The organism is Paenarthrobacter sp. NPDC056912 (assembly GCF_042786555.1).
In the GTDB taxonomy this organism is placed as follows: domain Bacteria; phylum Actinomycetota; class Actinomycetes; order Actinomycetales; family Micrococcaceae; genus Arthrobacter.
Window position 1 is genome coordinate 1 of sequence record NZ_JBHUCD010000026.1, and the last position, 57,261, is coordinate 57,261.

Below are 57,261 nucleotides of genomic sequence, written 5' to 3' on the forward strand. Positions count from 1 at the left end.
GCTGGGCCCGGGGCGCCCGGGTATTTTGGACCTGGCCCGCCGCTGTTTCTATACCTAGGATTTGTCTCCTAGGTCGCGTTTTCGATTGGGGTCTGGCGAGTCCACGGTTTTATGGGGTCTTCGCGGTGTCCGAGTTGGTCGCATTTGGTGCGTGCGGCATAGGCCTGCAGGCGTGCTTTGCACTGCGCCCAGGAGTAGTGCCAGGACAGGGGCTGGCCGCCCGAATTGGCGGGGAACATGAACGTCAGATATGCGGTGTAGGCGGCGTCGAGTTCGAGCAGGAGGGCGCCGTGGCTGGCCCAGCAGTCCGGGATTGTTGTTCCGTCCAAGGCTGTCATGGTGCGGATCCATTCGACCCAGGGGGTGATGGTGTCCAGTCGTTGCCTGATTTCGGTTTCGGGGTGGGGTGTGTAGTAGTCGAAGGGGGCGGGCCATTGGATTTCGTCGTCGGCTGTCTCAGTATCCATGGTGGGCGTTCTCCTGTTGGTAGGTGGCCAGTTCTTGTTCATCGGGAAACGCTGATTCGGGCAGTGTGTGAGTTTGCGTGTTGAGGGGCCGGTCGGGAGTTTGTGGTGCGGCCGGGTTGTTGCTGTCGGGCAGCATGCCGTGCCCGCCGTGGTCTTGGTCGGCGGCGAGGGTGCGGGTGAATTCCTCTTCGCGGATCCAGTGCGGCTGTTGCTGTTCGTCCCAGAAGGCAGTTTCCTGATCGGCTGTGATGTGGTGGGCGCTTTGGGGACCAGAGCGGGGCTGGGTATTTGCGGGCGTGACTCGTTCCGGTGTCGGGTTTTCTGCGGCGAAGGTCGCCAGGTGCTGTTCCCGGGCGGTGAGGGCTGCGTTGATGGCTGGGTCCGTGCTGGTCGTCCGGGGGATGGTGGTTCCGGGTATGAGTTTGGCTGGGTCGGTGGTTTGTCGTTTTGTCCAGGCGTCGACTCGGTAGTGCAGGACCTTGGCAGGGTCGGCAGCGCTGTCGATTTCGCGGTAGGTGATGAGTCGTGGCAGAACGGCGTTCAGGTTTCCGGTCGTGGTTGTTGCTTGTCGGAAGGACTGGGCCAGTGAGGGCCAGGCTTCGCTGTTGAGGACGGTGTGCTTTTGTTCGTCGGTCAAGGGGGAGTCGTTGATGAGCTTTTCCCATTGGGGCTGGTCGGCGCTGTGGGAGAGGGTGGTGTATTCGTCCCTGATTTGGTCGAAGCCCAGCCATTTGGTGTGCTCGTCGCGTGCTTGTTCGGTGGCTGAGCGTTCGGCTCCTGCGGCGGTGAGGATGTGGTTGAAGACTTCTTCTGGTGTGGTGATGGCGGCTTCGATGCTGTAGGGGGTTTCGTCGCCGGTGACGAGGTAGAGGTGGTTTTCTTCTCGTGCTCTGGAGCTGATGACGTAGAGGAGTTCCCGGGTGGAGCTGCGGATGGCTACACCGTGGGCTGTGTCGACGGTGAGTCCTTGTGCTCCATGTCCGGTGGTTGCGTAGCCGAGTTCCATGTCTTTGGCTGCGTAGTCCTTGTCCACCCGGACGCGTGCACCTGTCATGGATTCTGGTGCTTCCGGGTCGATGCGCCTGAGTGTGAGGGCACCGGAGTTATGGACTTTCTCCACGACCCACTGGTCGCGGTTGGAAACTGCTTCACCGGCGGCGTCGGTGTTGGTGTTGTCGTTCAGGCGGGAGACGACGATGTCACCGCGGCTGGCATGGGTGCCATCGCGCAGGGCAACGCTCTTTCCGGCGCTGACGTCGCCGTTCTCAACTTTGTGGGCTCGGGCCCGTTCGTTGAGTTCCCGGACGGTGTCATTGTCCGGGGCAATGAGAAGCGAGTTCTTCCCTGCGGCTGTGTCTGCGAGCCAGGCAACGTACGCGGCGTCGAGCATTTCTTCCAGGTTTCCGCCGTGAAGGCGGCCTTGCGCGGAGTAGGTGTTGGTGACGGTGTGGTCCCCGGTGCGGATCTTCAGGGTCGCGGCCGCTTCCCATGGGTTTTGGAAGCGCCGGACTTCGGTCAGTTCTGGTGTGTCCGGGCGTGCGCGGACGAGCATGCCGAAAGCACCGCCTGTTTCCACGGCCTGGAGTTGGTGGTGATCGCCGACGAGGAGCAGTTTCGCGCGGGCTTTCTGGACTTGTGAACGGAGCTGGTCAAGGGTGTGGGTTCCGGCGAGCGATGATTCATCGACAATCACGAGCTGACCGGCGGTCACGGACCACTTGAGGTCTTCGGCGAATAGTTTCGCGTATCGGCGTTTCAAGGTGTCACGGGCTTCTGCTGAGCCGCATCGTTCCAGGGCGAGCTTGGCCGCAGCGATTCGGCGTTCACGCTTCAGGCCTCCCTCACCTACTGTTTCGTACAGCCATTTGGCGGTGTTCGCGGTGGGCGCGTTGATCTCGTCGGAGAGGATTTTGGCGGCCCTCTGTGAGGGTGCGAGCCCGATGACTGATCCGGGGCCGTGCTGTGATTCCCAGACCGCGCGCATGGCGGACATAGTGGTTGATTTGCCTGCCCCTGCCGGTCCGACGAGCAGGTCAAGGGTGCGGCCGCTCGTGGTGACTGCCACGACGGCGGTCGCTTGGTTGGATGAGAGGTGGTGACCGCTCTTGGTCGTGGTTGCACGGGCGATGGCGTGGGCGCGGTCAGCTTTGACCGTTGGTGCGGTGGTCAGTGTTGAAGCGGTCAGTAGTCGCGCTTCTGCGTCGAGGGTCCGTTGGGTGGTGTATTTGGCGCCGCGGTGTGGTCTGAATGAATGTCCTGGAGCCTCGGTGATCGGTGCAGGGGTGAGCAGGACTGACCGGCCGAGAGCCGTTTCGGTGATGGTCGAGATGGTCCGGTCACGCTCTGGTTGGCTGGCGAAGCGGTAGTGTCTGGTTGCGCGTTCGGCTTCCGCGCGCAGGTTCCAGTGAGTGAAGGACGCTTTGGAGTTCGAGACTGTGGCGAGCACCTGGGCGGTCAGCCGGTCAACGTGATCGGTGTGGAACCGCTCAGGCGGGGCCGCCATTGTGGTCAAACGCGCAATGATTGTCGTGGTTGGTTTCCCGGTCAGTTTCTCGGCGCGCTCAGCCCAGTGGTGACGAAGGTTTCCCAGGGGGATGATCTCTTTGTCTGGGCGGGTCTCTTTGGTTGCCTGGTCGGACCGGCAGCACCCAACAGCCGGCCACGGAGTGGACGCCCGCTTTTCCTGGTGCGAGCCTGCGAGTACCAGGGCTCTTTGAGTCGCATTGCTGGACGGCTTGCCGGCCAGGCCTTTGTCGTGAAAGGTGCACTGGCCTGAGGATGCTGCCGCGTGCACAAGAAAAGGGCCGGCGCAATTGTGCGCCGGCCCTTCCGTCCTTGTATGTGCTTATGCGGCCCCGGGGTGGGCCAACTTTCCTAGGGGTTAGGCGTGCTTACCCGGTCCTGATTGGTGGGCGCTGAGCCATTCTTCAATAATCTTCCGGGCCAGGGCGCTGGTACTCATGCCCATGCTGCCCGCTTGGGCGGTGAGTGCCTGGCTGACCGGGGCAGGGACCCGGAAGTTAAGTTTTGGTGAGTGGGATCCGGGTACGGCGTCAGGGTCCAGGCTGGGGCGGCCACCGATGACCTTGTTCAGTTCTGCGACGTTGAGGCCGGCCGCTTCAAACATCGCCCGGGCGTGCGCGGCGGCGTCCTTCCCGCGCAGAGCGGTAGTGGACGCGGGGTTGAGCTCCATCTCGTTCTCAGCCCATTGGGCCATGCGGTCGTAGCGGGCCTGGTCAGTGCCCTGGGGTTGGTCCTTGGTCATGCTCTATTTTCCCTCCATTCGGTCCAAGTGCTTCTGGCGCGCCTCCATGACGTGGAAGATCCAGATCGTGCGGGGCGGCACGGCTTCTGTCATGACTTCCAGCAATGGGCCTCCGAGTTGACGGGGCGGGCCAATGAACAAGGTGGGCTTGGCGTGGCCCTCGACCCGGGAATCGTCGAAGTCGGGTTCGACGTAGTACGCGTTCAACATCGCATGCAGCGCATCCTCATGCGCAACACCATGCTTGTCTGCTGATTCAGCGAACTCTACTCCCATACCTAAAGTGTACCACAAAACCTATTGTGTTACATAAGTAGGGTGTCGTCAATAAGTCAGAACAATGTTGGGGCATCCGGGTCCGTGCCGGTTCTACGGCAAGCCGCTCAAGCCAAGGACGCTTGTCACCAACGGTGTGGGCCAGGCACAATCCCACCGACACAGCCGATGGAGGTTCCAGCGTCACGACCATGCCCACGATGGCCCTGCTGAAGACGTCGACGCCCACGGTCAGATACGGGCGGCCAATCGACTGACGTTCCCGTTCGTCAACGATGACCACATCAATGATCGTGTGGTCGATCTGTACCTGCTCCAGAACCGAACTGATCAGCGGCACTTCACCGCCCGCGGCCTGCAGGGGCCTCACAGCATCCGCTCCTTCCCTGCGTCGTCCCACTTCAACGGGGTTGAGCATGGAAATACGCCGAGTCACCGTGTTCCGTATCGGGGGCTTGAAGCCTTTCAGCACGCAGGCCCGGGCAATCTCCCGGTGGAGCGCCGCAATGCTCAGTTTTTGTCGCGTCAGGAACCGCCGGCGGATCAGGTCGCGCATGATTTCTTCGACCGGTTCGGGCAGCCGGTTTCGGCCCTTACCTCCGGTGGAACGACGGACCGCAAGGTCCGTTACGAGACCTGAACCTTGGCGATACCGGGCGAGCAACACGTAGACCCGGCGTCGGGAAATAGCAAGCTCCTTGGCCGCTTGGTCAACAGCAGCAGCGCTGGGGCTGCGGCGCTCCGCCAAGGCACCGATAACCAAGGCACGATTCCGGGCTTGTTCCCAAGCGGCGTCAGACATCGTCAGTTGCCCATCGGCAGCAACACGACTCGGGTCCGCATCCATGCCTGCCTCCTTTTAGGAACAGGAGTACCGAACAAAAGCACCATAATGCACGGGACTATCGAGTAACCAGTGGTCAAGAGCCCTGTGCACAAGTCCCCGAATCACAGGGAAGTTTGTGCCGTCAGCTTCTGAAAGTGACATTTCGTGTCAGTTTCAGGAGCCGTCTGCACCGAATATCAGAAGTCCTCTGCACTAAAAGCGCCCGCACGCGTGCCGATATGGCGGTGAGGGCGGTGTGCGGGCGCTTCATTGGGTAGTCTCCACCGACTGGAGGGGTTTCAAATTCGTTGACAGGAATCACAAACTGAGTATCGTTACATTCCTCTACTTAGGGGTTGGAGATGCCATGGGCGCTCAAGATTGTGGATGCGGTCCCGGACCAACGGAAGAGTTACCGGGAGGGACCAAAAGCCCGATAAGGCCTCCCAGCGGCCAGTTAAAAAGACCAGCGCGAATAGATGTGCATTGGAACCTCTACGCAGGCGAAGATGCGCGGGCGATAATCTCCATCACCGCCGTAGGCGGCTCTGTCCGCGACGCTCGTTATGCGGTCGACACCGGCGACCACCTCCTGACCTACCAATTCGATAGATCAAAATCGCTGCGATCTTGGACAGTTGATGAGCACGAATCTGGCTTGGTCGAAGGAGGCTTCGGGCTCCTTCGACGTCGCGGATCAATCGAGAAAGTGTCTGCATACGCCGCCAAGGCTGGCATCCCTCCGACTCTAAAAAAGCTAGCGACTACGTATCCGTTTCCACCGTTTCTCGCCGTAATTAGCTCCTTGGGACTCGCCTTCGAGCCTACGCTGATCGACGACGTTGACGATGTTGTACGAGACTTGCTGCGGAACGAGAAGATCGCACGCACAATCAATCTGGGGTCGGGCTCGACTGGATGTTCTGAAAGTGGCTACTGCAGCCCAGAATTCTCTAGCTGCACAGAATGCAGTGGGGACTCCGGCATCTTCGGGGACTTCGAAAATTGGCCCCCAGGAGGCAGTGGAGGCAGTGGAGGCGGTGGAGACGATGGAGACGACGAGCGCATACGGCAGTGCAATGAACAGTTTCTCCGCGAACTCCGAGAGTGTAATTACCGGAAGATGCGGTGCGACCTGGCTAGGCCTGACTTAACAACCAACACTTCGTTCTCGGATTCCAAATTCGCTTCTTTCCTGAGCGCCGCGGACTACGACATCTGCGACGAAGAATTCGACGCATGCCTTGCCTCCATCGGAATGCGTCACAAGTTATGCCTAGCTGGCTTGGGCTTGCCGCTCTAGCGGGTCCCGGCTGAAGGCGCAACCGGTCCTTCAACGCAAAAAGGCGCTGCAGTTGGGTGCAGGCAAGTTCCGAAAAAGTGACTGTTTGTGCAGGGGACTATCGAGCAGAATGCAGTTTCGTGCAGGGGACTTTTGACATCTTCGCGTCCATACTCATCTGCACTACCCCGGAATTCCGTGGGCGATTGTGCAGTCAGCTTCTGAAAACGACAGCGTGTGTTGTCGTTTTCAGAAGCTGACTGCACTGAATGTCAGAAGTCGTCTGCACTGAGAAGTTCTGCCCGATAGAGGATCCCTAAACGGGGCGCTCATGACGACCGACGCCAGGTTAACGATCGGCAGCTTGTTGGCCTAATCGCTCATTTCGCAGCCTGACGTCGCGTCCGTCTACGTGGATAATTCGTCGTATGAATTCGCTTCGCGCCGAGATCAGCCTCTTGCCAACCCGTGAAGGAGGCCGTAGTGGTGCTATCGATCTGGGCGGTCGTTATAGGCCCCATCTGAGAGTGAATGGTGGGGAGTATCTGGGGGTCGCACTCCGAAGCGACATGGGAGCGACCCTTGAGCCTGGGGGAAGTGACATTGTGACCATCGACCTGCTCTACGACATTGACTACGCGGCATTGTCCCCCGGAGCGCGCTTCAAGATTCTCGAAGGCAACAGACGGATCGGAGCTGGGGTGGTACTTTAGCTTCTGCCAACGCACACACTCAGGATTCACACTAAATGGTCAGCACTGGGGTCCGGTAGACCATCCCTGACCGGACGCAAATCCCGAATGGGAGATTGAGCCGTCCGGGTCAGCTTCGATCAAATATTCAACAACGGCTCGTCAAACCAGACATCTTCGTAGCCAGGTGCCAAGAGGAATCGCCACCCCACGGGCAAAGCGAGGTAGGGAACGACTTCAGGACACCAGGTCGTCAGATGCTCGACGTGCAACGGATCGAAGAAGTCATCCGCCGTTCCGAGATCTTCACCCCGCCAGATGAACCAGCCACTCGTCCCAGCAGCGGCTGGATGCCTCAGCCCGTTGAGGGGATGAACATCTGGCGACCGCACGTTCTTGGAGACTCCCACCTTCACGCCCTGCAACGGCGGTGTAGGGACAGCCCCGAACCTGGCGGTCAGCTGCATCTGGGCGAAAAGGATCGAATCGTGCATATCTAGCATCTTCGCCTATGAAAGCGCGCATAGCCCTGTCCGGTGAAGGACCCCTTAACGGACATAGGGCTGGCCTACTCGGACAGCTCTCCTGCGGCGATTCGTTCCGCCGTGCGGCGGTACGCCTCGGTGATGTAGTCCTCGACGTCGCTGGCGGCAACCCGCCAGACATTCCGCCCTCCGACCTGAATCCCCCGGAGCTCGCCGGTCTTCAACAGCGCTCTGATCTGGCTAACTGACACGTTGAGTTCTTCGGCGACCTGTTCAACAGTCTGAAATCTGTACGCTTTGGCTTCATCGGACACGCGTCCATCGTAAGGGCCGCACGGCCGGTACGGCGGGCAGCTGCAGCCGGCCTTGCCAATAAGCAGCATTACCCGAGTGGCCGCGTGAGACGTAGAAATCTACCCATCGCTGTCGGCGACTACCCTCCAGCTCTCAGCACCCGCTCATATTCTGGCCACTTAGGAGAATTTTGGACCTGCCTCTTCCAAGCCCGATTTCTTGCCACGCGTTCTTTGAGTTCATCTTGTGGGAACCCGCACTCGAGCAGGAGCCGCAGGAAGATCACGCTCTTGGATGCCTCCAGCACATCCATGAGTAGCCCGTAATCCTCGGACTGCCCTTCGGGCAATGCCAAGCCATGCGCGAGTCTATTTCGGACCTTCACGGAAACCTCCGCCCACTCCTTGACGTGGTCCTGGAAAAACCACTCAAAGAATGATGCCGTTTCACCGCCGACAAGATCCTCCAGCCTCTGCTGAAGGGTAAATTCCGACAGTTTGACGGCATTGAAGATCGCCCGCCTTTCAGCACTGTTAAGTCCCAGGGCTTCCCGGCAGTCGGAGAGCTTAGTTTTGAGGGAATCCGCAAAGGGCGTCGGCCGACCTACGGTCAGTTCGCGCTGGATCTGTTCCACGGCGCTTACTGCCGCGAACGTCTCCATTTCCAGGTAGCCCCGCTGCTTTCGGGGTGCCGCGATCGCCATTGGATTCAAGAGTGTTTCAGATAATTGAAGCCACCGAGTCATCACGTCCTGAAAGAATGCATCGTTGTCGCGTATGAGAGTCGATAGATTGTTCATGTGTTGTTCAGGCGAAGTCCAGGGGTCAACCTTCACGTCGGAGATTCGGGTGTCCAAAACCTCGTAGTTTTCGTCGAGGATATTCCAGAGTTTCTTTGATGAGACGTCGGACTGCTGGCCGGACATGCAGGCAATGAAGGCAGTCACCGGGAGTTCGAAGTTCCGGTCCAGCTCCTCCAGGGTCAGGCCCTTCTCCGCACTAACCTTGACTGCGATTTGATCCCTGTATGAACTTCGACCTAAACCGGATTCACCGGAACGCATGCGGACGATACTGACTTCGCAGCCTCTCACGTTTGGCAGGACGGCCCCAACTTCAAATGCCTCGTCAGGATCACCCTCCTGGATGTGCCGCCAACGTCCCCACAGTCCGGCCAAACCCGAGCAATGAAAAGTGGCAGCTTTGAAGCGAGTGGAAGGTAGAAGGTGGGCTCCGGAGACCATTTCAAACGACATCCATGTCTCAGCCAAACTCTCCGACGGGTTCCCTTGGGTTTGGCTCGACATGATGGAGCGGAACAAGGTGTATTTGGCTCGTCCACAGGTCCCATGCAGCGTGACATCTGCCATTTGTCCAGGTTCGTCAATTGACCGACCTATCGAATCGATCGTAATAAGTTCGTAGTTTCCCTCTTCGGCCACCCGGAGCACTCCGGGGACTGGGTTCTCGGGAGTATCTGCACTCCACCAATAACCTGCCGCTTCATGCGTCGTTGTTTCCGCCATAAGCAGAGGGTACGCGCCACACGAGGACGCTGCGCCCTAGTAAATGGCAGGATCGAGCCCTCAAAAGTCCGTTTCGCGGCTGTTGGACGCGGCGGCAAGAAATTCCCAGGAGTTTAATCAGTAGCTTCGGCCGCGCGCTGACGGGCGGCGGCTTGCTGATGCCTGTACAGGGTCGCCCGGTTCCACCCGACCAGGCAACCACCACCTGAGACGTGCCCCGCTGGTCGTCGGGGCACGTAGTATTCGGGAAAAATCAGGCGAATAAGGGGCGGAACCCAAGTACGGCCGCCCACATGGGGGACCGGGCGGCCGTACGGTCCGCTGGTCTCAATCAGTGGACCAGTACGCCCCGCGTAGGAGTCAACGGTAGGGCGCACTTTGGAGGGGCCGGGCATCCAGTCGGCCCCTGATGGTGACCGGGGCAGTATTGGCAATGGTACTGCCCCAAACGCCCGCACTGTATGAACGCGTCCCTGGTTCGTGCGGGCTGTCAGGGCTTAATAGCTTTTCCGGTCCGGGTGATGACGGCTGAAGGCGTTCACCTGGAGCGAAGCCCCTGCCGGCTTGCGGGTGTCCTCCATTGCGTGCCCGGCCACAGGGAGGGGTGCTGGGCGGGTACCCGGCTCGTCCGAGGCGCACTCAAGTTGCCTGTGACCACAGCGCCGGCACACATCCGGTGCGTCCCGGGACAGCCGGATCGCATGGAAGGGGTTCCACGGCGGTGAGGGCCTCGGGCATTCTTCGGTGGCGGCGCTTTTTGAGCCGGAGAAGCCCGTCCACGGCCACTGTTTCCAGCCGCGACAATAACTCTTGCGACAGAGTTGTTGCGTTGTTCGACCAACACCGGCCTTTGGCAAGGATCCCACCAATCGGGCGGCGTGGGTTGCTGCGCTGCGCCAGCCCATCAGTAGTGCAGCAGAAGACATCGCCGCGAATTTCATCATCTTAGCGAACTCGCGCCCTAATCACGGATGAAGCCCTCCAACGGAGGGACGTAAGCGGTTTGCCCCGGTTCGACGGGCTTCCGCATCAACATAGGAGAATAGCTCATGAGTTCCATTACTAAGCGACGCGCGAAATGGGTCGTCGCCCCGGTCCTGGCCTTGGGTCTGCTGACCGGCGGCGCATTGGCAGCTAACGCGGCAGCAAATTACACCGGAGAAAAGGGGCCCAACACCATCGCACCTGGTGCGACCGGCGTCACGGGCCTGGGACTTTCGAACCAGGCCGCCGCGGAAGTTAATGACACACTGACTTTCACATTCCAGGCGCCCTCCAATGGCACCTTCGCGGACAACCAGCTCGGGCAGGAATGGTTTTTTAATGGCTCCTCGCAGGGTCTGACGTGGTCTTCCGCGGGTTGCGTCCTCAGCAACGGCAACAAGACCCTCGTGTGTTCAAACGTGCCGGTGAAGGTGAAGGGCAACTCCGGCGGGAACCCTGGTTACAACGACATTTACGTGCACATCAAGGCAGACGCAACCGCCCCGTACGGGACTACCTTCAACAACGGTACGGTCAATTGGACGAGCGCCAATGGCACAATTCCGTCGACCGGTCCCAAAGCTATCGGGTTCAGGACCCCTGCCCAGGCGGCGACACCGATGGTTGATCCTGTGGTTGGTCTAGGCGCCGCGGCTTTGGTTCTGGGCACGGGTACTGCCGTGGCCGTCAACCGCCGCCGACGCGCTGGCGCCGTAGCCTAGCGGGCCCGTTGCTTAGCCTTGATCCACTCAACATCGGTGGATCAAGGCTAAGCAACGGTGGCAAGACCTTGGACTGCGACGAGTCGATTGTGAAAGCCGCCGCGGGCAACAACAAACATAGCGCTGTGAAATACATAACAGATGTGGGCTTCATTGGATTCTTCCTCTGACTCTTCGACCGCTTCGTGTAGCGCGTTGAGCCACGGAACGAGCCAATCAGTACCAGCGTGCCATGCATAAAGCAGCCCCTGGGCGGCTCCGACTACCGTCACACTTTTGTACTGTCCGTTGTACTGTCGAGCAGCTTCAGTTACTAGGGCGTGTACCGGTGAGGCGAGGACGGCACCAGCAGTAGTGTCCCACTTCCTTGGAACTAGGACACGACCGGCCTACAATCACCGAGATGCACAAGCGCCCGGCAGGGATCCTTTACCGGACGCGGCGCCGATTGGTTGTCGGCGACCTTGGCACTAATGTGGCTCGTGATCCTGCCCTAGCGCGTCAGACACCGGCAACGGCGCGTCGTATCTGGAGAGGGAGGCAGCCCGTTCGAGCCGGGCCAGGACCCGCAAACCGATCCTCTATCGGGGCCCAAATTCGCAGCGCGGCCGACTACTGACCTTCAGTGCAGACCGCTCCTGAAAATGACAATCCCTTCCAGCGTCTTCGTAACCTTTCCGTCCCGAATGTTGTCCCAAAACGGTCTCTGTGAGCGTCAGCAGCAAAGAGAACTTTCGGGACAAGCACCTATTGGGCTTCAGGAATCCATAGCTAGATAGCGATAGACGGTGGCGCGACTGGCCCCAATGATCTTTCCAATGTCCGTCGGCTTGAGCCCGCGTAGCTTCAGTTCGTGGGCCCTCTTGACCTTCTCGTGGTCAGTGGTGACCTCTCGGCGTCCCGCTCTTCTGCCGTTAGCAGCTGCAGCAGCCATGCCAGCCTTGGTCCGCTCGGAGAGTTGGTCTCGTTCAAGCTGAGCGAACGCGGAAATGATGGTGACCATGGCCTGGGCCATCGCTCCCCCGACTTCACTCCGAGATTCTTATCAAAGGATCCTTTGATGAGATGACTCGAGCAGTGTGATGCCGAGTCCGTCAGCTAGTGCCGATTGACCGGCATCCCCCCGTTGAGCAGCTTTGGAGGCAGAGGGGGTAACGGAGTCGAACGCGAAGGCGCCCGCCGAAGCACATGGTCGCGGAGAGGCCAAGGCGGCTGTGACCAGTAGCACGTGACTCGGGTCATGCTCGGGGTTTCCAGCGTGTGGGTACTGAAGGGTTCGCGTGGCATCCTTTGTGGTGGATCACATCGGCATGTGTTTTGGGCGTCAAGCTTTCATTCGTTTCATGAGTCCAATCACATGACCTCATGAATCTTAACCAAGGTTGGGTTAGACTATGACTGTCTTCATGAGCAGAAGATGAAGGAAAAAATTAAAGAGATATGTTCTCCAACTTCCGGATGCGGAAGAGGAGCCCCACTCCGGGACGAGTGGGACCCCTCAGTTCGGACTGGCTACACGGGCCAGTGTTGGATGAATCGCTCAAGTGCATATATGAAAGCCGCTAGCCCGAATAGAACCCGGCCAGGTTCTACTCGGATGGCGGCTTTCACTTTAACTTCAACGCGAGGTTGTCGTTTCTTAGCCACTTGGTCTTCACCTCCTTTCCTACCCCGCCCACAAGGTGCGGACACCCTGTGCCAGGGTGTTGTAGTTCGGGAAGTAGCCGAACACAGACCAGTCTACAGTTCACACCCCGGGAATCTCAGAGGAACGCAGAGTTGCGCCAGCGGGCTAAAGGCAGCTCCCGCCACGTCTGAATCCCGTCAGAATTTCAGGACCAAACGGCAATGAGATCGACGTGGTCAGCGCTAGAAGCGCTCCGTCCCGGTGCTACTTTGCATACTCGCCGGAATGACCAGGTATGAACGGGAGGGCGGCCACACGTCCCAGTTTTCCTTCCATATGCCACGTTGGATGCCCGCATTGCGTTAGGCCCTCGTGGCGGGGATCAGCCAGTCCTTGCCATGGTGTTTACCTTCGCAAGTACAGGTGCAGTCGTCCCCGGTCGCCTTTCGGCAGCGCCGATCGCACTTTTCGGTTGGACTATAGTGCATTTCGATCTCTACGCTTCCATCACGAATGGCGATGAATTCCGCGACTTCGGTAGCCCGGTTGGCCTTCAGCTGCTTCAATCCAACTCGGCCTGATAGCGGCCCCCGCGGCATCCTTGAACATGCTTTTGTTTGAGGGCTCCTCACCCCGCGGCGCCCTGAGCCCATGAACCTGGATACGACCGCTCAGGGGACGAATGATTCTTGCTGTCATGTCCCCCGCCCTGCAGGGTTCGCGGCCCGTGGACCTCCGCCGCCGTGACGGTGCAGCTGCGCTGTCAGCAGCCCTCGAACAGACCTTCACTAGGGATGCGGCCTAAAATATGGGGGTGAAAGTGACCCTGACTGTACAGGCCGGCAACGGCGAACTCAGCCATGTCGACGCCGAAGGCGATACATACGAGACCGCCAAAGCCGCCGTCGAAGGACTGATCCCGGAAGGCTCCAAAGCCATCGCCATCCGCACTGACTAACGCCTTCAATTGCGTGCCGCACATGGCCCTGTCCTCCCAACCATGAACTCGGTGAAGCTTGGACTGAGTCGGTTCGAGAGCAGCGTTCGCCGGGTGGGTACAGTTCTGGCATGGCGACCATTTCTCGTACGGTCCAGTGGACCCTGCTAACCAATCTCAATGAGGCTCTTGCGATCCTTCCTCCGGCCGTTGAACAGGCACAGTTCACCGTGACGTCTCTGACCCCCAACGACATTGCCGTAGACGTCCCAAGGTCGCTCCGTAACAACCAGTGGGCCGCGAAAATTCAGGGGGTCATCACTCCCGACGCAGACAAGACTCACATTGAATGGCGAGTTGACGGGCTTGGAAACAAGCACTACAAACACCTCATCAAGATCTCGGAGGGACTCCCTGAAGGGCTGCTGGATGATCATGGCATCCAAGAAGCGGCGAGCCGTGTCGCCCTACGCATCTTCGGCCGAAAGGAAATCGCCCACCTCGCCAACGTTTTGGACCGCGGCGAAACTGTGAACGCCATCGGGGTTGGACGGTTTGAGAACAAAGCAGGGATCGCAGCGGCAACGGACCGTCGATTGCTCTTTTTGGAAAAGAGCATCGGGTCGGAAGATCTCACGTCTTTCTCCCTAGGAGCAATCCAGGCAATTGATCTGAAGAAGGCGCTGGGCGGTGAAAGCCTGACCATTAACCACTCCGGAACCAAAGCGTCAATTTCAACCCTTGGCCATGGACAAGGCGACTCCCTGATTCGTGCGATCCGGGCTACCCAAAACGCCGCTAAGCCGGATCAACCATCATCAGCACCCGCAGTTGATGTCATCGGACAACTTGAACGTCTTGCCGAACTTCACGCCAAGGGCATCCTTACGGATGCCGAGTTCCAAGCCCAAAAGGAGCGTCTGCTTTCCTCCTAGGAGTTCTGCTGTTTGGGGTGTCGGTTAGAGACGCTGTGACTCATTCGGCCGGCTCGACGAGTTCGGGGCCGTTGTTGCGGACGATGTTCACTCGGGTGCTGACGATCCGGGGTGTCAGCGTTGGTTCCGGCAGCGAGTCCTGGAAGACAAGCGGCACGCATGATCGGACGCTTCCAAGCCAAGGCTAGTGCGCTTGCCATTCGAAGAGCCCGTGGCGGGTCAGATGACCCAGGCCAGCGCCGCGTGGTGGCGGAGACGCGGGTGGCTGCGGGCTTGATGACACTCCCAGATGCACCTTGTCATGACTAGGAAACTTCATTGCCCCACGCGGCGTCACAGGCTTTAACCGAGCCCGCCGGACAGCATGTCAGTCCTCTCGGTTGCGAGGCAGAAAGTCCATGCGAAGGAGGGCGAATACCCGGACCGCGTCAAGGAACTGAACACGCGAATGCCCGGATGGGCCCGCACACCCTGATCCCGGGAACGGCTCAGCGACAGGCAGGGTTACTTATCGGCCCAGCGTTCGTGCGCAGCCTGGCGGCTGATCCCAGCTGCACGACCAATATCCGCCCAGGAAACGCCTGCAGTTTTGGCGGCCGCGACAGTCTTATCCAGACGGTGCGCGGCCTGGCGATTCTGCCCGCAAACAGGTAGCGACGAAGGCAGGGACCCTGAACGTTCGCGGTGGCCCTATCAGGGGCAGTCGGGATCGTCTTGGTAGGCGATCATCAGGGTCGCGGATGCAATCCAAACGAGGCCTATTGCCATGACAGATGCGGTCCCTCCGGCGAAGCCTGAAAAGGTTGCAGCGAGGGCTACGCCGGCCGCGGAGGCGGTGCCCCCTAGGCCTGCGCTGACCGTGAAGATCTGGGATCTCAGTTGTGCGGGACTGTGATGGTTCCGCAGGAAGAGCATCGCGGCGGTGGCAGGTGCGGTGAATGTCCCGGCAAGGCCGATGGCAATGATGGTCCACCACGCTCCGATGTCCAACGCGGCGGCGAGCGTTAGAAGGCCTGTTGAAAGGAAACTGCCCATCATGACGAACTCAGACCGGCGCCGGTTGGATTTTACGGTCTCGACGATGGATCCCAGGAGGCTTCCCAGCGCAAAGGAGGTCACCAAGCCAGCCCCCTCGCCCGGTGACCCGGACTTTTCCAGTGAGAGTGCCACGGCAGCTACTGCCAATGCCCCTTGCCCTAATTGGCTCAACGCATAGGAGACGGTAACTACGGTCAGTGGTCTGTGACCGGAGATTCTTTGCAGCCCCGCTTTGATTGCTTCGAGGGGAGAATTCCTGGCCTGGGTGTGCGGGCCTAGGCCGATGGTTTGGACACACACGGATCCCAGCACCGCTGCTCCTGTGAGGACGACTAGGGAAACATGAGCGGGCAGGAATGACGCAAGGATGGCCACAACGGCCGGTCCTGCGACAGCGGCGGCATTGTATGAGAGGGCGTCATACGCGAACGCCTTGCGAACGTCCGGAACCACGCTGATGACGAAACTCGACAGCCCTCCCATATAGAAGGGAGTTGCTGCCCCGGCCGCAATCAGGATGAGAAGTACAACTGGCAGCTGTATCACCCCGATAAAGGAAGCGGTCGTCAAAGCTGTTGCGGTTATCAGTCCGGCTCCAGCAATGACGGATCCTGGCCTGCGGGAACGATCCAGGATTACTCCTGCCAGCGGTGCGGCCAGGACGCTGGGTCCCAGTGTGGCTGCGACAAGAAGCCCACCTATGGTGACATCGTTGAATTGCTGGATAGCAAGAATAGGTAGCGCCACGGCAGCACCGAAATTCGCCATTCTCGCTGGGACCGATGCGGCGAGGTATGCGAACGCGCCCATGTGTATTTATGCCCTTCCAAGCCTTCGACGAGTGTTTCGAGGCTTCCAATTGGTACCGGAACCTCCCGTGTTGCGAGCGACGGGAGGCTCCGGGGAATAAAGGTCCCTTTCTGGGCGGACGGCAGATGATGAGACCTTCAGTCTGTTTCGGGTCCCCAGCAGAACTCGCAGTCCTCGTCACAGGCGAAAGTAAGCGAAGGTGACCGACGGCCCGGTTCTCGGGGTGGTGCTCCATCTTGAAAAGGGGCCCGGTCTCGTTGCTGCCGCTGTCCGCGGGAATCGTCCGGCGTCACTGCAGGCGCTTCCTTCCAGTTACAGAATGCTGCCGTTGGCCCAATCGCAATTGGCCCGGCGTGCTCGCCATGGGTCCCTCCTTCACTGGAGAACAGGCGTGTTGATCGAAGACGGCCGGACTCATCAGAGGCCCCTACTGATGCCAATCTCTGCGTGCTGTGTGTTTGCTATATCTGGCTGATCTCTCGGATGAGGCCATGCGGCACGTCCGAGCTGACGACTGCGCTATATAGGTCGTAGCCGTGGCGGGTTACGAGAATTCCGCATTTCTGTGCCTTGGCCGTCTGCATGAGGCTGCTGGTTGCTTCGGTCAGGCTTTCGTCGCGACGCGCAGCGTCGAAGACTCTTATCCGGACCGAGGAAACCTTGTGTTCGATGTGCTCAGTTGCTTCCGGTTTGTTATTTCTCATCGTTATGCCAATCGATGATTCGGTTACTTGTAGGGCTGTCGGTGGAACCGAGGGGTGTCCGTTGGCCTGGCTGTCCAGGCAGTCATGACGGTGCCTCGGGATTGAAGTTCCGGAGATGTTCTCTTCCACGGGCAGGTAGAGTGCTCAGAAAATTCCGCCGTCGGTTATGGCCAGGGGGGCACGTCGGGCAGGCTATTGCACGAGTCTGCGCTGTGCAGCCTGGCGGCGTGCCGCCGCCATGCTTGGCGGCGGCACGCTTTGGGGTCCGGGCGGGACCCTGCCGTCAGACGGTATTCGAAATGTCTACCGTATTCTCGCTGGCGGCGATGCGATCCCGGATAGTACGGTCAATGCTCGGCTGACCGCCTTGACCGTTCGTCGTCATGACGGTGCAGGGGGTTCTCGCCGATCATTCCCGGTCCAGCAGTTAGAGCTGGATCTGGATGTGGTTCTGGGGTGCCGACCCAGCTCCACGGTAGGCAGTTACTTCAACCTCGACCTTGTACTGCGGGCCTCCCAAGGGGCTGCAAGTAACGGTCCTTGCGGGGTCAATGCCCTTGAACGCCCGTCCGATCTCTGCCATAACAGCTTCTGCTTCGTCAGGATTCGGGATCGTGATGCGGGAAAAGACAACGTCTTCCATGGATGAGTCCGCCGCTTTGAGGGCCTTCTCGATCGTGCGCAGGGCCTGCTGGGTCTGTTCCACTGCGGTGTCCGCGAAGACCTGGGTAGCGTAGTCGACACCGGCAGTGTTGGAGACCATGACCCAATCACCCACAGCGACGATCCGGGAGTAGCTCTCCTTTTCTTCGTAGGGGCTACCGGACTTGATTTTGGTGATGTTGACCATTAATTTTCAGCTTTCTGTTGGTTGGTGTACGTGTTTTGGGTTGGTGAAAGGAATCGTTCGGGCGAGACGAACTGGTGACGCAGCGATGGAGGTTCGCCGAGTGCGGATCCGGCGAGGAAGTCACCGATGGCGGAGGCATGCTTGAACGCGTGACCGCTGCAGCCGCCGGCGAGGATCACTTTGCTCCCTGGCTCCCTTGGTCCCAGTACGAACTGCAGGTCCGGGCTAAAGGTGATCATGCATGTGTACGAATCCGCCGGTTCGGGGTCGATGCCGTGGAAGTACTGCCTTACGACATCGCGTGCGCCCGCTACGTCTCCGTCGGAGAGTTCACGGTCGATGGTGTCCGGGTCGGTCGGCCTGATGTTGAACTCGTTATCGGGCGCTCCGACCTTGATGGGGAGTCCATCGATACCACCGTGTCCCCAGATGGTCCTTTGTTCATCGATGTGGCGGATGAACACGGGCAGCTGGTCGACGTCGAGGGCGCCTGCGGTGGGACGGAACCAGGTCATGATGGTGCGCATAGGTGTAAGGTGCGGCAGATCCAGCAACTTGGAGATCCAGGGCCCAGCTGCCACGACGACCGAGCGGGCGCGGATGACCCGGCCCTCGGTGTGGACTTCAACACCGTCGGTGGTTTCACTGATGGCGGTGACCTTCGTACGGTCCAGCACCTGTGCGCCCTGTGCTTTCGCCGCGTTGATGGCCGCCGTGATACTGGCTTCTGGTCGCAAGACACCAGCGTTCGGGTCCCACAATCCCACGTAGGAGGGGTCCGTGTTCGCGAATACCGGGAAACGCTGGGCCAGATCCTCGGAGCTTAATTCTTCAACAGTGGCGCCAGCGTTGGCCGCAGCTTGACGGGTTCCGACGATGAGCTCGCTGTTCCGGGGCCCGACCATCACGCCTCCCGTCAGTGTGAGCAGCTCAGTCCCGGAGACGTCCTCGAGCTCGCGCCACAGCTCATGTGCGTGCAAAGCCATTGATCCCAGATCTGGATGTTCAAAGCACGCGAGCCGGAACAGGCGGGTACTTCCGTGGGACGAACCGAGATCGTGAGCGATTTCAAATTGCTCCACGCCAATCACGTTTACACCCCTAGAGGCGAGTCGCCACAGGGTCATAGATCCCAGGGCGCCGAGCCCTACGACCACGACGTCTGCATCGTACGTTGTCACTTTTCCTCCGTTGAGGTGGTAGGGAAGGGGATCACTGACCGCCTCTGTCGGCGGTTCAGCAATGTGTAGAGAGCCACTGTGAGGCCGATCATGACCAGCCCAAACCCGAGAACGCCTACTGCGGCCGCAGCCACGTCCGGGCTGGTGCTGAATCGAATACCGCTCCACAGCTTTCTAGGCAATGTGGTGACGTCCAGGCCACTGAGGAATATCGATACAACCGATTCATCAAAGGACATGAGAACGCCCATGAGAACTGCCACGGCAAGGGCCGGGAGCATCAGAGGAACGACGATGGTGCCGATGGCCCGGGCTTTGGACGCGCCGAGGCTCAGTGCTGCGTCTTCTAGCCGCACTTCAGTGCTGGTGTATCCAGCTGCAATAACGAGGTAACAGATGGGCAGCGCCAGAACGGTTTGCGCAAGGACAAGACCGAGTTCGGTGTCCACCAGACCGAGCCGGACGAAGGTTACGTAGGCTCCGAGTGCGAAGACCACGGTGGGGATCGTCATCGGCAAGAGCATCCCTTGGTCGGCAGCTCTAGCCATCAGCTTGGTCTTCGCGGTGGCCAGAACGGTCAACGTTGCGATAACCACCGCTATCACCGCAGCAGTCACGGCGATGCGCAGGCTCGTCAAGGCAGCGTTCACCCAGTCAGGCGCGAGGACGGCCTCAAACCACTGGGTGGAGAACCCTGGGGTCGGGAACACCAACACCGTTCCGGATGTGAAGGCGATGGGAACGAGGATGGCCATCGGGGCCAGACTGAAGATAACGATAGCGACGTAGTAAATGCCATATGCCGATTTCCAGACACCGCCCTCAATGTTTGCGTTGGAGCGTCCTCGCCTTGCCACGGGTGACAGGGCGCCTTGTTGGGGTTGATCAGTCACCTGAGGTGTGCGCTTGTAGCGTCGCCTGAGCAGCCACATGGCTAGCCAGATGACGCCCACAGCAGCTGAAGCCAGGAAAGCCAGCACAACGCTCAGTGCCGCGGCAAATGAGCGGTTGGATCCTCTTTCGATGGTTCCTTGGATCAATTGCGCGAGCATCGTCTGTGAGGTACCACCGAGAATGGCAGGAGCGATGAAGCTTGCCATCGCAAAAAGAGTGACGACGATGAGTCCTGAGGTAACACCGGGCAACGTCTGCGGCAGGACCACGCGCAGCATGGTGCGAAGCTTGGAGGAACCGAGCGCTTCGCTGACCCCCATCACTTCCGGGGGAATCCGCCGCATGACGGCCACGAGGGAGAACGTCATCAAGGGAAGCGAGACGTGAACCAATGCGATCACCACGGCGAAGTCTGTGAAGAGGAACGACGTGGGTTTGTCCGTGACTCCAAGTGCGCGGAGGAGGTTGCTGATCAGCCCGTTGCTGCCGAGCATGGCCATCCAGCTGAACGTGCGGACCAGGCTGCTTGTCAGAAACGGCACGATGACCGCAATTACAAGCAGCATCCTCTGCCAGCCTGTTCGGGTGGCAATCATCCAGGCTGCCGGATATCCGACAACCAGCGTAATCACAGCAACTGTGAGCGCAATGCGAACTGTAGTCCAGGTGACACTGATGTAAACAGGTGAAGCGAAGAACTGCTCGAATCCTGTGCCCGTGAAGGCTTCGGGGAGGATCCGCAGGATGGGCCATATATACAGGCCTGCGAGAAGAAGAAAAGCGGGCGCAAGGAGCGCGACGGTCCAAACCACCGCGCTCCTTCCCGCTGCTATTGAAGCAGCCATGAATCCCATCGCTTCTTAACATCGGTGGAGTTGTCGACCCACCATGCTGTATCGAGCGTTACGCCCTTCTTTGCGTTTTCGGGGAAACTCGGCAGTTTCGCGTTCACATCAGCAGAGAGGTTTGCATAGGCGTTGGTGTTTGTAGGGCCGTACGGGATCGCCTTCGCAAGCGCTGCCTGGGAGTCAGGCTGGACTGCGTATGCGATGAAGTCCTGGGCAGCAGCAGCGTTCTTCGCTCCCTTGGCAATAGCCCAGTACTCGGTGTCGCGTACGGCTCCGTCCCACGCGTAGCCCCAGTTGGCGCCGGCCTTGATAGCGTCCTCGGCGCGGCCTGCTGACTGGAATGACACGGCGACGTCGCCCTGTTGCATCAGCGACTGAGAGTCGCTTGGTCCCTTGAACCCGACGACTTGGTCTTTGATGCGATCGAGTACCTTGAATGCCCGGTCGACATCGAGCGGGTACATATCCTCGGGGGCTACTCCATCGCCCATGAGTGCGAACTCGAGTGTCCGCTCGGGCACGTCAGGGAGTGACCGGGGAAGCTTGATGCTCGGGTCGAAGAAGTCCTTCGGGGTCATGGACGCGATCTTGCTCTTGTCCCACACCAGGTTGGTGCTGAACTGGATGTAGCCGACGCCGTGGTCATTGACTACGTCGGGAGCAATGCCCTCGGTTTTGATTTTGCCGAAGTCCAGGGGTTCGAGCAAGCCGCTCTTCACTGCGTTCGCAAACGGCGCGCCTTCCAACGAAACCACGTCCCAGGTAACGTCCCCGGCTTCTTCCTGTGCTTTGAGCGGGTCGAAGCCAGTGCCTTCCGTGGCCTTAACCGTTACGCCCGATTTCTCGCTGAACGGGTTGAACAGGGCAGTCTGTTGGGCCTGCTGGAACGATCCTCCATAGGAGGAGACCACAACGTTCCCGCCGCCAGAGCTGCTGTCTCCGTTGCCGGAGCTACACCCTGCCATTGCGAAGGACAGTGACAACACACCGGCGACCACTGCAATGTGGCGTTTAGGTGCTCGAAGTTTCGAGATCACGGTCCGCACCTTCCTTTCGTTCGTTTTGCGTCAGCACACTCTTTTGCGCTGAACGTCTAGCTGGTTTCAATCTCGGGAGAGACACGTGGCTGCCTGTGCGGGCCAGGAAATGGCCACACGGGTGCCTGGTTTTGTCAGCGGTGGCTGACCTTCGACCACACCGCGAATTTTCTGTCCGTCATCCAGGAGACACGTTGCGATGTAGCGCCCCTCGTTGAAAATGACGTCCACACATTCGCCTTCGAGCTCGGTCGAGTCGCCGTGGATCTTGTCCTTGGCCGGTGCGATGGTGACGAGGTTCTGCTGGACCGCGACAAGAATGGGCCCATCAGCGCCGTCCCAGCCTTTTGAGGGGACAGCCGCTGAGCAGATACTCGTGTGACCCCTCTGCCATTCGGCCTCCACAACCGTGGAGTCGCCTACAAACTCCGCGATGAACCGGTTCGCCGGACGGTAGTACAGCTCCGGTGGTGCACCGACCTGGATGAGTCGCCCGTCTTTCATGACGGCCACACGGTCGGCCAGGGCCATGGCCTCTCCCTGGTCGTGGGTCACGTACACGACTGTCACGCCGAGTTCGGCATGCAATCGCTTCAACTCGTGCTTCATTTCCTCGCGCATTGAACGGTCCAGCGCTCCGAGGGGCTCGTCCATCAGGAGGACCCGGGGCCCGAAAACGACGGCGCGGGCGAGAGCGACACGTTGCTTCTGCCCTCCGGAAAGTTCGGATGGGTAGGAGTTGGCCTTCTCCGACAGGCGAACCAGGCGGAGGGCTTCGTTGACGCGCGCTGTCTGTTCGTTTTTCGGGACGCGACGGGCCTTCAACGGGTACGCGACGTTTTCCCAGACAGTCATGTGCGGGAAAAGTGCGTAGTCCTGGAACACGATGCCGATGTCCCTGCGATTGGGCGCGATACTGGTCACAGAGTCTTGCCCGATGAGGATTTCACCGGTCGTCGGTGAGAGGAACCCTGCGATCAGCATCAGCAGTGTCGTCTTGCCGGAGCCGCTGGGACCCAACAATGCGAAGAACTCCCCATCCTGAATGTGCAGGTCAAGCTTTTCGAGTGCGTGTCCACCCCGCACATACTGATGTGAAACGCCTTCGAAGGCGACGGTTGCAGGCCGACTGATAGTCATGGGCCGTGTCCGATCAATAGTTGTCATAGGTCATGACCGACCGTGGTATCGGTGAGCACCTCAAACCCGCCGTCGGTGACCAGAACAGTATCGCCAAAGCGTGCAGAAGTGATGCCTTCTGCGTAGATACCAGGTTCAACTGCGAAGATCATCCCCGGCTGGAGCACGGTGTTGTCTCCGTGCTTCAGTTCCGGGAACTCCAGTTCCGAACTGCCGAGGCCTCGACCCGTGCGGTGCCGAAGGGCGTCTACGAGGCCGTGCCTTTCGACCACTGCAAAAGCTGCTGCGTGGACGTCGCCGGCGGTCTTGCCGGGTGCAATCGCGTCCAGGGCAGCCGCTTGGGCTTCCTCAGCGACATTGATGATACGGCGGACGTCCGCAGGGATTTCCTTATCGCCCGCGAGAAGCGGACGGTCGAATCCGACGCTGTGGCCGAAGAGCGGCATACCGCACAAGCACAGCTGAACGATGTCGCCGTTCTCAATGACGCGCGTGGAAGCGAGTCCGTGGGCGTGCGATGAGCGATCACGGCCCGCTTGGATCAGCGGAGTGGCGAAACCGACCGGGGTGTACTCCCACTCGTCCTTCAGCCAGTAGGCTGCGCGGTCCATCCCCGAGGTGCGGTGGATTCGAGATACTTCCCATTCCGTCATGCCCGGAGTCAGCTCTGCCTTGATGGCGTTGTAAGAGTGGAGAGCGATGTCCGCGGCACGGCGAACGACACTGATGACTCCTTCGTCCTTGATCAAGCGTGCAGCGACCAGCAGGTCGGAGACGTCCTTGACCCGTTCCACTCCGAAGCCCCCGCGCAGCGTGTCGATGGATGCTGCGCTCGACTGGTAGAAATCGGCTCCGATTACGGCGGTCTTGTCCGGGGAGAGTCGTTCTAGGACCCGGTTCAGTGCCTCCAGATGGGTGCGGGACGGGAACGCGGGATCATTCCATTCGATCCATTCCTCAGTGACGGGAATCCAGGACTGGAAACGGATCTCCGCGGTTTCAAGGCGGGGTGAAACGAACTCGGGCTCCCCGTTGGCGGGGAGTACCAGCCAGAGCGGCCGGATCCCTGCCAGCCCGTCGACGCCGCCCAGGTAACGGCGGGTGTCCTGCCCGGAAGCGACAAGAATGTCGATGCCGTTGGCGCGGAGTGAGGCCTGAATCTCGCTCGCACGGCGGCGGTATTGCGCCTCGCTGGGGAATGACTTAGCTACCACTTCAATACTCCTTTTGTTACACCCTGATTAACGTGTGCTACATACAATGCAACCATATGTCGCAAGTCACGTCAATCAAAAGTTGTACTGGGTGTAACCTTTGGTACATGGATGAGACGCTGGGCGATGGCCATCTGGAATTGGATGCGGAAGACCTCAAGATTGGCGCCCGGTTGCGTGCCGCCCGCAAAGGCAGCGCTTTGACACTGGAACAGCTCGCCCAGGCGACCAACCTGAGCAGGGCGTTCCTCAGTCGCGTTGAGAACGATACGGCGCTTCCCCGGCTGCCGACGCTGATTGCCATATGCAGGGCCCTGGCGCTTCCTGTCGGTTCTCTCTTCACGGCAGCTGAAGAGAGCCTCGTCCGTTCTGGCGAAGGGCTGCCCATCGTTCCGGTCGCCGGCGGAGAGGTCGTCGAGTGGCTCGTCACGCCAAGCTCGGAGCCCAACGTTCAGCTCCTCCGGGCGAGCTACCCGCCCGGCGGCGGTTCCGGAGAGGACCTGCATGAGCTCGATGCCGAAGTCGAGGTCGTCCACGTTCAGCGGGGTCGTCTCATCATCAGCTTCGCCACCGGTGACGTGGAGTTGAGGGAGGGTGACACGCTCACCTTCCGAGCGAAAGAACCGCATGGCTGGCGAAACCCGGACGCACACGCGACGGCAGATGTCCTGTGGGTCATCGCACCCGCGCCGTGGGGGCTTCGCCGTAGGGCGGCCGCAGCAGAGACCGCACAAACCGATCTGGTTTCAATCGCGGGAGCCTGACTACCTCCACGGGAATTCATTTTGGCTCGGCAAGACCAATCGGAGACTCAAGCGCAGTGAGCGCTTCGCACATCTTCAGTCCCAGCAGTGGGGGGGGTCAACCCATATTGAAGCCTTCCGGCAGATTCGCCAGGCTAGCAACGCCGCGGCCAATGTTGACCACAGGGCGCAGCGGCCCCCTGATCCTCAGTTCGCGCATAAATTCTCGCCCGAACGAACGATAGAGGGCACGAATTTGGAACCCAATTGAATGCGTTCCAGGCCAGCACTGCAGAGTAGCGTCACCCGCGCAGCGCGGCGCTATGGGCGGTCAGGCCGACGTTTCGCTTTGGGCTCCTAGCCTCGGCTCCAGCGGAATCACTCGGGAAAAGCTCACTCGCAGATGCCGCAGGAGTCCAAGCTTCTGCAGGACTACTCCTACCCCCAGTTGCACCCCGCTTGATTGGGTGTGGCTGATATCCATGCTCGGCGCCCGACAGTCGGCCGGCGCTCCGCTGGGCGACGACCATTCTGTTTTTCATGGCATTTCTCCTGTTTTCGCAGTCCACGCCGAGAATCCGACCCTGACGTCAATCGAATGGCGCCCGCGAGAATGACCAACGTTCCGCATCCGAAACCTTCACGTGTTACACACTGATTAACGCGTGATACATACAATGTAACCTTAGATCGCGTGTCGGGTCAATCAAAAGTTGTACTGGGTGTAACCTTTGGGACATGGATGAGATAGTGGGCGACGGCCATCCGGGTTCGAATCAGATGGACGACGTCAAGATCGGCGCCCGGTTGCGTGCCGCCCGCAAGGGCAGCGGCCTGACCCTGGAGCAGCTGGCACAGACGACTAACCTGAGCAGGGCGTTCCTCAGCCGCGTTGAGAACGATACGGCGCTTCCCCGGCTACCGACGCTGATAGCTATTTGCGAAGCCCTCGCCCTTCCTGTCGGTTCTCTCTTCACGGCAGCAGAAGAGAGTCTCGTCCGCGCCGATGACGCCCTCCCCCTCGTTCCGGTCGCCGGTGATGAAGTCGTCGAGAGGCTGCTCACGCCGAGCAGTGAGGCCAATGTTCAACTGATCCGGGCCCGTTACCCGCCAGGCGGTGGTTCCGGCGAAGACCTGCATGAACTCGATGCCGAAGTCGAGATCGCCCATATCCAGCGGGGACGTCTCATCATCAGCTTCGCCACTGGCGATGTGGAGTTGAAGGAAGGTGACACGCTCACCTTCCGCGCCCGGGAACCGCATGGTTGGCGGAATCCCGACCCGCAAACGACGGCAGATGTTCTGTGGGTCATCGCTCCCGCACCGTGGGGACTTCGACGTCGAGCGGCCGCATCAGAGGCCACACATTACGAAATGACCTCTACCCACGGGGTCTGATGTCCCGAGGGTCAAATCAACTAGAGGGCAACACGACCGCCTTAATGCAGTCGGAGGAACCCAAAGCCTCAAGCGCGTGGCCATACTCCCCCAGTCCAAAACGGTGGGTAATCAGCCGGCTGAGGCCTTCCGGCAGGTGCTCTAGATACGAAACGGCGCGGCCAATGTTGAGCGCCTGAGCATAGGACCCCATAATCGTCAGTTCGCGCTTGAATACTTCATAGGGACTGACGACAAGACGGTCAGCCTCTCCCGCCACTCCATAGACCAGGATCGTGCCTCCTATCGAAGCAAGGTCGATAGCCGACTCCAGCATCGAAACCGCGCCGGTGGCGTCAATGACCACGTCGAAACCCTTTGGTGCGATTCCCCCGAGTGCTGTGTTGATGGCCCCGGGGGTCCGGTCGACCGCGACGATGCGATCTGCCCCCAATTCTTTCGCTATTCCCAGCTTGAAAGGGCTTGAGCCGGCGACTGTAACCTCGGAAGCGCCGTTCCGGCGCGCCATGACGGACAGCAGTTGCCCAGCTGTCCCGGTACCGAGAACCAGCACCCGAGCTCCTGCAGGTATGGACAGCCTGTCCATTGCGTGGATGACGCACGCAAGCGGTTCGGCCAGAACCGCTGCATCCAGGTCAAGAGCGCCAATGGAGTAGCACTTGATGGCGGGCACGACGAGTCGTTCAGCTGCCCCGCCAGGCAGTGACACGCCCAAGGCACGTATATCGCTGCAATGGAGGAATCGACCGGCTTTGCATGCAGTGCAGATGCCGCAGTACACGCCATCTTCCACGGCGACGCGGTCCCCCACCGAGAATCCAGATTCTTCCGTTATCTCAATGACTTCCCCAACAATCTCGTGGCCAGGTGTTCGGGGATACCGTGCGCCAAAGTGCCCGTTATGCAGATGAAGATCAGTCCCACAAACCCCGACACGCAACACCGCCAGCCGGACCTCGCCCGGTTCGAGACTGCGGTCAGGGAGGTTATCGAGGGAATACGTCAGGGGCTCGGTGTAAAGGACAGCGCGCATGGGGACCTTTCAATGGGTGATCGCGGGGACGAGCGATGGTCTCGAAGGAGTGGTCGGCGAGACGTCATCCGCCGCAACAGAGCCTCCACTCCGGACTCCAGCCTTTCCAACAGCTCACTTGTATGCAACTCTTGTTAACCTGAGTGTGACACTAATGAGTTTGGTTCCTGCAGTCAATCAATGCACGCACTCAGTTCCCGCGTAAGTGCCAGCTCTCATCACGGATCGGTTGAAGCCAGGCGAAGTCGAGGAAGACGCGTCGTAGTAAACCAACTAAGGAAGAAGGAACAGTGCCAATTCTTGATGGCAAGGTAGTAATAATCACCGGTGCCAGTTCGGGTATCGGTCGTAGCACCGCGCGGCTGCTGGCCGAAAACGGCTCACAACTCGCCTTGGTCGGCCGCTCGGCCGAACGTCTCGAGAGGGTTCGGGCGGAACTGGGCGAAGACGTTCTCGTTGTCCCGGTGGATGTCTCCGAAACGGACGCGGGGGAAAAGATCGTCGCTGCCACCCTCGAGCGATTCGGGCGGATAGACACGGTCATCGCGAATGCGGGCGTTTTCCTTGAGGGAGACGTTGCCACCACCGACGTCGAGGAAATTCGACGGACCATCGATATCAACGTGTTCGCACCATTGGGACTCGTCCGGGCAGCGCTGCCCCACATGATCGAACGGGGCAGTGGAGACGTCATCATTACCAGTTCGATCTCCGGACACCACGCGATTCACTCCGAGCCTGTCTACTCAGCCTCGAAGCATGCCGCCCGGGCCTTCACGCACGCCCTGCGTCAGCAGATCAAGGGCAGCGGCGTACGTGTCGCTGAGGTAGCACCGGGAATGGTCCTGACCGAGCTTTGGGGATTTGAGGAGGGCGACCCGCGGGCGAAAGAACGACTCGATGCTTCCCGCGGGATCCTCCCCGAGGACGTAGCTGAATCGGTGGTATTCATGCTCACTCGTCCGAAGCACGTCACGATCCGGGACCTTGTCATCCTTCCATCTGCGCAGGACATCTGAGGGGGCTACACGCCAATCCCATAGTTGGTCCAAGAACCCTGTTTCCGGGCATTAACCCATGGCAGATCGAAGGGACGTGAAGCCCGGTTCCAACAAAGGGAACCGGGCTTCAAGGGACTGGGATCGCGCGCTGGAAATGGGTGGCGGGCTCGACGAGCTATCCCTATCCGGCCTGCCTTGAAGCTCCAGTCCCCAAAAACCTACGCCTGTCCAGAGACCCTGCCCGTTCGCGCAATCATCAAAGAAGGCTCAGCTCGATGAATACCACCCTCCCCATTCTTGCCGTTGATGCAGGACAGTCATCAATCCGCGCCAGGCTTCATCAGATGGCTGGGCCTGCATTTCAGATGGACTTTCCACCTCTCCTGACTGATCAACCGCTGATGCCGCAACTGGAGAGCGTCATCAGAGAGGTGCTCCTTCAGCGACCTGCCGCGAATGTCCGTGTGGCCGCCGGTTTGTCGGGGCTAACGCCTCTCAATGCCGATGCTGCCGGCGTCCTGGACGCCTCGCGCGACCGTGGAGTCACGGCCGTCTATCTAGTGCACGACTCCGTTTCGGGTTACCTGGGATGCCTCGGAGATCGGCGAGGTTCGGCGGTGGCGGCCGGAACCGGGGTCGTAACGCTGGCGACGGGAACAAGCAGTTACTCCCGCGTGGATGGCTGGGGCAACATCATGGGTGACGCAGGCAGTGGGTACTGGATCGGACGAGCCGGTCTTGAAGCTGCGATGCGGGCCCATGATCGCAGGGGTGTGCACACCGCGATTCTTGATCTTCTTCATGAAGATTTCCCAAATCTGGAGACCGCGTACATCGATATTCAATCGCATCCCGAACGCATAGCGTTTGTTGCCTCGTATGCCCGGAAAATCATTGACTTATCGCCGCACGATAAAGTCTCCGCCCACATCGTCGACCGCGCCACTGACGAACTCGCTTTGTCCGTCGGGGCCAGTCTTCGTAACACATGGTGGGACCCAGGCAGCTGCCCCTCAATCAGTTGGGCTGGAAGCATCCTGTCAAACCCCTTGATGTCAGGTCCCTTACACCTAAAACTCAAACAAGCGTGGCCCAATGCCGAAATCCTCCCCCCTCAAGGTGGACCACTGGACGGAGTGGCACGAATTCCCGACCTACCTGTAGATCACCCATTGCATCCCTTGCTTCACATCTCCACCGCGACTGCTCTGGAGCTCAAACCAGCCAAGGCTTAGCAGCTGGTCAGTCCGGCAGGAACAAAACACTTCCCCACCTTTATGCAAGGACCAAACGTTGCAAACACTAAACGGAGCCCGTCAGTCGTACGACTGGGGATCCAAGACCTCCATGTTCAGATTCCTCGGGAAAGAGCCCGATGGAGAATCCTTCGCAGAATTATGGTTTGGCGCCCATCCTTTGGCTCCTTCCACCATCGACACCGCGACCGGCGCCATAGGACTCGATAAAGCCATTTCCTTGGACCAAACAGCGCACCTCGGCGACAAGGTTGTGGACCACTTTGGCCGTCTTCCCTATCTGGTCAAACTGCTGGCACCATTGCGTCCGCTTTCCATACAAGTCCACCCGGATCCGGCCTTCGCCGCAGAGGGTTTCCAGCGTGAAAACTCCCTCGGCATTCCGACGTCACACCCTCAGCGCAGCTTTAAGGACAAACACCATAAGCCCGAAATGGTCTTTGCCATCACGTCTTTCGAAGGACTGGCCGGCTTCCGCCCTCTGAGGGAAGTTGCTTTGATCCTGGAGGCCTTGGGCAAACCCTCTAGTTTGGCCTATGAGGCGGCCTGTGCCGATCCAAAAGGATCCCTGCGAACGTGCCTTGAGCACATACTTGACCTGAACGCGGAGGAGATTGATCAGATAATCCACACGTGCAGGGAACTGGCCATCAGCTATCCTCACCCAATCATCAAAGCAGCATGTCAAACCGTTGATGAACTCAGCGCTCTCTACCCCGGTGACGTGGGAGCTGTGGTTTCCCTGTTGCTAAACCGTGTGAAACTGCTGCCAGGGCAGCTCCTCTATATCGCAGATGGTGAACCGCACGCCTACCTAGGAGGTTTCGGGTTAGAGGTCATGGCCAACTCCGACAATGTCCTGCGGCTCGGACTCACCAGTAAACACGTCGATGTCCCGTCCACGCTTAGAGCGCTTGACTTCACATCGTCGGGTTACAAAGTCGAAACCGCGCCCCCAGAAGCGGTGACGCACACGTTCAGACCACCGGTAGAGGAATTCGCTCTTTCAATCAGTTACCCACACCGGGCATTCAGCGATGAGGTTGAGTTGCCAGGAACTGGACCCCGTATCCTCGTCTGCCTTCAAGGTTCCCTCAATGTTTGGACGCAGGATCACACGGAAAAGCGACCGCTAGTGCAAGGCGGGGCCTCTTTCGTTGGAGCCCATGAAGGCCCTGTCTTTGTTTCGGGCCGAGGCGCGATAGCGGAGGTCTTTGTCCCCTAACACCCCAGCAATGCCGGCCTCAGACCAAGCTTTGCACAGCCGGTGCCCCCGAATGATCAGAGTGCCATTAAGTCTCCTATCTACCGCACCCTTGGAGGCTTTGGCTTTGGACCGGGGCACTAGCGAGGCGCAGAACACTCACTGCCGTTCTTTTCATGGCTCACATGCTGCGCCTTCATCACGCGTTAATTCCCGAACAGATGCTCCTTCTTGGAAGTCCAGTTCCCGGGCAGATTTGAAAGATCAAATTTTGTGAACATTCAAGGTCTCTTAGACGACCTCGTCATCGAGAACATTGCGGCTCCATCGGAAGGTGCCGTCGCAGATTACATCCCAGGTCTGGAAACAGTAGACCCAGAGCAGTTCGGCATCGCTGTTGCCATGAACTCGGGCGAGACCTTCAGCGCCGGCGATTCGTCGACCAGTTTCTCGATCCAGAGCATCTCAAAGGTCTTCACGCTGGCGTTGGCCATGGCGCTTGATGGTGATGAACTGTGGACGCGGGTCTCGCGGGAGCCATCGGGCACTCCGTTCAATTCGCTTGTCCAGCTCGAGCAGGAACACGGCATCCCCCGGAACCCGTTCATTAACTCAGGCGCATTGGTCGTGACCGATCGCCTTTTGAGCATCACCGGAGACAGTCAAGAGTGCCTTCAAACGTTCCTGCGGCGGCAGAGCTCCAACCCTCTGATTCAGGTCGATGAGGTGATCGCCGCGTCGGAACGTGCCACCGGCCACCGGAATGCATCACTGGCGTACTTTCTGACCAGCTACAACAACATGGTCAACCCTGTTCCTCAGGTACTCAATGCCTATTTCCGGCAGTGCGCCATCGCCATGAGCTGCGAGGATCTGGCGAGGGCTGGCAGCTTTCTCTCACGTGGCGGGCGTGGGGTGGACGGAGCTGTGCTGACCGGGGACCAGGTTCGGCGGCTGAACGCCGTGATGTTGACCTGCGGGACCTACGACGCCGCCGGTGATTTCGCCTACCGGGTGGGGTTGCCCTGCAAGAGCGGCGTCGGTGGCGGGATACTCGCCGTTGTCCCAGGCACCTGCACTATAGCCGTCTGGGGACCACGCCTCGGAAGGACGGGGAACTCCTCAGCAGGGGTAACGGCCTTGGCTGCGCTGACCGCCCGGACGGGATGGTCGATCTTTTGAAAGCGTGCGATGCCGCGAGCTGGAACTCAGAGGCAATCTTCCACGACCCGCTAGCCAACGAGACCGCCCAGCAGCCGCGCCGCACCAACCGAAGAGAATCAGCGAGTGAGCAGAATCCCGACTTAGAACCGCAAAAAACTAACAAGGGTCAACCCAGCAACCGACGTCAGCGGGCACGCCGTGAGGCAATAGAAGCGGTTAGCCGCGACCTTGCCATCCTAGAAGCGCTGAGTGCGCGCAACAGGTCCGGCCGCGCGAAGTAACGGCCGCTTCTCGACCTCACATCAGCCGGGGTGTGCTGCTCTACTGTGGCCAGTAAAGCTGCAACGGATTTCGAAGTTACGTCTTTGTGGGAATTCAGTGTCGACGCAATTTCCCGTGGCAGAGGCATGACTGCAGTTCAACGTCTAGGAACCCATTCCCAAATGAGCCGCCCCCTTCAGACGACGCTGACTCCCTGAGGCTGTCATGTGAAGCGCAAGCCTGAACGCTCCTGAGTGCACCGCAGAGACTCACAACTACGGTGGCCTAGACACTACGACCGTGCGTCCCACTTCCTTAGAACTGGGACAGTCTCAGTGGGACACTCCCCCACCCACCCGAATCCGCGGAATCCCGCGAATGTCCGTCCCGTATGCAGTCCCAAAAGTTCTCCAGCAAGGTCCCTGTTACGGTGAAAACTTTCGGTACGGTTCAGATATGGAGATCGGGTAGGCGAGTTAGTTTGCAATGAGACGTGTCCACGTTGCTGCGTGTTTTTAGCTCCATCCGGCAACCACGTCCACCCGTGGACCGCCTTCTGGTCCTGTTGTCTCGGGAGGCCGACGGTCGTGGTCCGACGGCTCATCCGCGTCCCGTAGGCAGCCTGAAGATATCGATTTCAACTTGTGCTCTCGTTCGACCCACGCGGATCCTAGTTGGGAAGCCAGCCCTTTCTCAACTAGATCCGTCGGCTCCCCAGCTAAACTCCGGGCATGACACTCACAGAATTCCTGCCGTTTGCACCGGTCGTCCTGACCGGGTTGTTTGCCTTTGTTGGCACCTGGGCCGGCAGCAGGTTTTCCCACACCAACGAGCACGCCCAATGGCTGCGCAACGAGAAGATGGCCGCTTGCTCGGACTTTCTGATGGCGGTTGAACGCATCGTGGAGACGGAACTGAAAAGCGGGAATCCCCGAAAGATTAAGGAAGGGATACAGGCCTCCCGCGATCTCAGCCATGCCCGGATCGTTCTCGTCTGCCCGGTCGGAGTCGCCGAATCAGCCATGAAAGTTCGAGAGGACCTCGTAGACCTTGCGACCTTGATTGGCGCCCAACCACCAGGCCCCCAGGATCCTCGATGGTTCGCCGAGATCCAAGCTGCAGAACAGAAGGCTCACTACGCGAAAATGAAGTTCATCCTCGAAACGAGCAAGGACATGAGAAGCGGGTTGTTTCAAAGTCTTCTCTTCCGTCCTTTGCGCGGCGTCATGCTCCCACTTCTCCGGCGACAGATACGCCGCATGAGCCAGGAGACTGCCTGACGGTAAGCACGTACCGCCAGACAGTCTTCAGGCAAAGACGTGCCTGGTGACGACCTTGCCGGGCAGGGTCGTCACCAGGCCGCTCTCAGGCTGCTTGGCTATAACGGGAAGCTACGAACCGGCCAAAGATGTCGACCAGATCGTCGCCAGCACTTTCGGCCCTGAGGGTGACCACGCGGATGGTCTCACGGCCTCGGCGCAAACCCTGTTGGGTCTTGAGGCGGTCCTTCGGGGTCTTGATGACTTTTCCGCCGGCCACGACAGCCTGTTCGGCCTGGGCGTAGGAGAGGACCGTGGTCTCGTAGAAACGCCCAGCATGCATCAACAGGTTGTTCCTGACCCAATTGGCGGGCATGAGGAGCAAAGGCTTGCCGTCGATGAGAGGCAGAGTCACCGTTTTCTGTGCCCACACCCTGTTGGTCGGGTCCCAGACTTGCCTCTGGAAGTCTTTGACCTTGTGCGACGCGGCGGTGAACTCAGGAAACTGCTGAAGCATGTCGGCGGTGAAGTCGGCCAAGGCGCCAAAGCCGATCCGAGTCGTTATGTCGGAGGTGATGTCATAGCCGACGCCTTCCACGAACAGTGGCAACTCCTCCAATCGCTTGAGGACTCCGACTCGCAGAAGCGCGTCGAGGTCCGTGCACATGGCGTCCCAGATCCATCCACCGACGTCATCAGCTCCACCGTGACCGGCAAAGCCTTCCTCAGCCATGCCGAGGCGGTTTTCCCAGGGTTCTTCAAAGTGCTTCAGCAGATCCTCGGCGTGATCCCGCGCAACTGCGTTGGAGGACATGGCGCCGCGGCTGATCGTGTCGAAAAATGTGTCAAAACAGTGAAGTGCGTCCTGGGCGTAAGGCAGTGGTCCGGCCGCCAACCGAATGGCATGGGCGTCCAGTACCTTCCGGTTGTCGCAGTCGACGTCAAGGTCAGCAAAAGGAACAGGACGATTGATCTGGTAATGCTCAGTGATTGAAGTCCCCATTGATGGGCACTCCTTCCCCTCAGCGCGGGCGCTGAGTATCCACACGATGAGTTCCGAAGCCCCGTCGCATTCGAATGCGACAAACTGGGCCAATCTCGTGTAGAGTCGTTAGAGCAGTCCGGCAAGACTTACTCTTCGACCCTGCCCGGGATCGACGCTCATGGGAGCGTTTTTCGGGTGGGGTATTCGTGTTTAATAACCCACTCTCTTAAGACTACACGACCATTTAGTCCCGAATGCAGCTCTGCGGGCATCAGAGGCCCCTGGAAGGCTTCAGGGGGTCCGCGCGGTGGTTACCGCGCGGAACGTGCAAAACGCGCCCAGAAGGCCACACGGGCCCGTTTAAGCCAAGGAAGGCGAATAACAACCCTGTAATTCAGCGGTTTTTGGGGCGCCCGGACTCGTCGGGTGCGCCTCCGCGAAAGGATCAAATTGAACAGCAAACCCCCGCAAATCATCCCAAAGAAATATTTCGTAATATTTGCTAAATTCCGCTGCTCTTCGCCCTGATTCCTGATAGAAGTACAGCCCCGCGCCGATTTGGGGCCTCTCGTGAAGCTCTGTCACATTAAGAGGCAACTCATTGACGGGGGAACCAATGGTCGGAAGCCGGCAGGGGTGCCTGACCGAGACCAGCGATCACACACTGACTGTTCCCCTGGTGCTTGGGTGCCTTCATGCTGTCGTGTGCATGACAACGCAATGGGAGGGCTGGCTTCCGTGTCGCCCGCGAGCCCAGTCGGAACGAGCAGCCTGGCCAGCCCCATCCCATTACGCAAGGATTCGAGAGATTCCCCGCTAGGCTCTAACCACTGGGCAAAGCCCAGGGTGCCGTTAAAGAACAATGGACCCGATAGCCGTCGGGTCCTTGTTCAGCGCGGTGCGCTTATTGGTGCGGTTAGAGGGCGTAGACCTCAACATCACACCTTGAGTCTATGACCCCACGCACGTAGGGCGCAACGCAGTTTGCTCCCCGCTATCGTGCGGGCCGCACCCTGTTCCTTCGGGAGGAGGTGCCGGCATGACTTCCAAACGGAAACGCGAGGAGCCATGGGGCGTCTGGAACCTGGTGGTCAACATCATCCGACTAGTCGTTGATGTAGGCCGCTTGTTCTGGCACAACATCCCCTAAACGGGAGCGGAGGACACCAGCTCTGGCTGGTGTCCTCCGTCTGACTTAGTTCATTCGCCAAGCACGGACAAGCTTGGTCGCGCGCCGGCTGGCAGGTTCATGCAAGAGGACCAGAAGCAAGACGCAAATCCAGGGGTGGGAGACGTCGGTAGCTGAGAACAGGGAAACGAGATCCATCAGGGATCCTTTCAGTCGGAGAAATCCACCACGGCACGGGTTGCCACGGCTTCCTCGCACCATCGCCCAAAACGCCGATCCCATGTGGGACATTCGCGATTTATAAGGGTTGATACGACCCCTATGCGCCAATATCTACGACGGGCCCACTTCTGACGGCACTCTGTCGTACCAGCAACCAATCGGCAGGCCCTAGTACGGCTTATCCACGAAACCCAGCCCGCGCTTGCTGGTGCCTGTACAGGGTCGCCCGACTCCATCCGACGAGCTGGGCGGCTTCATTGGCCGTACGGCCCTTCGCTCTTTCTTGTTTAACGATTTCCAATTTCCCGGCGATCACTGCTGGATCTACAACGGGACGTCCGAACCTGGTTCCGCTGGACCGGGCCGCTGCTATGCCGGCATTCACCCGTTCGGTAATGAGTTCGCGTTCGTACTCCGCCAACGTCGCCAGCATGTTCAGCATCAGCCGGCCGGCGGTGGTCGCAGGGTCGATGCCGTCTGAAATCGACCGGAGTTCCACTCCCCTGCCCCGCAGCAAGGTAACCGTGTTCAGCACGTCGATCAGTGAGCGACCCAAGCGGTCCACACGCCACACCACAACGATGTCCCCACTCTCGGCATAATCGAGCAACTTCTTCATCCCGGGCCGCTCAGCTGCAACCCTGCTCCCCGATGTCACATCAGAAAAGACGTCACGCTTCTGCACGCCCACGGAAAGGAGCGAGTCCAACTGCAGCTTCGCCTCCTGGGCTGCCGTACTGACTCTGGTGTAGCCAAGTAACCTCATTCCCACATTTTGCCTCGAAAACTCCCTCAGGCCCGGCATCTAAGACATTTCACAGTGAGACGAGTTAGCAAGACATCGAAACCAGCTAGAACCCAAGCCGAAAGCTGACACCTCTCCGACGCCGGCCCGTGTCTCATTAACCTTTACCTTGTTGAGACACTCTGGTAACCATCTATCGAGGACGGGAACCTGGCGGCGGATACAAGGCCTGGCCTCTTGGTGTTCGGTTCTTCCTGCCGCTCAGTTCATGGAGAACGTTTCGGCCGGTTTATGTATCTCGTTGTGTTCACGTCTGATGGCGGGATACCTGTGCTGTCCATGTACTGGGCAGCAAAACTCCACGCCGCTCTGAGCTCGTGCTCGGGGCCTCCAGCCTCTATGACTGACCGATAGTAGCGAGCCTGCTCCTCCAGAACCACGTACTCCGCCCGGTCCTCTTGAGAGAGAGTTCTACGAACAAGGGTCAGCCCGGAGTTCCTATGCCACCCGATCTCTACGTACCCCTTGAGTGTCAAGCCATTCACCGCTCGCCGCAGGCTGCTGCTCACCGTACCGTGCTTCCGCAGGACCGACTCCCACCAATCCGGCCATTCAGCAAAGTTCTCCGGTTCCGGGCGGAGGCCCCAGTCCAAGGGAGGACCTACCTCAAGGAGTTCCCATTGCTGGGGCATGCCGACCAGTTCTGCGGCCAGGTGATAGTAGTCAGGACGATACTTACTTGTCGCAGCTTCCAGAGCAGCAAGGAACCCACGCTGCTGTTTACTCAGTCCCTTGGACATTCGATAAGTGTTGCACCGAAGTCGTGCCTGGCCCTAAATGCTGATGACAACGCAGGAGCCACCCAGCAAAATTAGAGAACGGAAGGTGGAAGCCTTCGGGGTTCCAAAGGAAAACCCGGCCTGCCAGGGCCGGGTTTTTCCGAGGAACCTGGTCACTCGGCGGGGCCGTATGAGCAGCATTCCTTGATGTTTGAACGCTTCAAGAATAGCTCATCAGCCCATTTTCCTTAACCCTCTTGGTCAGGGAAAAAGGCAGCCCGCCTCCCTTCGAAAAGAGAGGAGAGAGAAATGGGAAAGCGCAAGCAGAACCAAACCTGGGGCATCATCAACTGCGTCATCGGGCTGTCACGTTTGATCGTGGAACTCGCCAAATGGCTGTGGTGACTCTTGAAGGACAACCCTGACACCAACAACCTCCAGCCGGCCGCCGTGCATACTCAGTGTGCACGGCGGCTTTCGTTTACGGTCCTGCCTAGGGGTCCTTTAGCCTTCGGGCGGGCGAGGACACAACTCGCTGTGATCCCGCCACGCCTGTGTGCCGTCGCTGTACTCCACGGACCACTCACCGGTGCCCGGACGGGCACCGGTGCGCTGGCTATTATCTGGCCGGGCTAGTAACCCAGGACATCCTGGTTCTTCCGGCTAGGCTTGAAACACCAGGCAAAAGCCTGGGGTTCCGTTAAAGAACAATGGACCCGACTGGCATCGGGTCCTTGTTCTGAGCGGTACGCTCATTGGTGCGGTAAGAGGGTCATAGCCTCCAACTTCACACTCTGAGTCTATGGCCCTACGCACATAGGGCGCAACGTTGTTGTGCCCTATGTGCGTGCCGTGCCCTGTCCTCCGGGAGGAGGTGCCGGCATGGAATCCAAACGGAAACGTGAAGAACCATGGGGCGCTTGGAATCTGGCGGTCAACATCATCCGACTAGTCGTTGATGTAGCCCGCCTGTTCTGGCACAACATCCCCTAAACGGGAGCGGAGACCGTCCAACCTATGTTGGGCGGCCTCCGTCGACTTAATAGGCGGCTCGTTTACTCTCCGGTTGCGTCGGATGTTTGCCTGTCTGCGCACATACGTGACTCAGTCGGGCATGGTGCCGATCATGCCGGCGGTTAGTGCCCCTTTGAAGGCCAGTTGCCGGAAGCCGGCGGCCTTGTAGGCGCGGACATGGCGGCTTGTTCTGGCTATGGTGCAGAGATAACGCCAGCCCGGCGCCATGCTTCACAGGCGCCGGCCATTGCTACCTGTCAGGAGCCTCCTGGAGCTGCAGGTGGTTCGCCGAGGCTTCTTCGTGTTTGAAGCCTGCTTCGAGGCTACGTGTCGGCTGCCTTTATCAGGAGTCCCAGGCGCAAGGCTTAGGTGGGCCGCCCGGCCCCGCTGCAACCAAAATAGTTGCGGACCGCAACCTACTTGGTTACCGGTCGGCTTCGCAGTGCCGGCAGGAGGATTTTGTCGAAGACCCACTGGATGCTGCTGGTGCTACTGGTCCGAGGTCCGATCGATGCGCATCTCCTGAAAACAAACCATCGCAGCTGCGACCAGGATCCGCTGAAGAAGTGGCATTTCGGGAAGGGCGGCAGTAATGAGGGCAAGGGTGTGAAGAGCGCTGGTTAGGTTCATGGTTCCAGCTAGCCCCGCCCCCGCCCCGAGGTGTGGGAAGGCGCCTGAAAAGAGGTAGGGCCTACCGGACGAGGCCGCGCGCGCGGGCCGCTGCCTGCTGATGCCGGTACAAGGTCGTCCGACTCCAGCCCACCAAGCACCCAGCTTCTTCGGCAGTACGACCCTTCTCTCGCTCTTGCTTCGCAATGACTTACCGTTCCAAGACACCCCCTCCGGTCAACCCAAGCTGAAGTGGTGGTCTCTAGTGAGCAGAACTGCCTTGCTCTGGGTAGTGTTTCCTGCATGCATCCCTTGGCTCTTCTTCCTTCCGTCGTCGAACGGGCCATGAACATCCCCCTGAAGCTTTCCGACGATGACGTCTTTCTCTCGTGGACCGGCATCGTTATTCCAGCCGTCGCGGCGGTTGCGTCCGTGCTGGTGGCGGCGATTTCGGTTCGGATCGCGGCCAGGGCAAAGAAGATCGCTGAAGATTCCGAGGCGGCTCGACGTGAAGACCAGGCACATAGGGAAGTCTTCGAGCGCACACTTCGGTTCGATGCGGCGCTTAAGAGCCTCTATCTGGGGATAGCTGGACGTATTGAAGCCCTGGTTGAATACAACGCCGTAGTCAGAACGGTGGCTTTTAACCTCGCCCAGTCAGGCAGGCCGGAAATAACGCTTTCCAGCAGACCTCCCGAGTCCTCTCTCCTCGCTCTGATCGCGTCCGCGAGACTGGATGCCGGCAGCGATGACGAACACGAGATGCTTGAGGTGGCCGCATCCGTAGTGATCATGGCCGCAGAAGAAGGCCAGCTGGAACCAAAGCAGGATTCACCTGCTGCTCGTGAGGCACGACTAGGGCAAGAACGTCATAGGCTCGAAGGTCTGCTGTACGGAATCGAGGAATGGCGGCTGTCGAGCCCTCCTCAACGCGTCAAATTGCTGGAAGCGATGCGGCCGGAAATCTAGTACAGGCCACGGACGTGGGTCAGCGGCTGGACGTGCGCCCAGCTGGCTTCGGTAAGCGTTGAGGTTCAGCTTGGAAGCAACCAGAGTAGTTGTGGAGTGCAACCTAGTTGGTTGCACTCCGGTTCTTCAGTGCAGGCAGAAGGATTTTATCGAAGACCCATTGGATGCTCCGGTCTTCTTGTGCCGCTGCGTCCCTGAGTTCGTTGAGGGTGTCCTCGGTCATTCGGAATGTGTAGGACTTGTCCTTGGTGGCCTTCATAGCGGGGGTAGCAAGTTGAGGCCGAAGCTTTCTGGGCTCTGATACTTCAGGCTCTCTCTCCGCTTCAGCCGGAAGCAACGTCTCCGCTTGCTTAGCGAAGGCTGCGATGCGGGCTTCTTCGTCCGGGCTGGTTTCGCGACGTCGACGATTCGGGGTGGGACGGGCATTAGCCAATGTGAATCAGCTCCTGTACGAGTACTTGAATTTCAGCTTTTGCCTTGCCGTCGCTCCACTCCACCACTCCCCTACCCACGGGCATCACATCCATGTATGAGCTGCGTTGGTAGATCGTTGTCTCGAACAGCGGGATCTCTGGGTAGTCACTGAGTATGTCGCGGGACTCGTCCAGGCGCTTGTCCATGGCGTGAGTGGACGCTTGGGTGAAGAGGCCGCGGACGGCGAGTTGTGCATTGAAGTCCATGATGCCTTCGATGACTTTGACGAACTTCGGGAGGGTATCCAGGTCCAAGGGTGATGCCTTCATTGGAACAACCAGCACGTCGGAAGCCGTAGCCGCTGTTCGCAGTTCCTGGGAGTCATAACCGCCAGTATCAACAATGACGAAGTCAGCACCCGCGTCCAGGTCCAAAAGCGTTGCACGGAGATTGCCCTTCTTCTGCACTCCAATGACCGACGGCAGATCTGGGCTGCGCTCTTCCCTATCGGCGATCCAGTTCGTCGTGCTGGCAATGGGGTCAGCGTCCACGACGGTGACCTTCTTGCCCTGGCGCGCCAGTTCGGCAGCGAGGTTTACGGTCAGCGTGGATTTTGAACACCCGCCCTTGAGCGAGCCAATGGTGAGAATCATGGAGACGTGCCTTTCCTGTGAGCAAGCAGCTTTTCGCTTGTGCCCTCATTTGGATGGTAGTTCAAGAGTCCTTCGGTTTCGGTTTCATTCTTGTTGCAAACAAGTGGTGTTGTGCAACAAGCCTAGTTCCGAACTTGTTGCAAACATAACTGAGTTCAAACTGAATTGCAACTAGTTTGGTTGCACTTTGAATGCGCAACCAAACTAGTTGCATTTGATTGGACCGAGAGGTTAGTGCGCGTGGGGTAGGGTCACGTGTCAGGTATTCCTGACACTCAATACCGAAAGGTGGAGCTTTCATGGTCTGGGACCTGGGTGACGGTCTGCACGAGGGCGTGCTGTGCGCTGTAGTACCTGATGGTCGGACGTCATTGCAGCTTGGGGGAGGGGTTCTCCTAGTCGAAGGAGTTTCGGGTGTCTACCCGCGGCATCCGGTCCGAAAGGATCATGAGATCGTCCCTGACGACGAGGTAACGGGCTGGCGGGCCGCATGTTCGTGCGGCTGGTGCGGCCCGATTTGGGTTCGAGTACCAGCTTCCGACCAAGCCGATCATTCGAAACGCAAAGCTTTTGTGCCGTTCCTGGGTGTCGCTGTCCCGTCCGTCGCTGTCGAGGCAGCGCTGCAGCAGGAGTGGAAATCCCACGCGATCCCTGCCAGCGCATTAAGCGAACTCGCAGCAGCAGCCAGGGCGATTGAAGTGGCGCAGGCACGGCTTGACAGAGGAGTGCAGGCGGCACGATCGGCAGGTGTGTCCTGGTCCAGGATCGGATCTGTCGTTGGCGTGACGCGGCAGTCAGCCCATGAACGATGGAGTGCCGGTTGAAAGGGTGTTGGATGGGCGGCGTGCGACGAATCGGTGGACCGTACCCCTAACATTGTTAGGCGTGTTGTACGATCCGGCTATGGCTAAGGTGACGTTCAAACCCGGCGACAAGGTCAACACTCCCCGTTCGCATGGAACGATCATCGACATTTGCGCGACACCCTCCGGGCAGTTCGTTTTCGGTGTCGAGGATGCCTCCGGAGAGGTAACGTACTTCACGCCCAAAGCCCTGGAACACGCAGAGGACTGACTCAAACCGATCACCGTTCGACGCCAGGAGCTACATAGGGTTGGGCACTCCGGGAAGCCACGCGGTTGGTGCCAGAGAGAATCAATGATGCCCGTCCCGGGCGTTGGGTGCGGGCGTAGCAGGACGTCTGCCATCTTGAGCTCTGGGGTCTTGGGAAGATCGGTACGGAGATTCACGCTAAGTGCCTCGCTATAGAAAACGGACGTCATCATTTCGCGAACACGGGCGAAGCGTTCTGGCCACCGAAGTCGAACGAAAATGCCCCTTACCGGCGACTCGGTACGGGGCATTTCGGTGGAATTCGGGCTTACCGTTTCATGACGCCACCATTCGGTGTCATCAGGTCACTGGGAGCGAATGGTCTGGTTATCCGGCTTTTGGTACTGTCCATTGCTGGTTTGCGCCGCCGTGGCAAGTGTAGAGGAGTGCCTCGTTGGTGGTTGTGGATACGTCAAGGCATTTCCCGGTGCCCGGGTTGGTCAGGGTTCCATTGGTGCTTCGCCACTGCTGCGTAGAGCCGGCGTGACAGGTATAGGCGAGGGCTTTGACGCCGTCGGTTGTACCGCCGGCGTCCAGGCACAGCCCTGTTGCCGAGCCCAGGCGGATGGTGCCGTCCTTGGCAACGACCCAATTCTGATTCCCGATGTTGTTCGAGTCGTTCGCCTTGGTAGTGAGGGGGGTGTTGTTTGTTCCCGGACCGCCGTCCAGGACACGGCTGTTCAGACCGATGATCGGTCCCCGGATGCTGTTACCGATAGCGTTGGTCTGAATAGTGGAGGACGGGGTTGTTTCGATCGAACTGAAATCTGTCGGACACGCGGAGCTTAAACTTGTGCTCAGGACCCCGGCGTTTATGGCACCGGCATTGGCCCGGGGCAAAGCGATCTCAGCGCGGGAGTAGGGCTGGTCCAGGCAGGTGGCCTTAGGGTTGTTCCATTCGAAGTACTCAGTCCAGGAGACCATGTTCGTGGATTTGACATAGTCGGATCCTGCTCGGATGCTACCAAGCTTGAAGGACGTGCCTGTCGTGGTGTCTGTGACGGTGACGCCGAACCACCTGTCACCCTCGTTGTTGAGGTTGAATTTGTAGTTATGGCCTTGGACCCATTCAACGTTGATACGGCAACTCTTTCCGACGCCTTCACCGCCGAAGTCCTGGCACCAACTCCCCGCAGCGCCCGCTTTGGCCTCGGTTGCATCCCAAACTGAGAAGATGAAGGTCCGCGCGTTCCCGGCCCCGTTGGTCTGCATGCCGGTGTAGGCGTTCTTTCCATCGCTGAACTGGAACTGGTTGGACCAGAAGACTTTGGCGGACTTACCCGGGTCGGCCGTGACCTTGATACCGAACTCAACATCGCTCAGACCTTGTGCCGGGGCGTTAGCGAATGTGTAATTCGTGTAGGTGCCAGGTGTCTGGCCCAGCGTGGCTGCCGCGATGGTTGCGGTCGGACCCGTCTCGATGTTCGTGGCCGCTAGAGCGGCCGTGGACCCACCGGACAGCAAGCCAAGGGCGATTGCTGGCGTCAAGGCCAGACTGGCCCAAGTTCTTCTCCACGTCATTGTTGGTTTCTGCTTTCAATCATGCACGACAGGCCATGCCTCAGACCGATCACACGGTATGAATACCTCCGGTTAAAGGATTCATCACAAAATAGTGCCAATCCCTAAATTTGTGACGTGAATCACGAAAACGTACCCCCGCATCGGACGGCGTTCGGGTGCACTGGCTGAAATTGCTAAGGGATGGGTGTCAGCCAGGTCCTGCTGTTCAGGGAACCCGAAGGAGCTGGCGTTGCCAAACTTCATCATCGGACGGCGGTATACACCATTCGTCGCGCTCGGCGTCGCTATAGGTCGGTTTCGTCCATTTGGCGGTCCTGGAGGCGGTCGAGGTAGGCGTGCCAGGCTGCGCGTTCGTGTCGGTTGCGGCTGATGTGGGCTTGATAGTCGTCAAGGACGCCACAGCTGTACCGCTAGGTCGTTCAGGTTCGCTGTTGTGATTTTTCCGCGGCGGGGTTCCCCGTAGTGTTCGCCGAAAATCGGGCGGATATGACGTCTTGGTAGTAATGGAACAGGATTGAGCGCTAAGGCACCCTCGGACCTGCGTTGCCGTGTTTCGGATTGACGTGGCCGGTGGCTTCTGCCTTGCCCCCGTACGGTAGCGTTGGCCATCCGAGGACGATGTGGCGCCGTCGCCCCAATACGCTGCGAAGGGGTGGGGGTGCTGGGCGTTGACGAGTACGCCCGTGGGCGTGACGCGACTCATAGAAACCGGCACTGACTAAGGTTACAAACCGGCGGGCACTGAAACCTCGCGAAGGGCTAGGAACTTCACGCCACCGGAGATACTGACTGTCGGCCGTGCCAATAACGTTCGTAACCGCACACCACTCACCGTCGAGCGCGTACAGCTAAATAGTCACCGTCTGACCAGGGTCCTTCTCAAAGACAAGCCGGATGTAGTCGAGACCGGCGCGGAAGACTGCGGTCAGCTCACGGTCCATGTGCCCGTTCGCTCCGTAAACCGCATAGCAGTTCGTGCAGTAGTCGAGTCCGCGGAGATAGCCCGGGAACGAGGCCACAACCTCTCCGGTCTCCGGCCTCCAGCCCTGCGCATCCGGGATCGCATCGTAGGAGGTGACCGACTCGTCGAAGGTGCAAGCCTCGCAGGCACGTCCGCAAACGGACGATTCAGGACCATTCGGCCTGTCCCGTTCAACATATGTACTCATCCTTCAATGCTATGGCGAGGAGTCGAGCATTGGTCCTCAAGCCCCACCCTGTTCTGACCGGCACCGGCAAGAACAGGGTGTCTGTTAGGGGATCGGTGAGTGCACGCGACCTCAATCGGATCGTTCTGATTGTGGCATTCGCTGAAGAATGGAGGTGCTTCTTCGCCGCAGAGGGGAGGCATCGCCGGACTTGACTCTTTTAGTCCGCAGCGGGAGTTTGGGAGGGCTCGTTGCCGCGATCCTTGGCGGAGAGCATCAGGTGGTTGGCAGCACCGGGTCGAATTTGAAATATGCCCGTTGTTGGCGGGATCATCATGGACATGTAACCGTCGGGGCTTGTTTCGAGGTAGACGGTAATCGAGATTCCGTTGGGCAGGACTAGCTTGATGTCCTCGGACTCAATAGCGATTTCGTGACCGTCGCGGATTGCGTACGCTGTAACGCGGTTGGGTTCCATCTGGTCAGTCTATTGAACCGGCCTGAGCGCGACGACGGATGGGCCGTGCTTCCAGCGGAACGAGGCAGTGTGATCATTTACCCGTCCGTTAGCCGATCCCTTACCGGGTACTCAACGTGACAGCGGACGAACCTTGAAAATGATGATTCCGAGGTACTTGTTCATCCACGCCAGCTTGTGAGGATAGCGACGACCTGCGTCCGCGGATAGTTGCGGCTCGACGGCGGCTTCTATCCAAAGACCGGCAGCACTGAAAACGTTGAGTAAGTCAGAAATCGTGTATGCCCGCTTCGTTAACGCAATACGGCTACGCCCGCTGCTCGACCAGCTCTCAGGACCTCACCGACGAGCTCACCCGCAAAGGAGGACGTCGTCGCGTACTTGGTCGGTCTCGTACGCCCAGGATTCGTTCCTCAGCGTCATGATCAAGGACCTGATGACTCTGATGTTTATGGGCAGGGCGTAGAACATCTGAATCGGAACGTCGATTGGTGCTCCCAGCTCGTGGGGATTGCTGGAGATTGAATGAAAGGGGCCTTTCGGTATGACACTCGCTCGCAGGTGGCGGATAGGTCGGAGTCCGGCGGGGGTCCTGTCCGGAGCCTTGACCGTTGTCGTGCCTTATGTCGTTGGTTTCAGTTTCTACATTTACGCGGCAGTCGGGATTCTGACCGGCGCCCTTGAAGAAGGCACCCCGTCCGTGGGGGCTATGGCGATCGTTTGGGGTATTTCTCTGGCTGGCATCGGTCTGGGCTTGCTGTCCGCCAGGGCCGGCGGGATACGCGGACCAGAGCTGGGGTTCGCCCGGGTCCAACCACGGCGCCTCACCGGTTACATCATCGTCGGATGTTTGGCTTACTTCTTCATGTGGGTGGCATTCCGGGCCGCCCAATTATGGCCGGCCATTGAAACGACTGGAGATGGCAAGATCCCTGATCCTCTCACCACGTTTCTCTATGCCACAAACGCGGGTGTCACAGAGGAAATACTGATCCTGGGCATTCCGGTGGCCGTGATGACCAAGCTAAGGCTCTCCGGGTGGGTTCAAATACCTGTCATCACTGTCGGGCGGCTGCTGATCCACTTGTACTACGGAGTTCCGATAGCCCTGACCTTGGCGGTGATGTGGAGCATACTGTGGTGGTTCCTCTACCGTAAGCACCGGACCTTGATTCCTTTCATCTGCGCCCATGTGCTCTACGACCTGGTCGTATCCGCGGGCGCATTCGGATCTGCAGGTCGGATACTCAACATTGCCGCCCTAGCCGTCTTGGGAACCGCCGTAGTTGTCCTGACCCGAGAGGCCGTCATGGCAAAACGAAACAGAACGGCACCATCTCAGAACCGGTCGGGAACGGAGCCCTAATTGACCATCGGTGGGCCGCAACACAGGGGCACTCATGCGGCTTGGTAAATGTGGTGATGCCAGATGGCTGTGAACGGTGGGGAACCAGACTTTGTCTTGTTCGACGTCGCAAAGGTCCTTTGTCGAGAATGACGTCAGAGTACGCTCGCCCCTGGTTTCGATGGTTGTAGGCATACTCTGGCGCCACTTTTACAAGTTTTGTGGGGTTGTTTGCCGCTGATCGGACGCAGTGTCAGGTTCTTCGAGGATTGCTGGCTCCACGTATAGGGCATACCTGTTTCGTCCGATCCGCGTTAGCTGCCGGTATCTGGTGAATTCCTCCAGGAGGTCGTAAAGCTGGGGGGGTCGGGGACGCCACAACTCCCGGTCAAAGTCATCGAGAAAAGAAGAACCGCTCCAACTCCGGCAGTAGCGGACCCTCAAGCGCATAACGCCCGTAAGCCGCCTCCTCGGCAGCCGTCAAATATTCACCAGCCATGCTCTGTCAACGAACGACACCCGCAAACGTTAGCGCCAGTTTTCGGAGCGATGGTCCCCGAGCCCCAGCTACAGCCCAAGAACTTTGTTGAACTCCGCTTCTCTGATGCGTTGCGCTACCGGCAACACGCCGTTGACTGGGAATGGCCCCTTCCCGGACCACACTATTTCTGGCGGCCAGGCCACGTTGCCTCCTTCGGCAAGAACCGGACCCAGGTGGTGACGGCATAGTGGCAGATCAGTGTCAAGGACCCTCGTGACGACGAACTCCGACGGAGCTTCACAGCGTTCTTGACGTTGTTGCGGGTCTTTGAAGGCATCACAGGGAAACGTATCGGGGAAGACGCCATATATCCAGCGCTCTATCGATTCCAGAACGTTGAAAAAATCCTCAGCCTCAGTCATCACAGAACTGGGGTAGTGTGTTCTTTCGCCGGTAGGAGTCAGCTTTAGCTCAAAGCCCTTGGCAGAGGCTTTCGCCTTCACGAGAACGTGCTCCAATCGTTCTGCAGTTTCATCGTCGTGGGGATACCTGAACCTCCAAATGGAAGTTCCGCGATGGTGGCCGAGATATTGCCACCCACGGCGCTCTTGGAGTACAGCATTCAGTAGCTCGAGCTGGGCCGCGGCCTCAACATTGGAATCAGACATACGATCTTCCTTTCAGGCGGATATTTGTGGTTGGTTATAGGTCCGCAAACAGCAGTTGTTGCTGCACTAGGCTTCGAGCAGAAACAGCTTTTGCTGCTCAAAGAGCGGAGCCGGCTTATCCCGATCCTGCGGAACCTGTAATCGGTTTGGGGCGGGGAGCCCGAAACGAGCCCGGTGATTCTCCCATGAGATGACAGCGGACTGCTGCAAAGGTGCAGGCAAAGTAGCGAATGCGTGCGCGCGTTCGGTTGACCGCTGCAGCGCCTCATTGGGTGACAGTCCTTCTCGCCAACTCCTGTAACGATCGGTTTCGTTGATTCCGGCGGCTATGCGCTGCGTTGCGCGTTGGGCTTTGAATGTTTCCTGGGCCGTAAGCGGCAGGCGGTGGAAGGCCTCGGCGTGGCGTTCCTGGCGTGCTGTTCGCTTTTCCGCTGACAGCGCATCCCACCACATGCGATAACGTCGGTGATCCTTGGCCAAAGCCCGACGGCGCTGCGCCTGCCATGTGCCTGCACGCCGCTGCCGGTAGGCCTGGCGCTCATAGTGGATCCCATCTGCCAGCCGGTTCGCTGCCGCGGCAGCAGCTCCAGCATGCTCAGGTGTAACAGTAGTGATGGCGGTCCATAGCCCCTCACTGTCGCACCTCACCAAACCCGCCGCAGCCAGAGCAGCAAGAGTCTTCCGGCCGGTCCGGAGGGTGCTCTCGCTGACCGACGCGGTGAGGTTCTTGGAGAGGGCAGCTGATTGGCAGAGCTGGCGTAGGGGGAGGGACCCGTTTTGGAGGAGGCTCTGCCAGAGGCGACGGGCGGGGCGGGGTAGGGTCAGCCAGGTGGTGGAGCGGGGGAGGGGGGTGTGACTACTAGGTGGGGAGAATTCCAACACAGCTCCCCCCTGGGCCGGAATCAATTCGAACTCAAAACTCCCGGACTCCGGAGCCGCGTGGTCCAATCCGTCCTTGTGCAAGGACCCGAGTTTGCCGTCAATGAAACGCAGGGCCTCACGGATTGCAGGACGGGAAGCGATTCCCGTGTCCAGAACGAGGTTCCTCTCTGGGACCGGAATCCGAAGCTCCCCAGTCCGTTCGATCCTGTCCAGAACAGCGTGCGCAACGGCGGACAAGGTATCCCTGCGCCGCGCCGGGTAATCCCACAGCAGCACGTGTAGGCGCCGCCTGGCAGCATCCACCATGGCCTTCACCTCCGGTGAAGATCGGCTGGTTGACCGGGCAGGTTTCGGCCGCTCGGCGAAGAAGGCCGTAACGTCCGAGACGCACTGGTTCCAAACGTTATTCACCCAGCGTTTCTGGCTACGACAGGCTTTGGGCATGGCGGAAGGGTGGGCAGCAGATACAGCATCCCAGGCCTGCGCGGCCGTGTAGCCGGCGATCACCATTTGCTTTGTTGCGATCAGCTCGAACGTCGACCCCGAATGATCCGTTCCACCAATCGTGGGTCGCTTCCCGTAGGCTATGTAACCCGCCCAGCTGCTTGGCAACGGCCGGCGCCCGGTCATCGGGGAGGGAAGGGCCGCACGTATCCAAGAAGAGGAACGCTCACCCGCAGATAATGCTGTTCCAGAGGAACCCCGCCCCGAAAAGACCGCCGCGCCGGCACTCCGACGGCCTCCGGGGCGTTTCGCCGCCGGGACGTTTGGGCACACCCGTAGTGCGTTCCTCAGAGTCCCCGCACCACCGAGCACAGTCGTGTTGCCGCCAGTTCGGTGCGGGGCGCTCAAAGGACGCACGGCCGAACGCACGTCAATGCTCGAGGAGTTCACGTGGAAGCTCTGCCGGAGCTCTGCCACGTACTCCTGCAGGGCAGGAAGCGTGTCGGCATCGATGTGGACGAAAACGTGGTGACGACCAGCAGCGCCTCCGGAAGGACGCACCAGGTGCCAGCGATCATGCTTGCCCGCCCAATCGGCGACGAGATCCGTCACAGCGTCACCTCGAGCGCCTGCCAGGTCGACGTCCACCACACGGAAACCCGCCCGCAGCCGACCAAACACCGTCGCTACACCGCCGGAACCCACCCAGCCCAACGCGGCCTCTAATGAACCCGCCAGCAAACCAGGCACAACCACGTTCGCCGCATCCAACGCCCGCCACGACCCCGGCTCAAACAACGCCTCATCCAGGCCCCCAAGAGCAGGGTGCCGTGCAGGGGCAGCTGGAGGGACAGACGCCGGTGAAATACCCTCAGTGAACAGATCGCGCCTCAATTGAAAACCTCCACAAAAGTGACGGCGTAGGTAAGTTTCCGGCTCGTGGCAAAGTGTTGCTGGCCACCGCTCTTGTGGCGGGATCCTGGCGGTCGGACGCAGCCGTGGTGGATGTTCTGATGCGGGGTCTTGTCCAAACTCCGGTACCTGGTGCCCAGGGCCTCGACAAGATCACGCGCGGCAGAGCCCTCCATACGTTCGGCCAACGGTATGTACAGGTGGCGTCCGCCGCTGGGGGAGAAGTCCTCCACGAAACGAAGCCCGGCCCCTGAGAGCAGCTTTCCGAGTCCTTCGGCGTCCTGCCTCACGACTGCAGGGGCTGCCTTGGACGTGTCCAGGTCGAGGCATAGTGTGGCCACTGTGCCGTCCACGGCGTGGATCAGCACGGCCGCCGGCTGCTCCGGCAATGTCTTGGTGATCCGTGGCAACGACGTCGGCCGCGGATAAGAGAACTTCCCCCGGATCCAGCGACCAGGCTTGAAAAAAGCCTGACCAGCAATCAAAGGGGCCAGAGCCGCCCAGGCGTCCTCAGGTGGGGTCGTCGAAGTGACACGCGAGCCGGTTACGCGCGCGGTGAATGTTGACGACGGCGAAAGTGCCGGTACGATAGACAGCAGTTGCTCCCTTCGGGGTACACAAAGATCCACCCACTGGGTGGGTGTTGAATACAGTTCAGATCGTGCCCCGCCAAGAACATCGATCTGAACGCACAGAGTTTGGGCCCGCGAAAGCGGGCCCTTTTCTTTTTAACTGGCGCGTGCGATAGGCAAAGCCTCCTGCATTTCAAGCTTGTCCAAGTCGATTGACTCTAGGAAAGCGTGGACAGCACGCGCAATAACGTCTCCACGGTTTTCCCCCGTTGCATCTGCGTAGGCAATGAGCTTATTGGCGTCAGCAACTGGCAGTCGGGTAGGGATGTATCGTCTGTCGCCCTTGTGTGGCTGTGGCATAGCTCCCTCTCCTTCACTAGGTCGATCGAATCGGACCTCACTCCGAGGCTTAGTCACTACAAAACCTGAACCGGGTTCCATTAAGTGGGATGCGGCCCTTCGGCGTGTCGCCAAGCACTAACGCGGGGGTAAAGCAGTGCGACATGGGTCATGGATCCTTTCCTCTAATCTAAGTAAAGTGCAGGAACACCATAAAATACGCAGGACGCTGTATCTACATTACACACTGTGCGACGGAGAGCATCCATCAAGGGATGTCGCAGCTTTATAGTTCTTGCGCCTTGATCCAGTCGCCGATGGCCCCTTCCACCTCTGCGCGAGCGGAGTTCCACTCGTACTGGTGAGGGACAGCCGGAAGCTCCTTTAGCGTCACAGTCTGAGGATTGATCCGAGCGAAGCTTTCAGTGAGATGGAACGGGACGTCCATATCGCCTTTAGAGTGCAACGCCAACGCCGGGATCCGTAGCCGGTTCCGTGATCTTGTCCAGTCCAGCACGCCATAGTCCACAGGGCTTTTGACTGAGCTAAGTCGGCAAAGTATTGGGAGAGACAGAAGATAGGGAACCATCCTGGATAGCGGCCCAGGAAAACCTGCGCGTTGCGCGTTCACCGAGATGACATCTTTGGCGCTGGGGCCCGGTGAGAAGAGAACTAATCCGCGGATGAGGTCACGTGATTCAGAGGTTTCGGTAAGCAGTAGTGAAATCGTGGCTCCCATCGACCATCCGAATAGAAGGATCGACTTCGCTCCGTTGTCTGCGGCGTATTTCAGTGCTCGATCCACGTCTTCCGCTTCGCGTTGTCCAAAGTGGCAGGCTTGCCCCTCTTGATGGTTTTCTGCGTCTCCGAAATAGGATGGGACAACAGATGTCAGTCCTAAACGTGAGGCGATCGCTACGCTTCGCAGCATTGAGAAACGAGAACTGCGGAGCCCATGCACATGGATGGCCCACATGTCTTCCTTTTGACGCGTTGGTTGAAATACCCAGGCGGGTAGGCTCTTCCCATTCTTGCCAAGGTGGACCTCATGGTAGGGCGTTTTCAATGAGGTGGGTGAGCTAAACACTTGACCTGACCAGACTCCGCTGTGCATGCCTGGCTGCAGGCTCCCCTCAACTTCAAGGACCGCACGAGTCACAGCAGTTGCATCCTGAGTAGGGATGATGCCTCCTACCGTTAAGTGAGCCTCATGAAGCGTCAGGCTGTAGGTCCCCAGAGCCGTTGTTTTTTCGTCTCTTTCGAGGGTCACAGTGTCAAGACGCCGCCCTACGGTAAAGCTTCTGGCAGCGGGGGGCCTCCACTTGGTCATTTTGCGGCCGATGACCGCAACCAGCCCGATGATTGTTGAGGAAGGAATGACGATTGAGACTATGCCACTAAAAATCTTGCTCTCCTTTGCTTCTTGGCCTGACTCTGTCGAGGTCTTGATCTGAAGGCGTCCGGCTTGCGTGCCATTGCCACATAGAATCCAAGAGCGAGGCTTCTCGTGAACCTAATTCTTGTAGCGTGAACGTGCAGTGGTCGTGTATCCAAATGAGGTTTCTGTAGCCGACAGCACGCGGATCTCTAAGCAAGTGTGAGGCGCGAGTGGGAATCGAGAGAAGCTTCACCAGAATGACATGTGAAGCCGCCGCAAAGTAAAGGAACCCCAGGTAGTCGACGACAGACTTGATGGAGGCCCGGAGAAACCCGAAGCAGAGCAGAATGACTCCGGAAAAAAAGACTCCCGTGTACATGGAATGTAGTCCTGAAGCCGGCGCAGAGTTCCGCCCTTCGACATGCTGAAGCCACAGCGACATCAGTTCCATCACGTTCCCGCTTATCACTAGTACGAACCCTGCAACAAAGATCTTCTGGGATCGTCGACTCCGCAGGAGAAGCAAGATTGATGACCACGAAATGGCGGAAATTGTCGCTAGATAGAGGCCCAGGTACAGAAGAGCCTGCACTTGGCCAATCGTCGCCGAGATGAAGCCTTCAATTGAGTTCACGCTTGTGTTGACGTCGTGGATCAGAAGAAAGAGCCCGGTGTACGCCGCGATCACGAAGGTAAGCATCAGCCTGTATCCGCGATACTCCTCCGAGGAAGTATGAACAAGTAGGGCCTGATACATGAAGTGGAAAGCCAGGGTCGTTGAAATTGATCCTAGTAGGTTCCAGTACCCCTTTGAACCCATCACGCTGTCAATGACAGCAACGGGTATCACGTATCCAAGGCAGAGGACGGCGATGACCGCACAGAGAACGGCTAGCCACCCTGGGCGAGAAGCTCTGGCCGATAGGGCGTAGGGGGTGCGCATGGTCAGAATCATGAGTGCAAGGACCAGTAGGATCGCTGAAAGTTCCCGCACTAGCTGAAGGCTCTGCTGCTGGCTGTCTTCTGGGTGATTTTCGTGGCAATCTCATACGCTATGTACTCCGCCTGAAGCTCCTCGACACTGTGAAAGAGCGACGAGAATACGGTCGACTGCTCCTGATGGCTTCGAACGCATGGAGAGCCATGTCCACAGAGGAGATGTCCCAGCTCGTGATAGGTGGAGTGGTTCTGGAAGCAGAATGGATCGCTCTGCCTGGTCACGACAATCACGCCGACGTCCGTCTGAGCGTATGCTCCCGTTGCCTTTGTCAGTCGAGGATCCGTAGTGGGTTCGACAAGAATTGGCTTGCCCAGCGCGGCTTCGCACGCACTAATCACTTCGCTGGGTGTCATCCCGGGCGCCAACAGCACTCTCTGAAGAGCTCTTGCGGCCTGATGGTAGGCGCTTTTCGGAAGCTTTGTAGGTAGGAAATCTCCGTGCTTCCGCGCCACCATCTAACCTCGTTCTGTTGTGCCCAACCTCTTCTGGACCAATTCAGCGAGAGCATGCAGCGCGTCGGCGTCGAGAGTCCCCCGCCCACCGAAGTCAGAAACGCCGGCAATGGACAGAGCTACCTCTGCCTTCACCCTGCTTTCAGTTTCGCGAACGGATGACTCGTCCTTGCTAAGCAAGTACGTGCTGTCATCGGTCATTATTTTAGATAGTGTGCTCAGGGTCGAAATACTGACGGGACCACCGCGAAAAACTAGTGAATCCCATGCTTTTGGCCCGAGCTGGAGATCCTTGAAAGCCGGCTCAAACCTGGCAAATGTTCGACGGTGGTCTCCGGCGTCTAGAATGCCAATGATCGTCTGGAGCCTTGTCGCTATTGTCTCCGAGCGACTCGTTTGCACGTCCTGAAGCTGTTCAGCCGCAAGTAGATCCGTAACCGATGTTCTTTGGGCGCCAAAACGGTCCTCCAGAGTGCTGGGCTGCAGGACGACAGAGCTAAATTTGTGCAGGATATTAACTAGATCCGTCGAAGTCGAGGTCGGTAACCTTCCCAGCTTGGATTGTAGAACAGCAAGATCTGCTGAGGAGATCTTCTCCGCAGCAGAAATTCCTTCTTCCGTTAGTGCCCACGTCACTTTGCGCCGGTCTTCTTTGGACCCGCGTTCAACAAGACCCCTTGATTCCAAGGGAGTTACAGCCCGGAATGGGTCGCGGTTGAGGATGAGCAATTCGCTCAGCTCCTGCATGGTGCACGGCCCTGATTCATTTAGGACCAGAACAATTTCCACTTGAGCGCTGGTCAATTCAAGCCCTGAAACCTGTCCAGACAGCTCGCGTTCCCACTCGCGGGAGAGAGCGACCAGTAAGTACCGAAGCTCAGAGGGGGCCAGATTCGGTGGTGGCATAGTTCCTCTACAGTGCGGCGGTCAACGTGATCCCTTGATTCTAGCCGTAGGAGACTCGCTAGCACCCGAGCCACCCTCGACAGCTGCATTTGAGATATAGTGCGCATGCAGTAGACTTTTTTTATTGAAGTGCACAAGCCCTAGGTGTCGAAAATTAGGGGGTACTCGCAAATGACTAAGTTTGAGGAGGCTCTGATCCGTTATAGCGCTGAGAGGACGTCAGCCGAGCTTGCCAGCGCGTCAGTCAAAGGCCTGCCCTTCACCACCGTCGACGTCACTTCTGATCCTCGGGAGCTGATAGTGCGGCTTCGGAATCTGCCTGGAGGAAATGAGGACTCCGAGGCCTTCGGCGCACTGTTTGCCTGCTTGTATGAGCGGTTTCGGTTGTTGAAGCCTGGTAGGCGGGCGGGGGAATGGGCCTTGTTTGATCCTATTGAGCGGTCTCAAACGGAGGATCCTGGGCCTAACCCGGGAAGGTACGGGGCGGGCGAGGTGAAGTGTCGGTCAATTGGACACCGCTGGCCCGCGCGATTCGCCGCACGGCCGAGTCGGAGGTGCGCACGTTGAAGTCGAATTCTTCATCCGCTGCCACCCGAATCAACCCCGACTCCTTGCGTGCACTTTGGTTCACGGTGACGTTGGTCTGCTTCCTCGCAGCAGCGTCATTCATGGTCAGTTTTGCTGCCTTGCATGAAGTAGCTGCATGGGTGGGTCTGCCGGTTTGGATGCGGTGGACGGTTCCGGTTTTCATTGATGTCGCGATCCTGGCGTATTCGTTGGCGGTGTTGATTCACCGCTCCAGGGGTGAGCCGACGTGGGCTTCGTGGGTGAGTCTTGGTGGATTCACTTTCGTTTCTGTTGTTGCTAATGCGGCGCATGCCATGTCCGTTGGATCTTTCGGGCTGTGGCAAACGGTGATTGGTGCCTGTGTAGCCGGGCTTGCACCGTTGGCTGTGTTCGCGGCAACTGAAGAGCTTGGACGCCTGGCTGTCGCGCGGAATGTAATCCGGGAGGAGACGATCGCGGCGCCTGAATTCGTAGACGCCCCCACAGCAAACAAGCTGCTTGCTGTGGCGGAAGAAGAATCTCACCTGGAAGAGGAATCGGGCGCCGCGGAGCCGGCCTCTGTGAGCGAGCCCTTACCGACCGCAAAGCCTTCGAGCACGGATGAGATCGATGTCCGTGAGTGGGCGTTGTCCCAACGACAGGAGGGGCTGCAAATATCCGGGTCGGCTTTAGCTGAAGTTTCCGGCTGGAGCCCGTCCACGGCGAGGCGGCGGCTCAGCACCCTTCGCCGGCAGGAACCGGCAATCTTTGAAACCGAACCAACTCCGGAAGAGGTCAGCGTATGAGCATCGTAGATTCCAATGACGGCGTGATGGATCAGCATGAGGCAAACGAATGCATCCTGAAGCTGAAGAATAGGCTAAGGATCCTCGACGGGCTCTACTCTGACGTGGAAAAGCAGAGCCGGCAAATCCTTGACCGTGTGATCGCCCTCTGGGAAGGCCAGGCGTGGCTGGCCCTCGGTTACGAAACGTGGGAAGACCTCGTCAGGGAGAGGCAGTTGGTGCTCCGGAACCTCCCCAAATCCGAGCAATCCCTTGTAGTGCGCGAGCTGAGCATGAATCTGTTCTCCTCGCGTGCTATCGGAGCTGTGTTGGGCGCGAGCCATACGTTGGCGCAGGCGGAGAAACGGAAGCTAGAGGCCAATGGTGTTGTCTTCCCTACCGAGGTTCGGTCGCTTAATGGAAGCATCCGGAAGCGGACAGTCCCGCATGGGGTCCTAAACGAGCAGGACTCGGCCCCGTTGGAGGGTCAGTTGGTACTTCCCGGGGATGATTTCAGTGCCAACGCGGGAAGCCTGTCTTCAGAGCCTGATTGGGGTCGGGCACCCCTGCAATCCGAGCCGGTTCTTGCTGCCTCATCTACTAGTGGCGCAGCTGGCCCTTCCGTGGTTCCGCCAAGGGTTGCGTTCGATTTCGCTCATTCTCTGGGGGCTGAGGCTGAGGGTACTGCGGCCGCGCTTCACGAGGCGCTGACCGGTGGGATCTTCGATTCGCCTCCTCCTGCGATCTTGCAGCCCATTAAGACACTTGAGGACGCTGTGGAGCGTCTTTCCTCGCTGGTCACCGAGCTACGGCAGAAGGTCGCTACTTCGCTGTAGCGATCCCACATGTCGACTAGTACGCCCTGACCGCTGCAAGCAAAGGACTGAGGATGAGTGTTCCTAACAACACTGCTTTGATGGAATCACCAGCCAGGACAGGCGATGATTCTGAGTTCCTGGCTTTGATCAGGGAGTCCCAGATCAAGAACTGGAAGGGTCCTGCGGCAGAGAAGCTGTTGGGAGAGGAGCTGCGCCGTCGTCTCGGCGGGTTGCGTGCAGAGTTCCAGGAGATAGCGATGGACGACTTGGTTACGGCCGCTTGGGAACATCTTCGCGGGCCGGCCATTCTGGAAAAAGCAAGCCCTTGGGCATGGTTGGCCACCTGCGTCCGGAATTACCTCCGTCGTCAGATCGAAAGCGACCGCAATTTCGTGGCACCCAACGAAGTCCAGTCAGGCAGATGGAGGAACGCGAAGGATGAACTGGGCATCACGGGTAGCAAGCCGCGTGTGCAAAGGATCGACCAGGAACAGCTCGCCCTCCTGCCGGCGGCCCCGGCGGACGTCGAGTCCCTTAGGTGCGATCGTCTCTGGGAATCTCTCGGCACGATCCTAGAGGAAGAATGCAGCTGGCCACGG

The 57,261-nt window shown here is 59.0% G+C and carries 49 protein-coding genes and 3 pseudogenes (1 of these 52 only partly in view); 18 read left to right on the forward strand and 34 right to left on the reverse strand.

All coding sequences use genetic code 11. From position 1 onward, the window contains the following. Window positions 1-68 precede the first annotated feature (68 nt). From ACFRJ9_RS21440 to ACFRJ9_RS21480, 9 genes and pseudogenes are all read right to left on the reverse strand, one after another. Complete coding sequence (locus ACFRJ9_RS21440; protein WP_377672275.1) at window positions 69-467, reverse strand: hypothetical protein; 399 nt, start codon at window positions 465-467, stop codon at window positions 69-71. Then, window positions 457-2,970, reverse strand: coding sequence for an ATP-dependent RecD-like DNA helicase (locus tag ACFRJ9_RS21445; protein WP_377672429.1), 2,514 nt, complete (start codon window positions 2,968-2,970; stop codon window positions 457-459). The genes ACFRJ9_RS21440 and ACFRJ9_RS21445 overlap by 11 nt, the downstream gene beginning before the upstream one ends. 378 nt (window positions 2,971-3,348) lie before the next feature. Further along, window positions 3,349-3,732 (reverse strand): hypothetical protein, encoded by a 384-nt coding sequence (locus ACFRJ9_RS21450; RefSeq protein WP_377672277.1) that lies wholly within the window; start codon window positions 3,730-3,732, stop codon window positions 3,349-3,351. A 3-nt stretch (window positions 3,733-3,735) separates the two neighbouring features. Further along, window positions 3,736-4,008 (reverse strand): hypothetical protein, encoded by a 273-nt coding sequence (locus ACFRJ9_RS21455; protein ID WP_377672280.1) that lies wholly within the window; start codon window positions 4,006-4,008, stop codon window positions 3,736-3,738. Further along, window positions 3,989-4,855: a hypothetical protein gene (locus ACFRJ9_RS21460; RefSeq protein ID WP_377672282.1), complete on the reverse strand. Its 867-nt coding sequence runs from the start codon at window positions 4,853-4,855 to the stop codon at window positions 3,989-3,991. The genes ACFRJ9_RS21455 and ACFRJ9_RS21460 overlap by 20 nt, the downstream gene beginning before the upstream one ends. 2,093 nt (window positions 4,856-6,948) lie before the next feature. Beyond that, window positions 6,949-7,302 carry a hypothetical protein gene (locus tag ACFRJ9_RS21465; RefSeq protein ID WP_377672284.1) on the reverse strand — a complete coding sequence of 118 codons (354 nt, stop codon included), beginning with the start codon at window positions 7,300-7,302 and terminating at the stop codon, window positions 6,949-6,951. A gap of 74 nt (window positions 7,303-7,376) precedes the next feature. Beyond that, complete coding sequence (locus ACFRJ9_RS21470; protein WP_377672286.1) at window positions 7,377-7,607, reverse strand: helix-turn-helix domain-containing protein; 231 nt, start codon at window positions 7,605-7,607, stop codon at window positions 7,377-7,379. 119 nt (window positions 7,608-7,726) lie between these two features. Next, window positions 7,727-8,650 carry a HEPN domain-containing protein gene (locus ACFRJ9_RS21475; RefSeq protein ID WP_377672431.1) on the reverse strand — a complete coding sequence of 308 codons (924 nt, stop codon included), beginning with the start codon at window positions 8,648-8,650 and terminating at the stop codon, window positions 7,727-7,729. Window positions 8,651-8,767: 117 nt separating this feature from the next. Next, window positions 8,768-9,112, reverse strand: a pseudogene (locus tag ACFRJ9_RS21480) (hypothetical protein); the annotation flags it as partial. A gap of 1,049 nt (window positions 9,113-10,161) precedes the next feature. Here ACFRJ9_RS21480 and ACFRJ9_RS21485 point away from each other — a divergent pair. Next, window positions 10,162-10,818: a hypothetical protein gene (locus ACFRJ9_RS21485; protein WP_377672289.1), complete on the forward strand. Its 657-nt coding sequence runs from the start codon at window positions 10,162-10,164 to the stop codon at window positions 10,816-10,818. A 757-nt stretch (window positions 10,819-11,575) separates the two neighbouring features. Here ACFRJ9_RS21485 and ACFRJ9_RS21490 read toward each other — a convergent pair. Further along, window positions 11,576-11,833 carry a recombinase family protein gene (locus tag ACFRJ9_RS21490; RefSeq protein WP_377672291.1) on the reverse strand — a complete coding sequence of 86 codons (258 nt, stop codon included), beginning with the start codon at window positions 11,831-11,833 and terminating at the stop codon, window positions 11,576-11,578. 1,294 nt (window positions 11,834-13,127) lie between these two features. Between ACFRJ9_RS21490 and ACFRJ9_RS21495 the strand changes: the two genes are divergently transcribed. From ACFRJ9_RS21495 to ACFRJ9_RS21505, 3 genes are all read left to right on the forward strand, one after another. Continuing rightward, window positions 13,128-13,250, forward strand: a complete 123-nt coding sequence (locus tag ACFRJ9_RS21495; RefSeq protein ID WP_377672294.1) for a hypothetical protein — start codon at window positions 13,128-13,130, stop codon at window positions 13,248-13,250. A 15-nt stretch (window positions 13,251-13,265) separates the two neighbouring features. Further along, window positions 13,266-13,403 carry a hypothetical protein gene (locus ACFRJ9_RS21500; protein WP_377672296.1) on the forward strand — a complete coding sequence of 46 codons (138 nt, stop codon included), beginning with the start codon at window positions 13,266-13,268 and terminating at the stop codon, window positions 13,401-13,403. A gap of 110 nt (window positions 13,404-13,513) precedes the next feature. Further along, window positions 13,514-14,317, forward strand: a complete 804-nt coding sequence (locus ACFRJ9_RS21505; protein WP_377672298.1) for a PH domain-containing protein — start codon at window positions 13,514-13,516, stop codon at window positions 14,315-14,317. A gap of 693 nt (window positions 14,318-15,010) precedes the next feature. Here the strand turns inward: ACFRJ9_RS21505 and ACFRJ9_RS21510 are convergent. The 8 genes from ACFRJ9_RS21510 to ACFRJ9_RS21545 all read right to left on the reverse strand — a co-directional run bounded on the left by ACFRJ9_RS21510 (window position 15,011) and on the right by ACFRJ9_RS21545 (window position 24,033). After that, window positions 15,011-16,165: an MFS transporter gene (locus ACFRJ9_RS21510; RefSeq protein ID WP_377672300.1), complete on the reverse strand. Its 1,155-nt coding sequence runs from the start codon at window positions 16,163-16,165 to the stop codon at window positions 15,011-15,013. Between the two features lie 461 nt (window positions 16,166-16,626). Continuing rightward, the gene (locus tag ACFRJ9_RS21515; protein ID WP_377672302.1) at window positions 16,627-16,869 is read right to left on the reverse strand and encodes a hypothetical protein; all 243 of its coding nucleotides are present in this window, start codon (window positions 16,867-16,869) and stop codon (window positions 16,627-16,629) included. Window positions 16,870-17,296: 427 nt separating this feature from the next. Beyond that, complete coding sequence (locus ACFRJ9_RS21520; protein WP_377672305.1) at window positions 17,297-17,719, reverse strand: RidA family protein; 423 nt, start codon at window positions 17,717-17,719, stop codon at window positions 17,297-17,299. Next, window positions 17,719-18,900 carry an N-methyl-L-tryptophan oxidase gene (gene solA, locus ACFRJ9_RS21525; protein WP_377672307.1) on the reverse strand — a complete coding sequence of 394 codons (1,182 nt, stop codon included), beginning with the start codon at window positions 18,898-18,900 and terminating at the stop codon, window positions 17,719-17,721. The genes ACFRJ9_RS21520 and solA overlap by 1 nt, the downstream gene beginning before the upstream one ends. Next, on the reverse strand, window positions 18,897-20,639 hold the full coding sequence (locus tag ACFRJ9_RS21530; RefSeq protein ID WP_377672310.1) for an ABC transporter permease subunit: 1,743 nt from the start codon (window positions 20,637-20,639) through the stop codon (window positions 18,897-18,899). Before ACFRJ9_RS21530 ends, solA begins: the two co-directional genes overlap by 4 nt. Continuing rightward, complete coding sequence (locus ACFRJ9_RS21535; protein ID WP_377672312.1) at window positions 20,624-21,679, reverse strand: extracellular solute-binding protein; 1,056 nt, start codon at window positions 21,677-21,679, stop codon at window positions 20,624-20,626. The genes ACFRJ9_RS21530 and ACFRJ9_RS21535 overlap by 16 nt, the downstream gene beginning before the upstream one ends. A 66-nt stretch (window positions 21,680-21,745) precedes the next feature. After that, on the reverse strand, window positions 21,746-22,819 hold the full coding sequence (locus ACFRJ9_RS21540) for an ABC transporter ATP-binding protein (protein ID WP_377672315.1): 1,074 nt from the start codon (window positions 22,817-22,819) through the stop codon (window positions 21,746-21,748). Between the two features lie 23 nt (window positions 22,820-22,842). After that, on the reverse strand, window positions 22,843-24,033 hold the full coding sequence (locus ACFRJ9_RS21545) for a M24 family metallopeptidase (RefSeq protein WP_377672317.1): 1,191 nt from the start codon (window positions 24,031-24,033) through the stop codon (window positions 22,843-22,845). Window positions 24,034-24,140: 107 nt separating this feature from the next. Here ACFRJ9_RS21545 and ACFRJ9_RS21550 point away from each other — a divergent pair, with 107 nt between their 5' ends. Together ACFRJ9_RS21550 and ACFRJ9_RS21555 are read left to right on the forward strand one after the other, a co-directional pair. After that, window positions 24,141-24,797, forward strand: a complete 657-nt coding sequence (locus ACFRJ9_RS21550) for a helix-turn-helix domain-containing protein (RefSeq protein ID WP_377672319.1) — start codon at window positions 24,141-24,143, stop codon at window positions 24,795-24,797. Between the two features lie 717 nt (window positions 24,798-25,514). Further along, entirely contained in the window at window positions 25,515-26,174 is a 660-nt protein-coding gene (locus tag ACFRJ9_RS21555) for a helix-turn-helix domain-containing protein (protein ID WP_377672321.1), read from the forward strand. A 16-nt stretch (window positions 26,175-26,190) separates the two neighbouring features. On the opposite strand, the gene ACFRJ9_RS21560 is transcribed toward ACFRJ9_RS21555, so the two are convergent. Beyond that, on the reverse strand, window positions 26,191-27,207 hold the full coding sequence (locus ACFRJ9_RS21560) for an alcohol dehydrogenase catalytic domain-containing protein (protein WP_377672323.1): 1,017 nt from the start codon (window positions 27,205-27,207) through the stop codon (window positions 26,191-26,193). A gap of 290 nt (window positions 27,208-27,497) precedes the next feature. Here ACFRJ9_RS21560 and ACFRJ9_RS21565 point away from each other — a divergent pair, with 290 nt between their 5' ends. The 5 genes from ACFRJ9_RS21565 to ACFRJ9_RS21585 all read left to right on the forward strand — a co-directional run bounded on the left by ACFRJ9_RS21565 (window position 27,498) and on the right by ACFRJ9_RS21585 (window position 33,373). Then, window positions 27,498-28,226 (forward strand): SDR family oxidoreductase, encoded by a 729-nt coding sequence (locus ACFRJ9_RS21565; RefSeq protein WP_377672326.1) that lies wholly within the window; start codon window positions 27,498-27,500, stop codon window positions 28,224-28,226. 257 nt (window positions 28,227-28,483) lie between these two features. Beyond that, window positions 28,484-29,443, forward strand: a complete 960-nt coding sequence (locus tag ACFRJ9_RS21570) for an N-acetylglucosamine kinase (RefSeq protein WP_377672328.1) — start codon at window positions 28,484-28,486, stop codon at window positions 29,441-29,443. 58 nt (window positions 29,444-29,501) lie between these two features. Continuing rightward, on the forward strand, window positions 29,502-30,689 hold the full coding sequence (gene manA / locus ACFRJ9_RS21575) for a mannose-6-phosphate isomerase, class I (RefSeq protein ID WP_377672330.1): 1,188 nt from the start codon (window positions 29,502-29,504) through the stop codon (window positions 30,687-30,689). 210 nt (window positions 30,690-30,899) lie between these two features. Further along, the gene (locus ACFRJ9_RS21580; RefSeq protein WP_377672332.1) at window positions 30,900-31,850 is read left to right on the forward strand and encodes a glutaminase; all 951 of its coding nucleotides are present in this window, start codon (window positions 30,900-30,902) and stop codon (window positions 31,848-31,850) included. A 974-nt stretch (window positions 31,851-32,824) separates the two neighbouring features. Next, window positions 32,825-33,373, forward strand: coding sequence for a hypothetical protein (locus ACFRJ9_RS21585; RefSeq protein ID WP_377672334.1), 549 nt, complete (start codon window positions 32,825-32,827; stop codon window positions 33,371-33,373). An 85-nt stretch (window positions 33,374-33,458) separates the two neighbouring features. On the opposite strand, the gene ACFRJ9_RS21590 is transcribed toward ACFRJ9_RS21585, so the two are convergent. The 5 genes and pseudogenes from ACFRJ9_RS21590 to ACFRJ9_RS21610 all read right to left on the reverse strand — a co-directional run. Beyond that, window positions 33,459-34,355, reverse strand: coding sequence for a hypothetical protein (locus ACFRJ9_RS21590; RefSeq protein WP_377672337.1), 897 nt, complete (start codon window positions 34,353-34,355; stop codon window positions 33,459-33,461). Window positions 34,356-35,866: 1,511 nt separating this feature from the next. After that, on the reverse strand, window positions 35,867-36,454 hold the full coding sequence (locus tag ACFRJ9_RS21595; RefSeq protein WP_377672339.1) for a recombinase family protein: 588 nt from the start codon (window positions 36,452-36,454) through the stop codon (window positions 35,867-35,869). Between the two features lie 245 nt (window positions 36,455-36,699). Beyond that, the gene (locus ACFRJ9_RS21600; protein ID WP_377672341.1) at window positions 36,700-37,233 is read right to left on the reverse strand and encodes a hypothetical protein; all 534 of its coding nucleotides are present in this window, start codon (window positions 37,231-37,233) and stop codon (window positions 36,700-36,702) included. A gap of 1,482 nt (window positions 37,234-38,715) precedes the next feature. Continuing rightward, complete coding sequence (locus ACFRJ9_RS21605; RefSeq protein WP_377672343.1) at window positions 38,716-38,856, reverse strand: hypothetical protein; 141 nt, start codon at window positions 38,854-38,856, stop codon at window positions 38,716-38,718. Between the two features lie 61 nt (window positions 38,857-38,917). Further along, window positions 38,918-39,043, reverse strand: a pseudogene (locus ACFRJ9_RS21610) (recombinase family protein); the annotation flags it as partial. Between the two features lie 95 nt (window positions 39,044-39,138). Between ACFRJ9_RS21610 and ACFRJ9_RS21615 the strand changes: the two are divergent. Next, window positions 39,139-39,804, forward strand: coding sequence for a hypothetical protein (locus tag ACFRJ9_RS21615; RefSeq protein WP_377672346.1), 666 nt, complete (start codon window positions 39,139-39,141; stop codon window positions 39,802-39,804). Window positions 39,805-40,229: 425 nt separating this feature from the next. Here ACFRJ9_RS21615 and ACFRJ9_RS21620 read toward each other — a convergent pair whose 3' ends face one another. Beyond that, a complete protein-coding gene (locus ACFRJ9_RS21620) occupies window positions 40,230-40,871 on the reverse strand; it encodes an AAA family ATPase (RefSeq protein WP_377672348.1) in 642 nt (213 codons plus the stop codon). Between the two features lie 903 nt (window positions 40,872-41,774). On the opposite strand from ACFRJ9_RS21620, the gene ACFRJ9_RS21625 reads away from it, so the two are divergent. Next, window positions 41,775-41,945, forward strand: a complete 171-nt coding sequence (locus tag ACFRJ9_RS21625; RefSeq protein WP_377672350.1) for a hypothetical protein — start codon at window positions 41,775-41,777, stop codon at window positions 41,943-41,945. 366 nt (window positions 41,946-42,311) lie between these two features. Here the strand turns inward: ACFRJ9_RS21625 and ACFRJ9_RS21630 are convergent, their stop codons facing one another. From ACFRJ9_RS21630 to ACFRJ9_RS21645, 4 genes and pseudogenes are all read right to left on the reverse strand, one after another. Next, the gene (locus ACFRJ9_RS21630) at window positions 42,312-43,505 is read right to left on the reverse strand and encodes a ricin-type beta-trefoil lectin domain protein (RefSeq protein WP_377672353.1); all 1,194 of its coding nucleotides are present in this window, start codon (window positions 43,503-43,505) and stop codon (window positions 42,312-42,314) included. A 533-nt stretch (window positions 43,506-44,038) separates the two neighbouring features. Beyond that, window positions 44,039-44,184 (reverse strand): annotated as a pseudogene (locus ACFRJ9_RS21635) (Tn3 family transposase); the annotation flags it as partial. A gap of 172 nt (window positions 44,185-44,356) precedes the next feature. Then, complete coding sequence (locus ACFRJ9_RS21640) at window positions 44,357-44,677, reverse strand: hypothetical protein (RefSeq protein ID WP_377672356.1); 321 nt, start codon at window positions 44,675-44,677, stop codon at window positions 44,357-44,359. 199 nt (window positions 44,678-44,876) lie between these two features. Continuing rightward, the gene (locus tag ACFRJ9_RS21645) at window positions 44,877-45,134 is read right to left on the reverse strand and encodes a hypothetical protein (RefSeq protein ID WP_377672358.1); all 258 of its coding nucleotides are present in this window, start codon (window positions 45,132-45,134) and stop codon (window positions 44,877-44,879) included. A 544-nt stretch (window positions 45,135-45,678) separates the two neighbouring features. Here ACFRJ9_RS21645 and ACFRJ9_RS21650 point away from each other — a divergent pair. After that, complete coding sequence (locus tag ACFRJ9_RS21650) at window positions 45,679-46,500, forward strand: type II CAAX prenyl endopeptidase Rce1 family protein (RefSeq protein WP_377672361.1); 822 nt, start codon at window positions 45,679-45,681, stop codon at window positions 46,498-46,500. 546 nt (window positions 46,501-47,046) lie between these two features. Here ACFRJ9_RS21650 and ACFRJ9_RS21655 read toward each other — a convergent pair. Both ACFRJ9_RS21655 and ACFRJ9_RS21660 read right to left on the reverse strand, forming a co-directional pair. Then, window positions 47,047-47,628 carry a hypothetical protein gene (locus ACFRJ9_RS21655; protein WP_377672363.1) on the reverse strand — a complete coding sequence of 194 codons (582 nt, stop codon included), beginning with the start codon at window positions 47,626-47,628 and terminating at the stop codon, window positions 47,047-47,049. A gap of 66 nt (window positions 47,629-47,694) precedes the next feature. After that, window positions 47,695-48,921 carry a hypothetical protein gene (locus tag ACFRJ9_RS21660; protein WP_377672365.1) on the reverse strand — a complete coding sequence of 409 codons (1,227 nt, stop codon included), beginning with the start codon at window positions 48,919-48,921 and terminating at the stop codon, window positions 47,695-47,697. Between the two features lie 483 nt (window positions 48,922-49,404). On the opposite strand from ACFRJ9_RS21660, the gene ACFRJ9_RS21665 reads away from it, so the two are divergent. After that, complete coding sequence (locus tag ACFRJ9_RS21665) at window positions 49,405-49,680, forward strand: hypothetical protein (protein ID WP_377672367.1); 276 nt, start codon at window positions 49,405-49,407, stop codon at window positions 49,678-49,680. A 164-nt stretch (window positions 49,681-49,844) separates the two neighbouring features. Here the strand turns inward: ACFRJ9_RS21665 and ACFRJ9_RS21670 are convergent, their stop codons facing one another. The 3 genes from ACFRJ9_RS21670 to ACFRJ9_RS21680 all read right to left on the reverse strand — a co-directional run bounded on the left by ACFRJ9_RS21670 (window position 49,845) and on the right by ACFRJ9_RS21680 (window position 54,513). Next, a complete protein-coding gene (locus ACFRJ9_RS21670) occupies window positions 49,845-50,255 on the reverse strand; it encodes a hypothetical protein (protein ID WP_377672369.1) in 411 nt (136 codons plus the stop codon). A 1,919-nt stretch (window positions 50,256-52,174) separates the two neighbouring features. After that, complete coding sequence (locus ACFRJ9_RS21675) at window positions 52,175-53,098, reverse strand: hypothetical protein (protein WP_377672372.1); 924 nt, start codon at window positions 53,096-53,098, stop codon at window positions 52,175-52,177. Window positions 53,099-53,610: 512 nt separating this feature from the next. Next, window positions 53,611-54,513: a MarR family winged helix-turn-helix transcriptional regulator gene (locus tag ACFRJ9_RS21680; protein WP_377672374.1), complete on the reverse strand. Its 903-nt coding sequence runs from the start codon at window positions 54,511-54,513 to the stop codon at window positions 53,611-53,613. Between the two features lie 497 nt (window positions 54,514-55,010). Here ACFRJ9_RS21680 and ACFRJ9_RS21685 point away from each other — a divergent pair, with 497 nt between their 5' ends. The 3 genes in view from ACFRJ9_RS21685 to ACFRJ9_RS21695 are tightly spaced (at most 53 nt apart) and all read left to right on the forward strand, a layout consistent with a single transcriptional unit that may run on beyond the window. Then, window positions 55,011-55,865, forward strand: a complete 855-nt coding sequence (locus ACFRJ9_RS21685) for a DUF2637 domain-containing protein (RefSeq protein WP_377672377.1) — start codon at window positions 55,011-55,013, stop codon at window positions 55,863-55,865. Then, window positions 55,862-56,680: a hypothetical protein gene (locus ACFRJ9_RS21690; RefSeq protein WP_377672379.1), complete on the forward strand. Its 819-nt coding sequence runs from the start codon at window positions 55,862-55,864 to the stop codon at window positions 56,678-56,680. The genes ACFRJ9_RS21685 and ACFRJ9_RS21690 overlap by 4 nt, the downstream gene beginning before the upstream one ends. A gap of 53 nt (window positions 56,681-56,733) precedes the next feature. Further along, window positions 56,734-57,261 carry the 5' portion of a hypothetical protein gene (locus ACFRJ9_RS21695; RefSeq protein ID WP_377672381.1) on the forward strand. The gene runs 255 nt beyond the window's last position, so 528 of the gene's 783 nt are visible here — the first part of the coding sequence; its start codon is at window positions 56,734-56,736; its stop codon lies beyond the right edge, outside the window.

Coding starts and splice junctions, on each gene's coding strand:
- ACFRJ9_RS21505 (WP_377672298.1), top strand. CDS start 13,514: ATGGCGACCATTTCTCGTACGGTCCAGTGGACCCTGCTAACCAATCTC.
- ACFRJ9_RS21630 (WP_377672353.1), bottom strand. CDS start 43,505: ATGACGTGGAGAAGAACTTGGGCCAGTCTGGCCTTGACGCCAGCAATC.
- ACFRJ9_RS21450 (WP_377672277.1), bottom strand. CDS start 3,732: ATGACCAAGGACCAACCCCAGGGCACTGACCAGGCCCGCTACGACCGC.
- ACFRJ9_RS21530 (WP_377672310.1), bottom strand. CDS start 20,639: ATGGCTGCTTCAATAGCAGCGGGAAGGAGCGCGGTGGTTTGGACCGTC.
- ACFRJ9_RS21550 (WP_377672319.1), top strand. CDS start 24,141: ATGGATGAGACGCTGGGCGATGGCCATCTGGAATTGGATGCGGAAGAC.
- ACFRJ9_RS21595 (WP_377672339.1), bottom strand. CDS start 36,454: ATGAGGTTACTTGGCTACACCAGAGTCAGTACGGCAGCCCAGGAGGCG.
- ACFRJ9_RS21590 (WP_377672337.1), bottom strand. CDS start 34,355: ATGGGGACTTCAATCACTGAGCATTACCAGATCAATCGTCCTGTTCCT.
- ACFRJ9_RS21555 (WP_377672321.1), top strand. CDS start 25,515: ATGGATGAGATAGTGGGCGACGGCCATCCGGGTTCGAATCAGATGGAC.
- ACFRJ9_RS21620 (WP_377672348.1), bottom strand. CDS start 40,871: ATGATTCTCACCATTGGCTCGCTCAAGGGCGGGTGTTCAAAATCCACG.
- ACFRJ9_RS21615 (WP_377672346.1), top strand. CDS start 39,139: ATGCATCCCTTGGCTCTTCTTCCTTCCGTCGTCGAACGGGCCATGAAC.
- ACFRJ9_RS21680 (WP_377672374.1), bottom strand. CDS start 54,513: ATGCCACCACCGAATCTGGCCCCCTCTGAGCTTCGGTACTTACTGGTC.
- ACFRJ9_RS21675 (WP_377672372.1), bottom strand. CDS start 53,098: ATGCGCACCCCCTACGCCCTATCGGCCAGAGCTTCTCGCCCAGGGTGG.
- ACFRJ9_RS21495 (WP_377672294.1), top strand. CDS start 13,128: ATGATTCTTGCTGTCATGTCCCCCGCCCTGCAGGGTTCGCGGCCCGTG.
- ACFRJ9_RS21445 (WP_377672429.1), bottom strand. CDS start 2,970: ATGGCGGCCCCGCCTGAGCGGTTCCACACCGATCACGTTGACCGGCTG.
- ACFRJ9_RS21645 (WP_377672358.1), bottom strand. CDS start 45,134: ATGGAACCCAACCGCGTTACAGCGTACGCAATCCGCGACGGTCACGAA.
- ACFRJ9_RS21490 (WP_377672291.1), bottom strand. CDS start 11,833: ATGGCCCAGGCCATGGTCACCATCATTTCCGCGTTCGCTCAGCTTGAA.
- ACFRJ9_RS21585 (WP_377672334.1), top strand. CDS start 32,825: ATGACACTCACAGAATTCCTGCCGTTTGCACCGGTCGTCCTGACCGGG.
- ACFRJ9_RS21560 (WP_377672323.1), bottom strand. CDS start 27,207: ATGCGCGCTGTCCTTTACACCGAGCCCCTGACGTATTCCCTCGATAAC.
- ACFRJ9_RS21460 (WP_377672282.1), bottom strand. CDS start 4,855: ATGGATGCGGACCCGAGTCGTGTTGCTGCCGATGGGCAACTGACGATG.
- ACFRJ9_RS21605 (WP_377672343.1), bottom strand. CDS start 38,856: ATGAACCTAACCAGCGCTCTTCACACCCTTGCCCTCATTACTGCCGCC.
- ACFRJ9_RS21485 (WP_377672289.1), top strand. CDS start 10,162: ATGAGTTCCATTACTAAGCGACGCGCGAAATGGGTCGTCGCCCCGGTC.
- ACFRJ9_RS21640 (WP_377672356.1), bottom strand. CDS start 44,677: ATGAGTACATATGTTGAACGGGACAGGCCGAATGGTCCTGAATCGTCC.
- ACFRJ9_RS21540 (WP_377672315.1), bottom strand. CDS start 22,819: ATGACTATCAGTCGGCCTGCAACCGTCGCCTTCGAAGGCGTTTCACAT.
- ACFRJ9_RS21440 (WP_377672275.1), bottom strand. CDS start 467: ATGGATACTGAGACAGCCGACGACGAAATCCAATGGCCCGCCCCCTTC.
- ACFRJ9_RS21520 (WP_377672305.1), bottom strand. CDS start 17,719: ATGGTCAACATCACCAAAATCAAGTCCGGTAGCCCCTACGAAGAAAAG.
- ACFRJ9_RS21515 (WP_377672302.1), bottom strand. CDS start 16,869: ATGAGAAATAACAAACCGGAAGCAACTGAGCACATCGAACACAAGGTT.
- ACFRJ9_RS21655 (WP_377672363.1), bottom strand. CDS start 47,628: ATGTCTGATTCCAATGTTGAGGCCGCGGCCCAGCTCGAGCTACTGAAT.
- ACFRJ9_RS21510 (WP_377672300.1), bottom strand. CDS start 16,165: ATGGGCGCGTTCGCATACCTCGCCGCATCGGTCCCAGCGAGAATGGCG.
- ACFRJ9_RS21465 (WP_377672284.1), bottom strand. CDS start 7,302: ATGCACGATTCGATCCTTTTCGCCCAGATGCAGCTGACCGCCAGGTTC.
- ACFRJ9_RS21570 (WP_377672328.1), top strand. CDS start 28,484: ATGAATACCACCCTCCCCATTCTTGCCGTTGATGCAGGACAGTCATCA.
- ACFRJ9_RS21650 (WP_377672361.1), top strand. CDS start 45,679: ATGACACTCGCTCGCAGGTGGCGGATAGGTCGGAGTCCGGCGGGGGTC.
- ACFRJ9_RS21690 (WP_377672379.1), top strand. CDS start 55,862: ATGAGCATCGTAGATTCCAATGACGGCGTGATGGATCAGCATGAGGCA.
- ACFRJ9_RS21455 (WP_377672280.1), bottom strand. CDS start 4,008: ATGGGAGTAGAGTTCGCTGAATCAGCAGACAAGCATGGTGTTGCGCAT.
- ACFRJ9_RS21475 (WP_377672431.1), bottom strand. CDS start 8,650: ATGCGTTCCGGTGAATCCGGTTTAGGTCGAAGTTCATACAGGGATCAA.
- ACFRJ9_RS21625 (WP_377672350.1), top strand. CDS start 41,775: ATGGCTAAGGTGACGTTCAAACCCGGCGACAAGGTCAACACTCCCCGT.
- ACFRJ9_RS21600 (WP_377672341.1), bottom strand. CDS start 37,233: ATGTCCAAGGGACTGAGTAAACAGCAGCGTGGGTTCCTTGCTGCTCTG.